At 68.3% G+C, this 56,342-nt stretch carries 54 protein-coding genes and 1 pseudogene (2 of these 55 running past the window's edge); 38 read left to right on the top strand and 17 right to left on the bottom strand.

Annotated features, from left to right (window positions below; translation table 11 throughout):
* The 12 genes and pseudogenes from ACQW02_RS17650 to ACQW02_RS17595 all read left to right on the top strand — a co-directional run.
* A protein-coding gene (locus ACQW02_RS17650) for an NADH-quinone oxidoreductase subunit J (protein ID WP_431281219.1) crosses the window boundary here: on the top strand, window positions 1-438 show its 3' portion. It extends 249 nt beyond the left edge of the window; only the last 438 of its 687 coding nucleotides appear in the window; its start codon lies off the left edge, out of view; it ends in the stop codon at window positions 436-438.
* Entirely contained in the window at window positions 438-749 is a 312-nt protein-coding gene (nuoK, locus tag ACQW02_RS17645) for an NADH-quinone oxidoreductase subunit NuoK (protein WP_431281218.1), read from the top strand. Before ACQW02_RS17650 ends, nuoK begins: the two co-directional genes overlap by 1 nt.
* Window positions 750-752: 3 nt before the next feature.
* Window positions 753-2,669 (top strand): NADH-quinone oxidoreductase subunit L, encoded by a 1,917-nt coding sequence (gene nuoL, locus ACQW02_RS17640; protein ID WP_431281217.1) that lies wholly within the window; start codon window positions 753-755, stop codon window positions 2,667-2,669.
* Window positions 2,666-4,177, top strand: coding sequence for an NADH-quinone oxidoreductase subunit M (locus ACQW02_RS17635; RefSeq protein ID WP_431281216.1), 1,512 nt, complete (start codon window positions 2,666-2,668; stop codon window positions 4,175-4,177). Before nuoL ends, ACQW02_RS17635 begins: the two co-directional genes overlap by 4 nt.
* A 5-nt stretch (window positions 4,178-4,182) precedes the next feature.
* The gene (gene nuoN / locus ACQW02_RS17630) at window positions 4,183-5,601 is read left to right on the top strand and encodes an NADH-quinone oxidoreductase subunit NuoN (protein ID WP_431281215.1); all 1,419 of its coding nucleotides are present in this window, start codon (window positions 4,183-4,185) and stop codon (window positions 5,599-5,601) included.
* Window positions 5,598-6,314 (top strand): biotin--[acetyl-CoA-carboxylase] ligase, encoded by a 717-nt coding sequence (locus ACQW02_RS17625; RefSeq protein ID WP_431281214.1) that lies wholly within the window; start codon window positions 5,598-5,600, stop codon window positions 6,312-6,314. The genes nuoN and ACQW02_RS17625 overlap by 4 nt, the downstream gene beginning before the upstream one ends.
* A gap of 9 nt (window positions 6,315-6,323) precedes the next feature.
* A pseudogene (locus ACQW02_RS17620) lies at window positions 6,324-7,094 on the top strand (type III pantothenate kinase); the annotation flags it as partial.
* A gap of 104 nt (window positions 7,095-7,198) precedes the next feature.
* Window positions 7,199-8,845, top strand: a complete 1,647-nt coding sequence (locus ACQW02_RS17615; protein ID WP_431281213.1) for a ribonuclease J — start codon at window positions 7,199-7,201, stop codon at window positions 8,843-8,845.
* 10 nt (window positions 8,846-8,855) lie between these two features.
* Window positions 8,856-9,119, top strand: a complete 264-nt coding sequence (locus tag ACQW02_RS17610) for a DUF1467 family protein (RefSeq protein ID WP_431281212.1) — start codon at window positions 8,856-8,858, stop codon at window positions 9,117-9,119.
* Between the two features lie 452 nt (window positions 9,120-9,571).
* Window positions 9,572-10,876, top strand: coding sequence for a proline--tRNA ligase (proS, locus tag ACQW02_RS17605; protein ID WP_431281211.1), 1,305 nt, complete (start codon window positions 9,572-9,574; stop codon window positions 10,874-10,876).
* Window positions 10,876-12,132: a lipoprotein-releasing ABC transporter permease subunit gene (locus ACQW02_RS17600; protein ID WP_431281210.1), complete on the top strand. Its 1,257-nt coding sequence runs from the start codon at window positions 10,876-10,878 to the stop codon at window positions 12,130-12,132. The genes proS and ACQW02_RS17600 overlap by 1 nt, the downstream gene beginning before the upstream one ends.
* Window positions 12,125-12,805, top strand: a complete 681-nt coding sequence (locus ACQW02_RS17595; protein WP_431281209.1) for an ABC transporter ATP-binding protein — start codon at window positions 12,125-12,127, stop codon at window positions 12,803-12,805. Before ACQW02_RS17600 ends, ACQW02_RS17595 begins: the two co-directional genes overlap by 8 nt.
* Window position 12,806: 1 nt before the next feature.
* Here the strand turns inward: ACQW02_RS17595 and ACQW02_RS17590 are convergent, their stop codons facing one another.
* The gene (locus ACQW02_RS17590; RefSeq protein WP_431281208.1) at window positions 12,807-13,295 is read right to left on the bottom strand and encodes a nucleoside deaminase; all 489 of its coding nucleotides are present in this window, start codon (window positions 13,293-13,295) and stop codon (window positions 12,807-12,809) included.
* Between ACQW02_RS17590 and dnaE the strand changes: the two genes are divergently transcribed.
* The 16 genes from dnaE to gloA all read left to right on the top strand — a co-directional run bounded on the left by dnaE (window position 13,294) and on the right by gloA (window position 30,916).
* Window positions 13,294-16,734, top strand: a complete 3,441-nt coding sequence (dnaE, locus tag ACQW02_RS17585) for a DNA polymerase III subunit alpha (RefSeq protein WP_431281207.1) — start codon at window positions 13,294-13,296, stop codon at window positions 16,732-16,734. The two genes, ACQW02_RS17590 and dnaE, sit on opposite strands and share 2 nt — an antisense overlap.
* A gap of 194 nt (window positions 16,735-16,928) precedes the next feature.
* Window positions 16,929-17,747 carry a 30S ribosomal protein S2 gene (rpsB, locus tag ACQW02_RS17580; protein WP_431281206.1) on the top strand — a complete coding sequence of 273 codons (819 nt, stop codon included), beginning with the start codon at window positions 16,929-16,931 and terminating at the stop codon, window positions 17,745-17,747.
* 64 nt (window positions 17,748-17,811) lie between these two features.
* Window positions 17,812-18,729 carry a translation elongation factor Ts gene (gene tsf, locus ACQW02_RS17575; protein ID WP_431281205.1) on the top strand — a complete coding sequence of 306 codons (918 nt, stop codon included), beginning with the start codon at window positions 17,812-17,814 and terminating at the stop codon, window positions 18,727-18,729.
* A gap of 68 nt (window positions 18,730-18,797) precedes the next feature.
* Window positions 18,798-19,517: a UMP kinase gene (gene pyrH / locus ACQW02_RS17570; protein WP_431281204.1), complete on the top strand. Its 720-nt coding sequence runs from the start codon at window positions 18,798-18,800 to the stop codon at window positions 19,515-19,517.
* A 30-nt stretch (window positions 19,518-19,547) separates the two neighbouring features.
* Complete coding sequence (gene frr, locus ACQW02_RS17565; protein ID WP_431281203.1) at window positions 19,548-20,120, top strand: ribosome recycling factor; 573 nt, start codon at window positions 19,548-19,550, stop codon at window positions 20,118-20,120.
* 107 nt (window positions 20,121-20,227) lie between these two features.
* Window positions 20,228-20,902 (top strand): polyprenyl diphosphate synthase, encoded by a 675-nt coding sequence (gene uppS / locus ACQW02_RS17560; protein WP_431285922.1) that lies wholly within the window; start codon window positions 20,228-20,230, stop codon window positions 20,900-20,902.
* 4 nt (window positions 20,903-20,906) lie between these two features.
* Complete coding sequence (locus ACQW02_RS17555; RefSeq protein ID WP_431281202.1) at window positions 20,907-21,752, top strand: phosphatidate cytidylyltransferase; 846 nt, start codon at window positions 20,907-20,909, stop codon at window positions 21,750-21,752.
* On the top strand, window positions 21,730-22,917 hold the full coding sequence (gene dxr, locus ACQW02_RS17550) for a 1-deoxy-D-xylulose-5-phosphate reductoisomerase (RefSeq protein WP_431281201.1): 1,188 nt from the start codon (window positions 21,730-21,732) through the stop codon (window positions 22,915-22,917). Before ACQW02_RS17555 ends, dxr begins: the two co-directional genes overlap by 23 nt.
* A gap of 30 nt (window positions 22,918-22,947) precedes the next feature.
* Window positions 22,948-24,054 (top strand): RIP metalloprotease RseP, encoded by a 1,107-nt coding sequence (rseP, locus tag ACQW02_RS17545; protein WP_431281200.1) that lies wholly within the window; start codon window positions 22,948-22,950, stop codon window positions 24,052-24,054.
* A gap of 110 nt (window positions 24,055-24,164) precedes the next feature.
* Window positions 24,165-26,480, top strand: a complete 2,316-nt coding sequence (bamA, locus tag ACQW02_RS17540; protein ID WP_431281199.1) for an outer membrane protein assembly factor BamA — start codon at window positions 24,165-24,167, stop codon at window positions 26,478-26,480.
* 26 nt (window positions 26,481-26,506) lie between these two features.
* Entirely contained in the window at window positions 26,507-27,298 is a 792-nt protein-coding gene (locus ACQW02_RS17535; protein ID WP_431281198.1) for an OmpH family outer membrane protein, read from the top strand.
* A gap of 3 nt (window positions 27,299-27,301) precedes the next feature.
* Complete coding sequence (lpxD, locus tag ACQW02_RS17530) at window positions 27,302-28,336, top strand: UDP-3-O-(3-hydroxymyristoyl)glucosamine N-acyltransferase (RefSeq protein WP_431281197.1); 1,035 nt, start codon at window positions 27,302-27,304, stop codon at window positions 28,334-28,336.
* A gap of 3 nt (window positions 28,337-28,339) precedes the next feature.
* Window positions 28,340-28,822: a 3-hydroxyacyl-ACP dehydratase FabZ gene (gene fabZ / locus ACQW02_RS17525; RefSeq protein ID WP_431281196.1), complete on the top strand. Its 483-nt coding sequence runs from the start codon at window positions 28,340-28,342 to the stop codon at window positions 28,820-28,822.
* A 2-nt stretch (window positions 28,823-28,824) separates the two neighbouring features.
* Window positions 28,825-29,679, top strand: a complete 855-nt coding sequence (lpxA, locus tag ACQW02_RS17520; RefSeq protein ID WP_431281195.1) for an acyl-ACP--UDP-N-acetylglucosamine O-acyltransferase — start codon at window positions 28,825-28,827, stop codon at window positions 29,677-29,679.
* Window positions 29,679-30,527: an LpxI family protein gene (locus tag ACQW02_RS17515; protein WP_431281194.1), complete on the top strand. Its 849-nt coding sequence runs from the start codon at window positions 29,679-29,681 to the stop codon at window positions 30,525-30,527. The genes lpxA and ACQW02_RS17515 overlap by 1 nt, the downstream gene beginning before the upstream one ends.
* Entirely contained in the window at window positions 30,527-30,916 is a 390-nt protein-coding gene (gene gloA, locus ACQW02_RS17510) for a lactoylglutathione lyase (RefSeq protein ID WP_431281193.1), read from the top strand. The genes ACQW02_RS17515 and gloA overlap by 1 nt, the downstream gene beginning before the upstream one ends.
* Here gloA and ACQW02_RS17505 read toward each other — a convergent pair.
* Window positions 30,900-31,625: a hypothetical protein gene (locus ACQW02_RS17505; protein ID WP_431281192.1), complete on the bottom strand. Its 726-nt coding sequence runs from the start codon at window positions 31,623-31,625 to the stop codon at window positions 30,900-30,902. The genes gloA and ACQW02_RS17505 overlap by 17 nt on opposite strands.
* Before the next feature lie 69 nt (window positions 31,626-31,694).
* Window positions 31,695-32,669 carry a methylenetetrahydrofolate reductase [NAD(P)H] gene (metF, locus tag ACQW02_RS17500; RefSeq protein ID WP_431281191.1) on the bottom strand — a complete coding sequence of 325 codons (975 nt, stop codon included), beginning with the start codon at window positions 32,667-32,669 and terminating at the stop codon, window positions 31,695-31,697.
* Between the two features lie 164 nt (window positions 32,670-32,833).
* Between metF and ACQW02_RS17495 the strand changes: the two genes are divergently transcribed.
* Complete coding sequence (locus ACQW02_RS17495; RefSeq protein WP_431281190.1) at window positions 32,834-33,655, top strand: MlaA family lipoprotein; 822 nt, start codon at window positions 32,834-32,836, stop codon at window positions 33,653-33,655.
* 14 nt (window positions 33,656-33,669) lie between these two features.
* Window positions 33,670-34,308 carry an MlaC/ttg2D family ABC transporter substrate-binding protein gene (locus ACQW02_RS17490; RefSeq protein ID WP_431281189.1) on the top strand — a complete coding sequence of 213 codons (639 nt, stop codon included), beginning with the start codon at window positions 33,670-33,672 and terminating at the stop codon, window positions 34,306-34,308.
* Window positions 34,309-34,418: 110 nt separating this feature from the next.
* Here the strand turns inward: ACQW02_RS17490 and ACQW02_RS17485 are convergent, their stop codons facing one another.
* The 5 genes from ACQW02_RS17485 to ACQW02_RS17465 form a co-directional block, all read right to left on the bottom strand.
* Entirely contained in the window at window positions 34,419-35,612 is a 1,194-nt protein-coding gene (locus tag ACQW02_RS17485; protein WP_431281188.1) for an MFS transporter, read from the bottom strand.
* Window positions 35,613-35,702: 90 nt separating this feature from the next.
* A complete protein-coding gene (locus ACQW02_RS17480; RefSeq protein WP_431281187.1) occupies window positions 35,703-36,584 on the bottom strand; it encodes an ABC transporter permease in 882 nt (293 codons plus the stop codon).
* Window positions 36,574-37,407, bottom strand: coding sequence for an ABC transporter ATP-binding protein (locus ACQW02_RS17475; RefSeq protein ID WP_431281186.1), 834 nt, complete (start codon window positions 37,405-37,407; stop codon window positions 36,574-36,576). Before ACQW02_RS17475 ends, ACQW02_RS17480 begins: the two co-directional genes overlap by 11 nt.
* Before the next feature lie 177 nt (window positions 37,408-37,584).
* Window positions 37,585-38,775: an MFS transporter gene (locus ACQW02_RS17470; protein ID WP_431281185.1), complete on the bottom strand. Its 1,191-nt coding sequence runs from the start codon at window positions 38,773-38,775 to the stop codon at window positions 37,585-37,587.
* Between the two features lie 179 nt (window positions 38,776-38,954).
* A complete protein-coding gene (locus tag ACQW02_RS17465) occupies window positions 38,955-39,590 on the bottom strand; it encodes a TetR/AcrR family transcriptional regulator (protein WP_431281184.1) in 636 nt (211 codons plus the stop codon).
* 182 nt (window positions 39,591-39,772) lie between these two features.
* Here ACQW02_RS17465 and ACQW02_RS17460 point away from each other — a divergent pair, with 182 nt between their 5' ends.
* A complete protein-coding gene (locus tag ACQW02_RS17460; RefSeq protein WP_431281183.1) occupies window positions 39,773-40,186 on the top strand; it encodes a rhodanese-like domain-containing protein in 414 nt (137 codons plus the stop codon).
* A 3-nt stretch (window positions 40,187-40,189) separates the two neighbouring features.
* Here ACQW02_RS17460 and ACQW02_RS17455 read toward each other — a convergent pair whose 3' ends face one another.
* From ACQW02_RS17455 to ACQW02_RS17440, 4 genes are read right to left on the bottom strand one after another with little or no spacing between them, the layout of a single operon-like run.
* Window positions 40,190-41,398, bottom strand: coding sequence for a sensor histidine kinase (locus ACQW02_RS17455; protein WP_431281182.1), 1,209 nt, complete (start codon window positions 41,396-41,398; stop codon window positions 40,190-40,192).
* 46 nt (window positions 41,399-41,444) lie between these two features.
* A complete protein-coding gene (locus ACQW02_RS17450) occupies window positions 41,445-42,125 on the bottom strand; it encodes an amino acid ABC transporter permease (RefSeq protein WP_431281181.1) in 681 nt (226 codons plus the stop codon).
* Entirely contained in the window at window positions 42,122-42,808 is a 687-nt protein-coding gene (locus ACQW02_RS17445) for an amino acid ABC transporter permease (protein ID WP_431281180.1), read from the bottom strand. Before ACQW02_RS17445 ends, ACQW02_RS17450 begins: the two co-directional genes overlap by 4 nt.
* 4 nt (window positions 42,809-42,812) lie before the next feature.
* Window positions 42,813-43,667, bottom strand: a complete 855-nt coding sequence (locus tag ACQW02_RS17440; protein ID WP_431281179.1) for a transporter substrate-binding domain-containing protein — start codon at window positions 43,665-43,667, stop codon at window positions 42,813-42,815.
* A gap of 219 nt (window positions 43,668-43,886) precedes the next feature.
* Here ACQW02_RS17440 and ACQW02_RS17435 point away from each other — a divergent pair, with 219 nt between their 5' ends.
* The gene (locus ACQW02_RS17435; RefSeq protein WP_431281178.1) at window positions 43,887-45,053 is read left to right on the top strand and encodes a multidrug effflux MFS transporter; all 1,167 of its coding nucleotides are present in this window, start codon (window positions 43,887-43,889) and stop codon (window positions 45,051-45,053) included.
* Window positions 45,054-45,057: 4 nt separating this feature from the next.
* On the opposite strand, the gene ispG is transcribed toward ACQW02_RS17435, so the two are convergent.
* The 4 genes from ispG to ACQW02_RS17415 all read right to left on the bottom strand — a co-directional run bounded on the left by ispG (window position 45,058) and on the right by ACQW02_RS17415 (window position 49,704).
* Window positions 45,058-46,182: a flavodoxin-dependent (E)-4-hydroxy-3-methylbut-2-enyl-diphosphate synthase gene (gene ispG / locus ACQW02_RS17430; protein ID WP_431281177.1), complete on the bottom strand. Its 1,125-nt coding sequence runs from the start codon at window positions 46,180-46,182 to the stop codon at window positions 45,058-45,060.
* Window positions 46,183-46,285: 103 nt separating this feature from the next.
* Complete coding sequence (locus tag ACQW02_RS17425) at window positions 46,286-47,332, bottom strand: helix-turn-helix domain-containing protein (protein ID WP_431281176.1); 1,047 nt, start codon at window positions 47,330-47,332, stop codon at window positions 46,286-46,288.
* 63 nt (window positions 47,333-47,395) lie between these two features.
* Window positions 47,396-48,460, bottom strand: a complete 1,065-nt coding sequence (locus ACQW02_RS17420; RefSeq protein WP_431281175.1) for an NAD(P)H-dependent flavin oxidoreductase — start codon at window positions 48,458-48,460, stop codon at window positions 47,396-47,398.
* A complete protein-coding gene (locus ACQW02_RS17415) occupies window positions 48,460-49,704 on the bottom strand; it encodes an aspartate kinase (protein WP_431281174.1) in 1,245 nt (414 codons plus the stop codon). Before ACQW02_RS17415 ends, ACQW02_RS17420 begins: the two co-directional genes overlap by 1 nt.
* Window positions 49,705-49,811: 107 nt before the next feature.
* On the opposite strand from ACQW02_RS17415, the gene ubiG reads away from it, so the two are divergent.
* From ubiG to ACQW02_RS17390, 5 genes are all read left to right on the top strand, one after another.
* Entirely contained in the window at window positions 49,812-50,528 is a 717-nt protein-coding gene (gene ubiG / locus ACQW02_RS17410; protein WP_431281173.1) for a bifunctional 2-polyprenyl-6-hydroxyphenol methylase/3-demethylubiquinol 3-O-methyltransferase UbiG, read from the top strand.
* A 42-nt stretch (window positions 50,529-50,570) separates the two neighbouring features.
* Window positions 50,571-51,809, top strand: a complete 1,239-nt coding sequence (hisS, locus tag ACQW02_RS17405) for a histidine--tRNA ligase (protein ID WP_431281172.1) — start codon at window positions 50,571-50,573, stop codon at window positions 51,807-51,809.
* Window positions 51,806-52,861 carry a peptide chain release factor 1 gene (gene prfA / locus ACQW02_RS17400; RefSeq protein ID WP_431281171.1) on the top strand — a complete coding sequence of 352 codons (1,056 nt, stop codon included), beginning with the start codon at window positions 51,806-51,808 and terminating at the stop codon, window positions 52,859-52,861. Before hisS ends, prfA begins: the two co-directional genes overlap by 4 nt.
* Window positions 52,858-53,718: a peptide chain release factor N(5)-glutamine methyltransferase gene (prmC, locus tag ACQW02_RS17395; RefSeq protein ID WP_431281170.1), complete on the top strand. Its 861-nt coding sequence runs from the start codon at window positions 52,858-52,860 to the stop codon at window positions 53,716-53,718. The genes prfA and prmC overlap by 4 nt, the downstream gene beginning before the upstream one ends.
* A 264-nt stretch (window positions 53,719-53,982) precedes the next feature.
* Window positions 53,983-54,534, top strand: coding sequence for a DUF4167 domain-containing protein (locus tag ACQW02_RS17390; RefSeq protein ID WP_431281169.1), 552 nt, complete (start codon window positions 53,983-53,985; stop codon window positions 54,532-54,534).
* A gap of 11 nt (window positions 54,535-54,545) precedes the next feature.
* Here ACQW02_RS17390 and ACQW02_RS17385 read toward each other — a convergent pair whose 3' ends face one another.
* Window positions 54,546-55,301, bottom strand: coding sequence for an MOSC domain-containing protein (locus ACQW02_RS17385; RefSeq protein ID WP_431281168.1), 756 nt, complete (start codon window positions 55,299-55,301; stop codon window positions 54,546-54,548).
* A 116-nt stretch (window positions 55,302-55,417) separates the two neighbouring features.
* Between ACQW02_RS17385 and clpB the strand changes: the two genes are divergently transcribed.
* On the top strand, window positions 55,418-56,342 hold the 5' end (the start) of the coding sequence (gene clpB, locus ACQW02_RS17380; RefSeq protein ID WP_431281167.1) for an ATP-dependent chaperone ClpB. Its footprint extends 1,676 nt past the window's final position; 925 of the gene's 2,601 nt are visible here — the first part of the coding sequence; its start codon is at window positions 55,418-55,420; its stop codon lies off the right edge, out of view.

Genomic DNA, 56,342 nt, shown 5'->3' with positions numbered 1-56,342 from the left:
CGCGAAGGCTTCCAGCGCTATGCCCCGGTCGGCGCCGCGGTTGGCGGCGTCCTGTTCCTGGAACTGGTGCTGGTCCTGGGTACCTGGACCTTCGCGGATGACGCCCAGGTCCTGCGCATCAATCCGACCACCCCGGGCGGCGGTAGCAATACCGAGGCAATCGGGCGCATCCTCTATACCGACTACGTCTACCTCTTTCAGGCTTGCGGCGCGGTGCTGCTGGTCGCGATGATCGGTGCGATCGTGCTGACCCTGCGCGCCCCGCAAGGCAGCAAGCGCCAGGATATCGCGACCCAGATCGCGCGTGATCCGAAGCTCGTTGAAACGCGCAGCGTGCCGCTGGGCGCCGGCTTGTCGGAGATCGGCATCCGCCGCCCGCTGCCACCGCCGGCCCCACCACCCAAGCAGGTCGAACACCACGACGCGGGGCACCACTGATGTTGACCATCGGTCTTGCGCACTACCTGACGGTGGGTGCGATCCTGTTCGTGCTGGGCGTCTTCGGCATCTTCCTGAACCGGAAGAACGTCATCGTCATCCTGATGTCGGTCGAACTGATCCTGCTGGCGGTGAACATCAACCTGGTGGGCTTTTCCTCGGCCCTGCAGGACCTGACCGGCCAGATCTTCGCCATGCTGATCCTGACGGTCGCGGCGGCGGAAGCCGCGATCGGGCTGGCCATTGTCGTCATCTACTACCGCAATCGCGGCAGCATCGAGGTCGATGACATCTCGACCCTGAAGGGCTAGGCCATGTTCGTCGGTGCCGTCTTCTTTCCGCTGCTGGGCGCGACCATCGCGGGCTTTCTTGGCCGCTGGATCGGCGATCGCGCGGCGCAATGGGCGACCGTGGTCTGCATGGTGCTGGCCGCCGTCTGTGGTGTCGCGGCCTTCCTGCAGGTCGCCTTCGGCGAGGCCGACCGGGTCATCGAGATCGCGGACTGGATCGATGTCGGCGGATTGAACGTCGTCTGGGCGCTGCGCTACGACACGTTGAGCGCTGTCATGGTCGGGATGGTCACCTTCATCTCGACGCTGATCCACCTCTACAGCGTCGGCTACATGGCGCATGACGACAGCAAGCCGCGGTTCTTCGCCTACCTGTCGTTCTTCACCTTCATGATGCTGATGCTGGTGACCGCCGATAACCTGCTGCAGCTATTCTTCGGCTGGGAGGGCGTCGGCGTCGCCTCCTACCTGCTGATCGGCTATTATTATGAGAAGGAAAGCGCCAACCGCGCGGCGATGAAGGCCTTCATCGTGAACCGCGTCGGCGACTTCTTCTTCATGCTCGGCCTGGCGCTGACCTTCTGGACGTTTGGCAGCATCGGCTTCGACGAGATTTTTGCCGGCGTGCCCTCCGCCGTCGACAAGACCATCGGCGGGATGCCGGTGCTTGAGGTCATCGGCGTCCTCCTGTTCCTCGGCGCCTGCGGCAAGTCGGCGCAGATGGGCCTGCACACCTGGTTGCCGGACGCGATGGAGGGCCCGACGCCGGTCTCGGCGCTGATCCATGCCGCTACCATGGTGACGGCGGGTGTGTTCCTGATGGCGCGGATGAGTCCGCTGCTGGAACTGGCCCCCACGGCACTGGCCATCGTGACCATCGTCGGCGCCAGCACGGCCTTCTTCGCCGCGACCATCGGCTGCGTGCAGAACGACATCAAGCGCATCATCGCGTATTCGACCTGCTCGCAGCTCGGCTACATGTTCTTCGCGGTCGGGGTGGGCGCCTACCAGGGCGCCATCTTCCACCTCTTCACCCACGCCTTCTTCAAAGCGCTGCTGTTCCTGTCCGCCGGGTCGGTGATCCACGCGATGAGCGACGAGCAGGACATCCGCAAGATGGGCGGCATCTGGAAGAAGATCCCGGTGACCTATGCGGTGATGTGGATCGGCAGCCTGGCCCTGGCCGGCGTGCCCTTCTTCGCCGGCTACTATTCCAAGGATTTCGTGCTGGAGGCCGCCTTCGCCGCCCATTCGGGCACCGGCATGTATGCCTTCGTGGCCGGCTGCGTCGCCGCCTTCCTGACCGCCTTCTATTCCTGGCGCCTGCTGATCCTGGTGTTCCACGGCGCGCCGCGGGCCGACCACCACACGATGGAGCATGTCCACGAAAGCCCCTGGGTGATGCTGGTGCCGCTGCTGGTCCTGGCGACCGGCGCCATCTTCGCCGGTGCGGTCTTCGCGCCGTACTTCATCGGCCATGGCTGGGAGGAATTCTGGCGCGAAAGCATCGCCAATGGTCCGAACAACCACATCATGCATGCGGTGCATGACGTGCCGGGCTGGGTGCCGATCCTGCCGACCATCCTCGGCCTGTCGGGCATCGGGCTGGCGGTCGTGATGTATGTCGCGGCGCCGGGGCTGCCCGCGCGGATGGCAGCGGCGATGCCGGGGCTGTACCGCTTCGTCCTGAACAAGTGGTACTTCGACGAACTCTACGACCGCATTTTCGTGCGCCCGCTGCGGCGTCTCGCGCAGCTGCTCTGGCGCACGGGCGACGCGAAAATCATCGACGGGATGCCGAATGGGGTCGCCTCGCTGGCGGTCGACGTCGCGCGCGGCACGGTGCGGATGCAGACCGGGCGGGTCGCCAACTACGCCTTCACGATGATCATCGGGCTTGTCTTCTTCATCTCTGTCTTCCTGATCGGGATCGTCCGATGAACGCCGCCGGCTTTCCGCTGCTGTCGCTGCTGACCTTCCTGCCGCTGGTCGGCTGCGCGGTCATCATGTCGGTCCGCGGCGATGAGGAAACTGTCGCCGCCAACGCGCGCTGGACCGCGCTGTGGACGACGCTGATCGTCTTCGCCCTGTCGCTGATCCTGTGGTTCCAGTTCGACAAGGCCAGTTCCGACTTCCAGTTCGTCGAACAACTCGCCTGGCTGCCTGAATTCGGCCTGTCCTACCACATGGGTGTGGACGGCATCTCGGTGCTCTTCGTGCTGCTGACGACGATGCTGATGCCGATCTGCATCATCGCCTCGTGGGACTCGATCCGGACCCGGGTGCGCGAATACATGGTCGCCTTCCTGGTCCTGCAGACCATGATGATCGGCACCTTCGCGGCGCTGGATTTCGTGTTGTTCTACGTCTTCTTCGAAGGCGTGCTGATCCCGATGTTCCTGATCGTGGGCATCTGGGGCCATGATCGCCGGGTTTATGCGGCGCTGAAGTTCTTCCTCTACACGCTGCTCGGCTCGGTGCTGATGCTGCTGGCGATCCTGGCGCTGTGGTACCAGGCCGGCACTACGGACATTCCGGCGCTCATGGAATTGCGCCTGACGCCGGCCATGCAGAGCTGGGTCTTCCTGGCCTTCCTCGCCTCCTTCGCGGTGAAGATGCCGATGTGGCCGGTGCACACCTGGTTGCCGGACGCCCACGTCGAGGCACCGACCGCCGGCTCCGTCATCCTGGCCGGCGTGCTGCTGAAGATGGGCGGATACGGCTTCCTGCGGTTCTCCCTGCCGCTGCTGCCCGACGCGGTCGAAATGTTCGCGCCGCTGATGTTCGCGCTGTCGGTGGTCGCCATCGTCTACACCTCGCTGGTGGCGCTGGCGCAGGAGAACATGAAGAAGCTGATCGCCTATTCCTCAGTGGCACATATGGGGATTGTGACGCTCGGCATCTTCACCATGAACCAGCAGGGCATTTCGGGCGCCATCTTCCAGATGCTGAGCCACGGCGTGGTCTCGGCCGCCCTCTTCCTTTGCGTCGGCGTGCTTTATGATCGGGTGCATTCGCTGGAGATCGCCCGCTACGGCGGGGTCGCCAAGATCATGCCGGGCTATGCGCTGGTCTTCATGCTGTTCACCATGGCCTCGGTCGCGCTGCCCGGCACGGCCGGCTTCCCCGGCGAATTGCTGGTCATCGTCGGCGCGTGGAAGGCCAATCCCTTCGTCGCCGTCGGTGCCGCCACGGGCATGATCCTGGGCGCCTGCTACATGCTCTACCTCTACCGTCGCGTGATCTTCAGTCGCATCGGGCGCGAGGACCTGCGCGCCCTGCTGGACCTGTCGCCCCGCGAATATGCGGTCTTCGTGCCGCTGGTCCTGCTGACCTTGTGGATGGGGGTCTATCCCTCCTCCTTCCTGTCCTTCTTCGAGGCCTCGGTGGCGGCCATGGTGGAGCGGCATGAAGCGGCCCTCATCCTGCCCCGCCTGGCGGGGATGTGAGCGCCATGAACTGGACCCTTCTTCTTCCGGAAATCGTGCTCGGCTGTGCCGGGCTGATCGCCATCGTGGGCGGCGTGATCCCCAAGCGCGACGCGACCTTTGGCGTCGCCATGGGCGTGCTGGGCGCGCTGCTGCTGGCGGCGGTGCTGACGCTCGGCCAGCCGGAAGGCACCGCCATGGGCGGGCAATACGTCGCCGATGCCTATACGCGCTTCGCCAAGATCCTCGTGTTGCTGGGTGCGGCCGCGGGCCTCGTGCTGTCGCTCGACTGGAATGAGAAGCAGGGCCTGTCCCGTTTCGAATTCCCGGTGCTGATCCTCTTCGCGACGCTGGGCATGATGATCCTGGTGTCGGCCAATGACCTGATGTCGCTGTATGTCGGGTTGGAGCTGATGTCGCTTTCGCTCTACGTCTGCGCCGCCTTCGACCGCGACAACGGCCGGTCGGCCGAGGCGGGGCTGAAGTATTTCGTGCTGGGCGCGCTGGCCTCGGGCCTGCTGCTTTATGGCGCGTCGCTGATCTACGGCTTCTCGGGCACGACGAATTTCGACCGGATCGCCGATGCGGTGGAAGGCTCCGCCCCCAATACCGGCGTGATCGTCGGCCTGGTCTTCGTAACCGCGGGCCTGGCCTTCAAGATCAGCTCCGTGCCGTTCCATATGTGGACGCCGGACGTGTATGAAGGCGCGCCGACCCCGGTCACCGGCTTCTTCGCCGCCGCCCCCAAGGTCGCCGCGTTGTTGCTGCTGGCGCGCCTGCTCCAAGGGCCCTTCGGCAGCATGGCCCCGGCCTGGCAGCAGGTGATCGTGCTGTGTTCGCTGGGCTCCATGCTCCTCGGCGCCTTCGCCGCGATCGGGCAGAGCAACATCAAGCGGCTGATGGCCTATTCCTCGATCGGCCATGTCGGCTACGCGTTGATGGGCTTGGCGGTCGGATCGGACGCCGGCATGCGTGGCCTGCTGCTCTACATCGCCATCTACATGTTCATGAACATTGGCGCTTTTGCCGTGCTGGTCGCGATGCGCCGCGACGGGCGCGCGGTCGAGGGTGTGGATGACCTGGCCGGGCTTGGCCGCACCGATCCGGCGATGGCCTTGGCCATGGCGATCTTCATGTTCTCGATGGCCGGCATCCCGCCCTTGGCGGGGTTCTTCGGCAAGCTCTACGTCTTCCTGGCCGCGGTGCAGGGCGGCTTCTGGGTGTTGGCGGTGGTTGGTGTCCTGGCTTCGGCCGTGTCGGCCTACTACTACCTGCGTATCGTGAAGGTCATGTATTTCGACGCGCCGGCGCCGGCGCTCGACCCCCGCCCGGCCGGGTTGTCGGTCGTGCTGGCGGGGACGGGGCTCTTCACGACCTTCTTCTTCCTGTTCCCGGCCCCGATCCTGGCCGCGGCCCAGGCGGCGGTCGCCGCTTTGATGGGATGACAGCCGTTCCAGACGGCTGGCGGCTGCAACACTTCGCCCATCTGCCGAGCACACAGGCCCTGGCCGTCACCCTGGCCGAGGCCGGCGAGCCCGAGGGCCTCGCCATCCTGGCCGACCGGCAGACGGCCGGGCAGGCGACGCAGGGCCGCGGTTGGGAGTCGCCCGCCGGCAATCTTGCCATATCCGTCCTGATGCGCCCGGCCGCGCCCGTCTCCGAGGCTGGGGAATGGGGCATCCTGGCAGCGGTCGCCCTGGCTTCCGCCGTCGCCGAGGTATCGACCATCCCCCCTCGGCTGAAATGGCCGAATGATTTGTTGCTGGGCGGCGCCAAGGCCGCGGGCATCCTGACGCAGGCCGCGGGCGATGGTGGGCGGCTGGCCTGGGTGATCATCGGCATCGGTGTGAACCTGCGCCACGCGCCTGGGGTCGATGGCCGCGTGACCGCCTGCCTTGGCGATGACGCGCCGACGCCGGAGGCTTTCGCGGCCGTGCTGCTCCGCAGCCTGGATCGCTGGCGCCAGGTCCGTCTACTGGAGGGCTTCGCCCCCGTCCGCGCCGCCTGGCTAGAACACGGCCCCGCCCTTGGCACCCCCCTGTCGCTCTCCCGCCCCAGCATAGCCGGACGGTTTGAGGGTCTGGCCGAGGATGGTGCCCTCTTGCTTGGAACCGGCGGGCGGGTGCATGCCGTCCGGACTGGCGAAATCGAAGGCTGAGGCCCCACCATGCTGCTCGCAGTCGATGCCGGGAACACCAATGTCGTCTTCGCCGTCCATGACGGCCATGAATGGCGCGGCCGCTGGCGGGTCGCGACACGCGACGACCGCACCTCCGATGAATACGCCGTCTGGTTGATGGCGCTGCTGACCCATGTCGGGCTGCGTCCGATGGACATCACCCGCTGTGTGATCGGCACGGTGGTGCCGGCGGCGCTGTACAACCTGCGCCGCCTTTGCCGTGATTGGTTCGATACCGAACCACTGGTCGCCCGCGCGGCGCTGGATTGGGGTTTCGACATCCGGGTGGACAGCCCGGCCGAGGTCGGTGCCGACCGCCTGCTCAACGTGCTGGCCGTGCACCACCACTACAAAGGCCCCGCGGTGGTGATCGATTTCGGCACCGCGACAACCTTCGACGTGGTGGGCCACGACGGCGCCTATCTGGGCGGGGTGATCGCCCCGGGCATCAACCTGTCGATCGAGGCGCTGCATCGCGCCGCGGCCCGGCTGCCGCGCATCGGCATTGGCCGTCCGCAGTCGGTGATCGGCCGTGCCACCGTGCCGGCCATGCAATCCGGCATCTATTGGGGCTATGTGGGGCTGATCGAAGGGATCGTGTCCCGTATCCGCGCGGAATACGGCCGCCCCCTGAAGGTCGTTGCGACCGGCGGCCTCGCGTCACTGTTTGCCGAAGGGACGCTTGTCATAGAGACGACGGACCCCGACATAACGCTGGAAGGGTTGCGGCTGCTCGCCCTGCGCAACGCCGGCCCTATTGGACAATCCGCGCGCATGCGCGACCCGCTCCGCCGTGAGCTTAACACCGACGATCCGCAGACCCTGGATCAAACGCCTTCAGACATGGATAGAACAGAACAAGAATGAACGTGACCACCGGAGATCTCGCCTTCATCCCGCTTGGCGGGACGGGGGAGATCGGCATGAATCTCAACGTCTACCGCTGCGACGGGCAGCTCCTCGCAATCGATTGCGGCATTGGCTTCGGCGGTGCCGATACCCCCGAAGCCGAGGTGATGGTCCCCGACCCCGCCTGGTTGGCCGAACGGCGCAACCAGTTGGTCGGGCTTGTCATCACCCATGCGCATGAGGACCACCTGGGCGCGGTTGCGGCGCTCTGGCCAATGCTGCGTTGTCCGATCTACGCCGGCCCCTTCGCCGCCGCCGTCCTGCGTCGCAAGCTGGGCGAGGCCGGGCTGATGCGCGAGGTGAAGCTGGAGACGGTTCCCCTCGGCGGCTCGCTGCAACTCGGCCCCTTCGGCCTCACGTTTCTGCGCGTGACCCATTCGGTGCCGGAGGCGCAGGCGCTCGCCATCCGCACCCGCCACGGGCTGATCGTGCATACCGGCGACTGGAAGCTGGACCCTGAGCCTCTGCTCGGCCTGCCCACGGACGAGGCCGCCTTCAAGGCGCTCGGCGACGAGGGCGTGCTGGCCATGGTCTGCGACAGCACCAATGCCATGGTCGAAGGCCATTCCGGCAGCGAAGCCGAAGTGCGCCGCAACATGGCCGTGCTGTTGAAGGGCATGAAGGGCCGCGTGGCCGTGACCTGCTTTTCAACCAATGTCGCACGGCTGGAATCCATCGCGCTCGCCGCACGGGCGAATGGGCGGCGTGTCGCGCTGTTCGGCCGCTCGCTACGCAATGCCGAGGCTGCCGCGCGCGAATGCGGTTACCTGACCAGCCTGCCGCCCTTCGTGTCAGAGGATGAGGCGGGCGACCTGCCGGACGACCAGTTGCTGATCATGGCGACCGGCAGCCAGGGCGAACCCCGTTCGGCCCTGTCCAAGATCGCCGCCGACACCCACCCGAACATCGCGCTGGGGGAAGGGGACACGGTCATCTTCTCCTCCCGCATGATTCCGGGCAACGAACGCGCGATCATCAAGGTGCAGGACGAACTGACCCGCGCCGGCTGCGTGGTGATGACGGCCGATGACCACATGGTCCATGTCTCGGGCCACCCCGCGCGGGATGAGTTGAAGAAGCTCTACGCCTTGGTCCGCCCGAAATACTCGGTGCCGACGCATGGCGAATGGCGCCACCTGACCGAACACGCGAACCTGGCCGAATCGCTCGGCGCGCAGCCGATCCTGGTGGAGGATGGCGACGTCCTGCGCCTTGGGCCCGGCGTGCCGGATATCGTGGGGGAGGTTCCCTTCGGCCGACTGGTCGTCGATGGCGAACGCCTGCTGCCGCTCGACGGTGGCGTCCTGGCCGCGCGGAAGAAGATGCTGTTCAACGGCGTCGTCATCGCCTCCCTGGCCGTGGACCAGGCCGGGCGCGTGCTCGGCACCCCGCGGATCAGTGCGCCTGGCTTGTTTGAGGAACAGGACCCGGCCTCCGGCCAGATCGCGAGCGAATTGGCCCGCGGCGTCGGCGACCTGTCCAACCCGACCAAGCGCGAGGACTCAAGCCTGCGCGAAGCCGCCCGCAACCTGGTCCGCAAGTCGGTCGGCCGGCGTTTGAAGAAGCGCCCGTCGGTCGAGGTCCACCTGATCCGCGTCTGAGGCAGCGATCATGACCATGCTCACCGCTGTCGTGGTGTATTTCCTGATCTGGTGGACGGTGCTCTTCGCCGTCCTCCCGGTCGGGGTGCGTCCCGACAGCGGGGGGCAGGAAACCACGGGTAATTGGCGCGGGGCGCCATTGGCGGCGCGGATTGGGGCCAAGATGTTGGCGACCACGCTCATTGCGGGCGTGATCTTCGCTGGCGTCTGGTGGCTGATCCAAAGCGAGTATCTGTCGTTCCGGTCGGGCTGGCTGGCGATGCCGGTGCGCTGACCGGGCGCGATGCATAAAAAAGGGGCGACAGAGGGGGTCTATCCCATCCGTCGCCCATCTTTAGCGCAAATTGCGATTATCACCGCTAATTTGCTGCGCTCGACCCCGCGTTTCGCGTTGTTGTATCGGCGCTGGTCCGTCAGTCTGTTTTTCAGAGAGAGGGCTGGTCCTCTCTCTGCCGTGTGACTGGCGTTTCCTCCCTAAACTCGGGCCGCACCCTTATGGGTTGCGGCCCGTTTTTTTATTAGCCGTCTGGCAGGCCGCCGCCAAGCGATTTCTGCCGTGTTAAGGCGTGTAAACCGCAGAAAAATTATCTTGTGATGCCGTCTGGCGTATTTTTCTTGCTGCATCGCAGCGCGAAACGAAGGCTGTAAGGCATTTGCAGGGCCTTGGTTTTGCGGCGCGACAAAACCGCCTAGGGTGCGCCGCCGCCCGATCAGGAGCCTCGCGTTTTGCGCCTTTCCCGTGCCTTCCTGCCCACCCTGAAAGAAACCCCGGCCGAGGCGCAGATCGTCTCCCACCGCCTGATGCTCCGCGCGGGACTCGTGCGGCAGACCAGCGCGGGCATCTACGCTTGGCTCCCGGCGGGCCTGCGGGTGCTGAACAAGGTCGCCGACATCGTGCGGGAGGAGCAGGACCGGGCCGGTGCCCAGGAAATCCTGATGCCGACCATCCAATCGGCCGACCTGTGGCGCGAAAGCGGGCGCTACGACGACTACGGCAAGGAAATGCTGCGCATCAAGGACCGCGCGGAGCGGGACATGCTGTTCGGGCCGACCAACGAGGAAATGGTCACCGACCTCTTCAAGGGCTACGCCCGGTCCTACCGCGACCTGCCGCGCAACCTCTATCACATCCAATGGAAGTTCCGGGACGAGGTGCGCCCCCGCTTCGGCGTGATGCGCGGCCGCGAATTCCTGATGAAGGATGCCTATTCCTTCGACCTGACGCAGGAGGCGGCACAGCACTCCTACCGCCAGATGTTCGTCGCCTACCTGCGGACCTTTGCCCGCATGGGGCTGAAGGCGATCCCGATGCAGGCCGATACCGGCCCGATCGGCGGCAACCTGTCGCATGAATTCATCATCCTGGCCGAAACCGGCGAGTCGCAGGTCTATCTGCACCGCGACCTGCTGGCCTTCGATGCACTGGCCGCCACGCCGGACTATGATGGCGACCTGAAGCCGCTGATGGATTTCTGGACCAGCCGCTACGCCGCGACCGACGAAAAGCACGACGAAGCCGCCTGGAACGCCGTCCCGGCCGGGGACCAGGTCTCCGCCCGCGGCATCGAGGTCGGCCATATCTTCTATTTCGGCACCAAGTATTCCAAGGCGATGGGCCTGTCGGTCGCGGGGCCGGACGGCGCCCAGGTGATCCCCGAAATGGGCTCCTACGGCATCGGCGTCTCGCGCCTGGTGGGCGCGCTGATCGAGGCGAACCACGACGACGCCGGGATCAAATGGCCGGATGCCGTGGCCCCTTGGCCGGCGGTGGTGATCAACCTCAAGCAAGGCGATGCCGCCTGCGATGCGCTGTGCGAGCGGATGTACGTCGCGATCCCGGACGCCATCTACGATGACCGCAGCGAGCGGGCAGGGGCGAAGTTCGCCGACGCCGATTTGCTCGGCCATCCCTGGCAGGTCGTGGTCGGTCCGCGCGGCGCCGCGGCCGGCCGCGTGGAGTTGAAGCGGCGCGCGACCGGGGAAAAGCAGGAACTCAGCCCCGAGGACGCGCTGGCAAAAATCCTCGGCTGATGTTCGGGCCCTTCGAACGCGCGATCGCCTTTCGCTACCTGCGCGCCCGCAAGGGTGAGCGGTTCGTCTCGGTCATCGCCATCTTCTCGCTGGTCGGCATCGCGTTGGGTGTCGCCACGCTGATCATCGTGATGAGCGTGATGAACGGCTTCCGCGCCGAATTGTTGGGGCGGATCCTGGGGCTGAACGGGCATCTGGGCGTCTATGCCCAGGCCGGATCCTCGCTGACGGATTTCGACCCGGTCGTGGCGCGGCTGCGCATGCTTCCTGGCGTGGTTTCGGCGACGCCGATCGTGGAGGGCCAGGTGCTCTTCACGTCGGAATACGGCGGGGCCGCCGGCGGCATCGCCCGTGGCATCCGTCCAGAAGATCTTCGTGCCAAGGCTGTCATCGCCGACAACATCCGCATCGGATCGCTGGCGCAGTTTGAGGGCGACGACGTCATCGTCATCGGCACCAGGCTTGCTCAACGGCTGCGCCTGACGGTGGGCGACCGCATTTCGCTGGTCAGCCCGCAGGGGCGCACCACCGTGATCGGCACGGTGCCGCGGGTTCGCGCCTATCGCATCGTCGGGTTGTTCGAAGCGGGGATGGCCGAATACGACGGCGGCTATGTCTTCCTGCCGCTCGCCGCGGCGCAGATCTTCTTCCAGACGCCGAACGCGGTCACCCAGGTTGAGGTCTTCGTCACCGACCCATCCCGCGTCCGCGCCGTCACTCGCGAAATCCTGCGCGCCTTCGCCGATGGGCCAGCCATTCGTGTGCTGGACTGGCAGGATGCCAACAGCGCCTTCTTCAACGCGGTGCAGGTGGAACGCAACGTGATGTTCCTGATCCTGACGCTCATCATCATCGTGGCGGCGTTCAACATCGTCTCCTCGCTGATCATGCTGGTGAAGGACAAGGGGCGCGACATCGCCATCCTGCGCACCGTCGGCGCGACGCAGGGCGCGATCCTGCGGATCTTTTTGCTCTGCGGCGCCTCGGTCGGCGTGCTCGGCACCGCGACCGGCGCCCTCATCGGCCTGGTCTTCTGCCGCTACATCGAGGACATCCGGCAGTTCCTGCAGTCCCTCTCGGGCACGGAATTGTTCAGCGCGGAGATCTACTTCCTCACGCGCCTGCCCGCCGTGGTGGACCCCAACGAGGTGACGCAGGTCATCCTGATGGGGCTCGGCCTGTCGCTGCTCGCAACCGTCTATCCCTCCTGGCGCGCGGCGCGCACCGACCCCGTGGTGGCCCTGCGCAATGAGTGAGCCTGTGCTGCGGCTTGCCGCCGTCGAACGCCGTTTCAAGACCGAGGCCGGCGTGCTGGAGGTCTTGCAAGGCGCCGACCTGTCGATTGTGGCCGGCGAAATCGTGGCTCTGGTCGCGCCCTCGGGCACTGGCAAATCCACCTTGTTGCACCTGGCCGGGCTGTTGGAACGCCCCGATGGCGGAGAGGTTTTTGTGCAGGGCCGGGCCGCCGGCACCCTTGATGATGGCGGTCGCACGGCGATCCGGCGGTCGACGATCGGCTTCGTCTATCAGGCGCATCACCTGCTGCCGGAATTCACCGCGCTGGAGAACATCGCCCTGCCGCAAATGGCGGCGGGCGTGGCGCGCAAGGATGCCGACGCGCGCGGCCATGAATTGCTGGGGGCCTTCGGTCTCGATGGCCGTGCAGGTCATCGGCCCGGGAAACTATCTGGCGGCGAGCAGCAACGCGTCGCGATCGCCCGCGCCCTCGCCAACCGTCCGACCTTGCTCCTCGCCGATGAACCGACGGGCAATCTGGATGTCGCGACATCCGACCGCGTGTTCGATGAATTGCTGGGGCTCGTGCGGCAACATGGGCTGGCGGCACTGATCGCGACCCACAATCCCGGCCTGGCGGCGCGGATGGATCGCACCGTGACCTTGCGCAACGGGCACGTCGTTCCGGTCTGACCTACCAGGCGCCGTGGTGCGGGGCCGCAGCCTCATCCTCCAGCATCGGGCCAACCACGGCGATGGCGCGCTGGCCCGCGGCAAAAACGGTCCGGCAGGGCAGGTCCATCGTCAGGTTGTCAGGGTGCGGGCCGATCATCGTCTTCATCCGGTGTTCCGACAGGCCAAAGACCACCCGCCCGATCCCGGCCCAATAGATCGCCCCCGCGCACATCGCGCAGGGTTCGGCGCTGGAATACAGCGTCGCACCCGCCCGGGTTTCGGCCGGCAGTTCGATGCAGGCGCGGGTCGCGACCAGGCGTTCCGCATGGGCGGTGCCGTCGCCGGCGGGCAGAAAGCCGTTCAGCGCCTCGATCAGCACGCGGCCTTCTGCATCGGCCAGCAGGGCGCCAAACGGGTGCTGCCCAGCCGCATGGCTTTCCACCGATAGCGCGATGGCGCGGCGCAGCAGGGTCTTGTCATGCGGCTGGGCGTGATAGTCTTGGTCCATGACCGCTGCCTCCTTCGTCCATCTGCATACCCATTCCGCCTACTCGTTGTCGGAGGGCGCGATCAAGGCCGACAAGCTGCCGACGCTGGCCCGCGCGGATGGCCAGCCGGCGGTGGCGCTGACCGATTCGGGCAATCTGTTCGGGGCGTTGGAGTTCGCCCAATACGCGGTGGGCAAGGGCGTGCAGCCGATCATGGGCTGCCAGTTGTGGCTGGCGCGCCCGCCGGCGGACCAGCGGCCGGGCCTGCCGGTGCCGCCCGATCCACTCATCCTGCTGGCCGCCGATTCGACCGGATTTTCCAACCTGCAGCGGCTGTCCTCGCTTGGGTACATGGGCGGCGATCCCTCCGGCAAACCGGCCTTGGGCCTGCGTGAGATCTGTGACAATGCCGCCGGGCTCTGGGTGTTGACGGCTGGCAGCACGGGTCCCCTGGGGCGCCTGCTCGCCGAAGGGCGGCGGGACGCGGCCGAAGGCATGCTGGGTAGCCTGGCGGAGGCCTTTGCCGGGCGTTGCGCCGTCGAATTGCATCGCCACGGGACAGCCCTGGATGCGGCGGTCGAACCGGGCCTGCTGGCCCTGGCCGATGCCCGCGGCCTGCCAATCGTTGCCGCCAATGACGTGCAATTCGCGACCGCCGACATGCACCCCGCCCATGACGCGCTGCTCTGCATCGCCGAAGGCACCACCATCGGCGCCCGCGACCGCCGCCGCGTGTCGCCCGAGGCCTGGTTCAAGCCGGCCGCCATGATGCGCGCCGCCTTCCACGACCTCGCCGAAGCCTGCGACAACACCTTGGCCATCGCACGTTCCTGCGCCGTCATGGCCGAATCGAAAAAGCCCGAACTGCCGCTCTGCCCAAAAGTCCGGCCCGGCATGTCGGAAAGCGAAACCATCGCCGAAATGGCGCGCCAGGGTCTGGACCTGCGGCTGCGCGATACCGATGCGCCCACCCGCGCTCGCTACCACGAACGCCTGACCTACGAACTCGGCGTGATCGAGCGGATGGGCTTCTCCGGCTACTTCCTCATCGTCGCCGACTTCATCCAATGGGCGAAGCAGCAGGGGATCCCGGTGGGACCTGGGCGTGGGTCGGGTGCCGGCTCCGTCGCCGCCTGGGCGCTGACCATCACCGACCTCGACCCGCTGCGCTGGGGCCTGTTGTTCGAACGCTTCCTGAACCCCGATCGCGTGTCGATGCCCGACTTCGACATCGATTTTTGTCAGGACCGGCGGGACGAGGTGATCCAATATGTCCGCCGGGAATATGGCGAGGACCGGGTCGCCCAGATCATCACCTTCGGCCGCTTGCAGGCCCGCGCCGCGGTCAAGGACGTCGGCCGCGTCATGGGCATGGGCTACGGCCAGACCGAACGCATCGCGACCCTGATCCCCAACAACCCGGCCAAGCCCGTGACCCTGGCCCAGGCGATCGAGGGCGAACCACGCCTGCGCGAGATGCAGGCGACCGACGAGGGCGTGAACAGCCTGCTGTCCACCGCGCTGAACCTGGAGGGGCTGTACCGCAACGCCTCGACCCACGCCGCCGGCATCGTGATCGGCCGTGGCCCGCTGATCGACATCGTGCCGCTGTTCCGCGACCCGAAGTCCGACATGCTGGTCACGCAATACTCGATGAAATACGTCGAGCAGGCGTCGCTCGTAAAATTCGATTTTTTGGGGCTGAAGACGCTCACCGTCCTGCAACGCTGCCTGGAGATCCTGGCGGAGCAGGGGGTGGTGATCGACCTGGCCACGCTGCCGGAAACGGACGAAAAAACCTGGGCCATGCTGTGCCGGGGCGATGCCGCCGGGGTGTTCCAGTTCGAAAGCCAGGGCATGCGCGACGTGTTGCGCGCGATGAAGCCTGACAGGTTCGAGGACCTGATCGCCGCCGTCTCGCTCTACCGACCGGGTCCGATGGCCAATATCCCGGCCTATTGCGCCCGCAAGCATGGCGAAGCCTGGGACGCGCCGCATCCGAAGATGAAGGAGGCGGTCGAGGAGACCTACGGCATCCTGGTCTACCAGGAACAGGTCATGCGCATTGCGCAGGAACTGGCCGGCTACAGTCTGGGCGGCGCCGACCTGTTGCGGCGCGCGATGGGCAAGAAGAACGCCAAGGAGATGGCGGACCAGCGCGCCATTTTCAGCAAGGGCGCGGTCGAACGGGGCATTCCCGCCGACAAGGCGACCGAAATCTTCGACCTGATGGAAAAATTCGCGGAATACGGCTTCAACAAGTCGCACGCCGCCGCCTACGCGTTGATTTCCTGGCAGACCGCCTGGCTGAAGGCCAATCATACCGTGGCCTTCCTCGCGGCCTCGATGACGCTGGACCTCGGCAATACCGACAAGCTGGCGGTGCATATGCAGGAGGCGTCGCGCCTCGGCATCAAGGTCCTGTCGCCCGATGTGAACCGCTCCGGCGCGGCCTTCCGGGTCGAGGACCACAACGGCACCCAGGCCATCCGTTTTGCCCTGGCGGCGGTGAAACGGGTCGGCGAACAGGCGATGCGCGACATGGTGGCGGCCCGGGATGCGGCCGGGCCTTTCGCGTCGCTCGCCGACTTCGCGGAGCGGGTAGACCCGAAGCTGCTCAACAAGCTGCAACTGGAAAACCTGGCCCGCGCCGGCGCCTTCGACAGCCTGGAACCCAATCGCGCCCGCCTGGTCACCGGCGCCGAGACGGTGCTGCGCCGCGCCCAGGCGACGGCGGAGGAACGGGTTTCCAGCCAGATCGGCCTGTTCGGCGGCGGCGGCACGCCCGATCCCCTGCGCCTGCCGGACATGCCTGATTGGCCGGAACTCGAACGGCTGACCCAGGAAGCCGAGGCCATCGGCTTCCACCTCTCGGCCCATCCCCTCGATGCCTACCAGGGCGCCCTGAAGCGGCTGGGCGTCGTCGGATCGGCCCATCTGGCCGATCGCGCCCGCGCCGGCGTCACCCGCATGAAGGTCGCGGGCACCGTGGTGAACGTGAAGGAACGCAACACCAAGACCGGCAGCCGCATGGCCTGGGTCCGGCTGTCGGATGGCGCCGGCGGTTTCGAGGTGACGTTGTTCTCCGAAACCCTGTCCCGCTGCCGCGAACTGCTGACCGAAGGCACCGCCATCATGGTCACGGCCGATGCCAAGATGGAGGGCGAGACCCTGCGCCTGACCGCCTCCGAGGTCGAAGGCCTGGAACGCGCCGCCGCCGGGGTGGGGCAGGAGATGCGGATCGTGCTGGAACGCGCCGATGCCATGCCCATCATCCGGGACCTGCTGGCGCGGGAGGGGAGGGGCAAAGGCCGGGTGATCCTGCTGCCGCGCCTGGACGGCCCGCCCGAGGCCCGGCTTGAGGTCGAAGTCGCCCTGCCGGGGCTGTTCAACACCGGCCCCCGCCTGGCCCAGGCCATCAAGATGCTGCCCGGGGTCGGTGCCGTCCGCGTCGCCTGAGGGGCCTTCGTAAGACTTGTCGAAACGGCGGGGTTCGGCCATAACCCGCCGCGCCGGCCAGGGGGGAACCCCGGGGCGGCAAATCCGCACGCGGCACACCCTTCCCCGACACCGGGCAGGGTCCGGTCCCGGCACTTGCCGGGCTTCGTGCCGCGGAGGCTCAACCGGACTCCAGATGAAGGAAGACATGACCCATGGCTATGCCTGACGTTTCCCTGCGCGGCCTGCTCGAAGCTGGCGTGCACTTCGGCCACCACACGCGCCGTTGGAACCCGAAGATGGCGCCGTTCATCTTCGGCATCCGCAACCAGGTCCACATCCTGGACCTGCAGCAGACCGTGCCCCTGATGGACCGCGCCCTGCGCGCCGTGCGCGACGTGGTCGGCGCCGGTGGCCGCGTGCTCTTCGTCGGCACGAAGAAGGCCGCGGCCGAATACGTGGCCGAAAGCGCGACGCGCTGCGGCCAGTATTACGTGAACCACCGTTGGCTCGGCGGCATGCTGACCAACTGGAAGACCATCACGGGCAGCATCAAGCGCCTGAAGCAGATGGACGAGCAGCTTGGCGGCAATACCCAGGGCCTGACCAAGAAAGAGGTCCTGATGCTGACCCGCGACCGGGAGAAGCTGGACCGCGCGCTCGGTGGCATCCGCGAAATGGGCGGCCTGCCCGACATCATCTTCGTGATCGACACGGTCAAGGAGAAGCTGGCGATCGAGGAAGCCAACAAGCTCGGCATTCCCGTCATCGCCGTGCTGGACAGCAACGCCGATCCCAGCGGCATCGCCTTCCCGATCCCGGGCAATGATGACGCGATCCGCGCCATCACGCTCTATTGCGACGCCATCGCCGGCGCCGTGCTGGAAGGCATCAGCGCCAACCTGCAGGCCAGCGGCCTGGACATCGGCGCTGCCGAGGACCTGGCCCCGGAAGTGATGCCGGAGGTCGCGATCGACGAGGCCGGGCACATGCTGCCGGAAGCCCAGCTCGAAGCCCCCGCCGAAGGCGCCTGATCCTTTCGCCGGCGCGCGACCCCGCGCGCCGGCCCATTCCTGTTTACCCACGGGAGAGTTTCCGATGGCCGAAATCACCGCCGCCCTGGTGCGTGACCTGCGCGAACGTACCGGCGCGGGCATGATGGATTGCAAGAAGGCCCTGGTCGAAAACAACGGCGACATGGAAGCCGCGATCGACTGGCTGCGTAAGAAGGGCCTGTCCCAGGCCGCCAAGAAGGCTGGCCGTGCCGCGACCGAAGGTCTGGTGGGCGTCGCCTCCGGCCCGAAGGTCGCCGGCATGGTCGAAGTCAACGCCGAAACCGATTTCGTCGGCCGCAGCGAACCCTTCCAGACCTTCGTCGCCGAAGTCGCCGGGCTGACTCTGTCGGTCGGCGACGACCTGGAGAAGCTGAAGGCCGCGCAGTATCCGGGCACGCGCCACAGCGTCGCCGAGGAACTGACCCGCCTGATCGCCACGATCGGCGAGAACATGACGATCCGCCGCGCCAAGGTGCTGCGCGTGCCGTCGGGCACCGTCGCGACCTATATGCACAATGCGGTGAAGCCGGGCCTGGGCAAGATCGGCGTGCTGATCGCGCTCGAAGCCCCCTCCGAGTCGGAGGCCTTTGAACTGCTGGGCCGCCAGATCGGCATGCATGTCGCCGCGACCAAGCCGGAATCGCTGAACGTCGATGGCGTCGACCCCTCCGCGCTGGAGCGCGAGAAGGCGGTGCTGACCGAACAGGCCAGCGGTTCGGGCAAGCCGGAAGCGATCATCGCCAAGATGGTCGAAGGCCGCATCCGCAAGTTCTACGAGGAAGTGGTGCTGCTGGAGCAGGTCTGGGTGCATGACGGCGAAAGCCGCGTGAAGGCCGTGGTGGAAAAGGCCGGCGCCAAGCTGACCGGTTTCGCCCGCTTCCACCTGGGTGAAGGCGTGGAAAAGGCACCGGTCGCCGATTTCGCGGCCGAGGTCGCGGCCGCGGGCGGCGTCACCGGTTGAATACGGCCGGGGGCGGACTTGCCGCCCCCGCCAACCACTCCCTAAACTGCCCATCCGAAGGAGTCGCCATGACCGAGCCGCGATACAAGCGCGTGCTTCTCAAGGTCTCGGGCGAAGCCCTTTTGGGCGACCGGGATTACGGGCTTGATACCCGCGTCGTGAAAGCGATCGCCGCGGATGTGCGTGGCGTCCGGGATCTGGGCGTCGACGTCTGCCTGGTCATCGGTGGCGGCAACATCTTCCGTGGTGTGTCCGGCGCCTCGGCCGGCATGGACCGCGCCCAGGCCGATGGCATGGGCATGCTGGCGACCGTGATGAACGCCCTGGCCATGCAGAACGCGCTGGAGGCCGTCGGCGTGCAGACGCGGGTGCAATCGGCGATTTCCATGGCCTCGCTCTGCGAACCCTTCATCCGTCGCCGCGCCGTGCGGCACATGGAAAAGGGCCGCGTCGTGATCTTCGCCGCCGGCACTGGCAACCCTTTCTTCACGACCGACACCGCCGCCGCCCTGCGCGCGGCGGAAATGGGCTGCGACGCGTTGCTGAAGGGCACGCAGGTCGATGGCATCTATTCGGCCGATCCGCGCAAGAACCCGCGCGCCGTGCGATACGAGACCCTGACCTACCACGACATCCTGGCCCAGGATCTGACGGTGATGGACGCCGCCGCGATCAGCCTGGCGCGGGAAAACCACTTGCCCATCATCGTCTTCAACATCCACGAACCCGGCGCCTTCACCGCGGTCATCAAGGGCGAAGGCAAGTTCACCACCGTCGTCGATCCCTAAGACTTCGTTTTTCGTGCTGGGAGCACCGCCATGCCCATCGACCTCGCTTCGCTGAAACAGGACCTGACGCGCCGCATGGATGGCGCGATGGAGACCCTGAAGAAGGAGTTCCAGGGCCTGCGCACCGGCCGCCCGAGCCCGGCGCTGCTGGAACCGGTCCGGGTCGACGCCTATGGCAACAACACCGCGCTGAACCAGGTCGCCAGCGTTTCGGTCGCGGGACCGGGGCTGCTGTCCGTGCAGGTCTGGGACAAGTCGCTGGTCAAGTCGGTGGAGGCCGCGATCCGCGAAGCCAACCTCGGCTTCAATCCGCAGACCGAGGGCCAGGTGATCCGCGTGCCCTTGCCGCCGCTGACGCAGGAACGCCGTAACGACCTGGTGAAGGCTGCTGGGAAATACGCCGAGGCGACCAAGATCTCGATCCGTGGCGTTCGCCGCGACGGCATGGAGCAGATCAAATCGGCCGAGAAAGACAAGAAGGCGCCAATCGGGCAGGATGAGGCGAAGGACTGGACCGACCAGGTCCAGAAGCTGACCGACCAGTACATCAAGTCGATCGACACGGTGCTGGCGGAGAAGGAGAAGGACATCAAGACTGTCTGATGCCTGGATCCCTGCCCAACACGTCGATTGCCGCCCCGAGGATCGCTGAGCCCGGCCAAGTCCTGGCCACGCCCAGCGCGCGCGTGCCGACGCATGTCGGCATCATCATGGACGGCAACCGGCGCTGGGCGGAAGCGCGGGGCCTGCCCAAGGTCATGGGCCACAAGGCCGGCGCCGATGCGGCCCGCCGCACGATCCAGGCCGCCGCCGAAGCCGGCATTTCCTGGCTGACCCTGTTCGCCTTCTCCTCCGAAAACTGGAACCGGCCGGAGGATGAGATCAGCGACCTGACCGGGTTGCTTGGCCTGTATCTGCGGCATGAGGTCGGCCAGTTGGTGCGCAACGGCATCCGCCTGCGGGTGATCGGCGATCGCCACCGCTTCGGCACCGACATCGCCGAAGCCGCGGCCTCGGCCGAGGCCCGCACCGCCGGCGGCACCCGGCTGAACTTGAATGTCGCGCTTTCCTACGGCGCAAGGTCGGAAATCGCGGCCGCGGCCCGCGCCATCGCCGAAGGCGTGGCGGCCGGCCGCATCAAACCCGCCGAGGTGACCGAGGACCTGCTGTCCCAGCACCTGTCCACCGCGGGGATGCCCGACCCCGACCTGGTGATCCGGACCTCCGGCGAGCAGCGGCTGTCGAATTTCCTGCTGTGGCAGGCGGCCTATGCCGAATTCGCCTTCCCCGACGTGTTGTGGCCGGATTTCGGTCCCGACCATCTGCGCGCGGCCTTGGCCGATTTCGCCCGGCGCGAACGGCGTTTCGGCCTCCGGGCAGGCTGACCGCGTGTCGGCTGTCGCCACGGGCAAGGATTGGCGCGACCTGCGCAAGCGGATTCTGTCCGCCGCCGTGCTGTTGCCGGCCGCGATCGCCTGTATCTGGCTGGGGGCCGAACCCTGGACCGCGCTGATGGCGCTCTGCGTGTCGGTGCTGGCCTGGGAATGGGTGCATCTGTGCGGGTTGCGGACGCGGGTGCTGCCCGGGGCGGCGCTGCCGGCCGTGGTGCTGCTGGCCGGCGCGCTGTCGGTGGTGGGTGAGGCACGGGCGGCGCTGATCGTCCTTGGCCTTGGCACCGTGGCCACCTGGGCGATCGCCGGGCGGCTGCGCGGGGCCGAAGCGCCCGAAAAGCCGCCGGGGTGGCTGGCGGCGGGCGTCCTCTACATCGGCCTGGCGGGGCTGGCCCTGATCGAGCTGCGTCACGACAACGACGCCGGCCTGGCCAATGTGCTGTTCCTGTTCGCCGTCGTCTGGGCCAGCGACAGCGGGGCCTATATCGCCGGGCGGCTGATTGGCGGACCGAAGCTGGCGCCCGCGATCTCACCCGGCAAGACCTGGGCGGGGTCGGTCGGCGGGTTGGTCGCGTCCATGCTGGCCGGGCTGGCCGTGGCCGCGGCGATGGCGCCCGGGCCGATCGGGCGGGTGATCGCCGTCGCCGCCATCCTGGGGGTCGCGACCCAGGCGGGCGACCTGCTGGAAAGCGCGATCAAGCGGCATTTCCATGTGAAGGACACCTCCAGCCTCATTCCCGGCCATGGTGGCTTGCTCGACCGCCTGGACGGGGTCTTGGCCGCGGCCCCCGTGGCGGCGCTGCTGGCACTATGGGTGGGCTATGGGGTGCCGCTTTGGAAATGATGGGTCGGTGAGCAAGCGCATCACCATCCTGGGCGCGACCGGTTCGGTCGGGCGCAGCACCGTGGCCTTGATCGATGCGGCGCCGGCCGGGGCCTTTGTCGTGGTGGCCTTGACCGCGAACCGCGATGTGGCGGCGCTGGCCGCCCTGGCGCTGCGGCTACGGCCCGAATTGACCGTGGTGGCCGAGGCAGAATCCGGCCCCGCGCTGCGCGATGCCCTGGCCGGCAGCGGCTTGCGCCACGGTGCCGGCGCCGAGGCGTTGCACGAGGCGGCCTCGCTTGCCGCCGACTGGACCATGGCCGCCATCGTCGGCGCCGCCGGCTTGCGGCCGACCCTCGCGGCCCTGGCGCAGGGGCGGATCGTCGCGCTGGCCAACAAGGAGGCGCTGGTTTGCGCCGGCGATGTGATGCTGGCGGCCGCCGCGGCCTCTGGCGCCACGCTGTTGCCGGTTGATTCCGAACACAATGCGATCTTCCAGGCGCTGCAGGGCCATGGGCTCGACTCGGTCGAAAAGATCGTGCTGACGGCATCGGGCGGGCCGTGCCGCCTGATGGATGACGCGGCCCTGGCGGCGGTGACCCCGGCGCAGGCGGTGAATCACCCGGTCTGGTCCATGGGCGCCAAGATCAGCGTCGATTCGGCGACCATGATGAACAAGGGGCTGGAGGTGATCGAGGCCGCCCGCCTGTTCGGCCTCCCGCTCCACCGGATCGAGGTGCTGGTGCATCCGCAATCGGCGGTGCACGGGCTGGTGCAGTTCACTGACGGGTCGATGCTGGCGCAACTCGGGTCGCCCGACATGCGCACCCCGATCGCCCATTGCCTGGCCTGGCCGCGGCGCATGGTGGCCGATGTGCCGCGGCTGGACCTGGCGGCGCTGGCGCGGCTGGACTTCTTCGCCCCCGATACAAAACGTTTTCCGGCCCTGCGCCTGGCCCGCGAGGCCTTGAGCGCGGGGGGCGGCGCCCCCACCATTCTGAATGCGGCCAATGAGGTCGCGGTGGATGCCTTTCTGGGCGGCCGGCTGTCGTTCCTCGGGATCGCCGATCTGGTGGCGCGGGTGCTGGATCGCCTGGGCGCGCCGCCGGTGGCCGACCTGGATGAGGTCTTTGCGCTGGATGCCGTGGCGCGGCGCCAGGCCGACGGGGTCCTGGCCGCAGCCTGAACCGCGTTACTTTTATCTGGAGTTTCCCACTTGGATTTCCTGCCTGAACCGTTCCGCACCGTGGTCGCCTTCCTGGTGGTGCTGGGCGTGCTCGTCTTCATCCATGAGCTTGGCCATTACCTGGCCGCGCGGTGGCGGGGCGTGCATGTGGAACGCTTCTCGATCGGCTTCGGGCGCGCGATCGCGACATGGCAGGACAGCCGGGGCACCGAATGGCGCCTGGCCTGGCTGCCGCTGGGCGGCTACGTGAAATTGCACGGCCAGGAACGGCCGGAAGATGTCTCGGACGAGGTGCGCGCCACCTGGCGCGGCGGCGAGACCTTCCACGAAAAGCCCGTGCTGGACCGCGCCATCGTGGTCGCGGCCGGCCCCATCGCCAATTTCGTGCTGGCGGCGGTGTTGTTCGCGGGGCTCTTCGCCACCGTCGGCCAGCCGGTCCCCACGACCTTGGTCGCCAGCGTGGCCGAAGGCTCGCCCGCGGCCCGCGCGGGGCTGCTGGCGGGCGATCGCATCGTGTCGCTGGACGGCCAGGCCGTCGCGCGGTTCGAACAGGTGCAGGCCCATGTCCAGCCCCGCGCCGGCGTACCGATCGACGTGGGCGTCGTGCGCGCCAACGGCCAGGAAGACACGCTGCGCGCCACGCCCGAGGCACGGCCGGGGTCGTCCGATGGGCGCCTGGGCATCAGCGGTGGCGTGCCGGCGTTCGAGCGGATGAACCCCGTGACGGCCCTTTGGGCCGGTGTCGCGCATACCGGCGATGTCTCGGTGCAGACGTTGCAAGGCCTGTGGCAGATGGTCTCGGGTCAGCGCGGGACGGAGGAACTGGGCGGCCCGCTGAAGATCGCGCAGCTGTCAGGCCAGGTCGCGACGATGGGCATCGCCAGCCTGGTCACCTTCATGGCGGTCCTGTCGGTCAACCTGGCGCTGATCAACCTGTTTCCGATTCCCGTGCTGGATGGCGGGCACCTGGTTTTCTATGCTGCCGAGGCGATCCGCGGGAAACCGCTGCCACAGCAGGCCGTGGAGTATGGCTTCCGCGCCGGCTTCGCCCTTTTGATTGCCCTGTTCGTCTTCGCGACGTGGAATGACCTGGCCAGCTTTGGCGTATTTCGCTGGGCGGCGGCGCTGTTCGGGTGATGCCCGGGGGCGGTTCGCGCGCCAGGGTTGGCGCTGCGGGCCGCGCCGGGGTAGTGTGGTCCGCCCGCAACGTCCCGGCCCGTCGGCCAGGACCCCGCCAGGAACTTACCTTGACCCTCAGCCGCGCCCTGCTGTTCGCAGCGTCCTGCCTTGTGACACTCACCCTGGCGGTTCCTGGTATGGCGCAGCAGCGGCGCGCCGCGCCGGTGTCGATCCCATCGGGCGGCGTGACCTCCATCGATGTGCAGGGCAACCAGCGCATCGAGGCGGACACCATCCGGTCCTACATGCTGCTGCAACCCGGCGACCCGATGGACCCGGACCGGCTGGACCGCAGCCTGCGCACCTTGTTCGCGACGGGCCTGTTCCGCGACGTGACGATCACGCCCCAGGGCGGTGTCATCGTCGTGCGCGTGGTGGAAAATCCGATCGTCAATCGCGTGGCCTTCGAAGGCAACCGCAAGCTCAGCGACGACGTGCTGCGCCCCGAGGTGCAGACCCGTCCGCGCGCCGTGTTCACGCCGCAGGCGGCGCAGGGCGACGCGACGCGCCTGCTGGAACTCTACGCCCGGCGTGGTCGCTACAATGCCCGCGTGACGCCCAAGGTCATCGAACTCGAACAGAATCGCGTCGATGTCGTCTATGAAATCTTCGAGGGCGACACGACCCTCGTGTCCCGCATCGCTTTCGTCGGCAACAACAACTACTCCGACAGCCGCCTGAAAGAAGTCGTCGCGACGCGTGAGGCGGCCTGGTACCGCTTCCTTTCCAGCTCCGACACCTTTGAGCCGGAGCGGCTGAACTTCGACCGTGAACTGCTGCGCCGCTATTACCTGCGGCAAGGCTATGCCGATGTGAACATCGTCAGCAGCACCGCCGAACTGGCGCCGGACCGCAGCGGTTTCTTCGTCACCTACACGATCGACGAAGGCCCCCGCTATCGTGTGACCCGCAGCGAGACCAGCGGCACCATCCGCGACCTCGACATCGCGGCACTGGCGTCGGAGCTGAAGCTGTCCGCCGGCGACTGGTACGACGGCGACGCTGTGGAGCGCAGCGTCACCGCGGTGGCCGACCGGGCGAACCGGATCGGATTCCCCTTCGTCGAGGTCAATCCGCGCATCACCCGCAACCGTGAAGCCGCGACGATCGAGATCATCTTCGAGGTGACCGAGGGGCCGCGCACCTTCATCGAGCGCATCGATATCGTCGGCAACACGCGGACCCAGGATCGCGTCATCCGGCGCGAATTCCGTGTCGCGGAAGGCGATGCGCTGAACGCGGCGCAGGTGCGGCGGTCGCGCCAGCGTATCCAGGACCTGGGCTATTTCTCCCGGGTGGATGTGAATCCCAGCCCCGGCAGCGCGCCGGACCGCGCTATACTGAACACCCGCGTCGCCGAACGCGCGACCGGCGAAATCACGCTGGGCGGCGGGTATTCGACCGATGCGGGCTTCCTGCTCGACTTTGGTATCCGCGAACGCAACCTGCTCGGGCGCGGGTTGGACGCGCGCTTCAACGCGGCCCTGGCGCAGCAGCGCAGCCAGGTGGACATCTCGATCACCGATCCGTCCTTCCAGGATCGCAACCTCGCGGTCGGCGCGGACCTGTTCTACATCCAGCGCGACCTGCAGTCGTATTCGGGCTATGACGAGCGGCGCGCTGGTTTCGTGCTGCGCTCCGGCTTCGAATACAATGAATACATGCGCCAGTCGGTGTCCTACAGCCTGGTGCAGCGCGAGATCTACAACATCGTCGCCGGTTCGAGCCCCTATATCTTCGAGCAGCAGGGCACGTCGCTGGTGTCGCAGGTCAGCCAGACGCTGGCCTATGACCGGCGCGACAGCCGGCTGGAACCGCGCCAGGGCTACATCGTGCGCTTGGCGACCGACCTCGCGGGCCTGGGCGGCGATGTCGCCTTCATCCGCGCCCGCACCGACGGCGCCTATTACGTGCCGTTCGAGCGGTTGCTGGGCGATCCGAACTACGTCCTCGCGGTGCTCGGTTCGATCGGCTACATCGAAAACCTCGGGTCCGACCAGGAACGCATCATCGACCGCTACTTCCTCGGCGGCGAGAATCTGCGTGGTTTCCGCATCGCGGGTGTCGGCCCGCGCGACCTGGCCACGGGCGACAGCCTGGGTGGGCGCTTCATCTGGACGCAGAGCACCGAATTCCGCTTCCCGCTGCCGATCCCCGATGAAATCGGGATCACCGGCCGGGCTTTCGTCGACGTCGGCTCGCTGTCGCAATCGGTCACCGGTCCGACCGTCGTCGACGATCCGTCGCCGCGTGTCGGCACGGGGGTCGGCATCTCCTGGCGCAGCCCCTTCGGGTTGATCAACCTGGACGTGGCGCAGGCTGTGGTGAAGCAGTCCTACGACCAGACCCAAATTTTCCGCTTCGGCTTCGGCACGCGGTTCTAATTCGTTCATCGACGGGAATGTTGTTCATGGCGCTTCGCGCATCCGCCGCCCTCGCGGCGGCCCTGATTATCTCCACGCCTTTGCTGCCTGGCATCGCCCTGGCCCAGCAGGGGGGGCAGGAATGGTTCGTCCCGGGTGGCGGGCAGCGCCCGCCGCAAGGCCAGCAGCAGCGTCCGCCGCAGGGCCAGCAGCAGCAGCGCCCGCCCCAGGGGCAACAGGCGCGCCCGGCCCCCAATCCGGCACCGCTGGCCCCAGGACAGCCGCCGCCGGCCGCGGTGATCGGTATCGTCGATGTGCCGGAAGTGCAGCGGGTGTCCGCCGCCTTCAACACGGTGCGCGAGGAAATCGAGCGCCGTCGCCAGCGCCTGAACGACGACCTGCAGCGCGAACAGGGCCGCTGGCGGGAGGAGCAGCAGGCGCTCGCCAACCAGCGCGCCAGCCTGACGGCCGACCAACTGCGCGAACGTGAACGCCTGTTGCAGGACCGCATCACCGACAGCCAGCGCATCTTCCGCGACCGCAACCGCGGTATCGAGCAGATGGCCCAGGCCGCGCTGATGGAAATCGAGCAGGCGCTGGCCGTGGTGATCCGCCAGGTCGCGGCCAGCCGCAACGTGAACATCGTGCTGCCGCGCCCGCTGGTGATCTTCAACGACCCCCCGTTCGACCTGACGAACGAGGTGTCGCAGCAGCTCAACCGCGTCCTGCGCAACGTCACCCTGCCGCCCGAGGGCGCCGCGCCCGCCGCGGCCCCGACGGCCGCAGCACCCGCGGCCCCCGCCGCGCCCGCGCCCGCCGCACCGGCACGTCGGAACTGAAGCGTGGCGGCCGATCCGCGCTTTTTCGGGCCAGGCCGCCCGCAGACCCTGTCGGCACTCGCCGCCGCGGCCGGCGCGACCCTGCCTGAGGGCGTCGACGGCACGCGCCTGTTCACGGGCACGGCGGCCTTACAATCGGCCGGGCCGGACGACGTGTCCTTCCTGGAGAACCGGCGCTACCTGCCGGCCCTGCGCGAAACCCGCGCCGGGGCGGTGATCTGCACCGCCGACGTGCTGGCCGCCGCGCCCGAAGGCTGCGTCGTGCTGGCATCGACCGCCCCCTATCTGGCCTTTGCCCGCGCGGCGGGGCTGTTCTATCCGGCCCCCCAGCCGGTGGCCGGCGTGCACCCGACCGCGGTCGTCGCGGCCAGCGCCGAGATCGGCCCCGGCTGCCAGATCGGCCCCTATGCGGTGGTGGGGGAGGGTGCGCGGATCGGCGCCGGCAGCATCCTCGGCCCGCATGCGGTCGTTGGCGACGGCTGCGTCTTCGGCGCCGGTTGCCGGCTGCATGCCCATAGTTCCGCCAGCCACACCCTCGCTGGCGATGGTGTGGTGCTGCATCCGGGCGCCCGCGTCGGGCAGGAGGGGTTCGGCTTCGCGCCGACGCCCGATGGCGCCTTCCTGACCATGCCGCAACTCGGCAGGGTCTGCCTGGGCGACCGGGTCGAGGTCGGCGCCAATGCCTGCATCGATCGCGGCAGCCAGCAGGACACGGTCATCGGCGCCGGCACGCGAATCGATAATCTGGCGCAGGTCGCGCACAACGTCGCGGTCGGCCGTGGCTGCGTGATCGTGGCCCAGGTCGGCATCGCCGGCTCCGCCCGCCTTGGCGACTACGTGACCCTGGCCGGCCAGGTCGGCGTCGCGGGGCACCTGTCGATCGGCAGCAAGGCCCGCGTCGGCGCACAGGCCGGCGTGATGAATGACATTCCCGACGGGCAGGACTGGGTCGGAAGCCCGGCCTGGCCCGCGCGCGAGACGCTGCGCGCCGTCGCCGCCCTGCGCAAACTCGGCCAACCCCCCACGAAGAAGATCTGAGGCATGGACGCGACGCCTGATACCGCCCCGACCGAAACCGGCGTGGCCGGCACCTACGACATCCTGCGCATCATGGCAGCGATCCCGCATCGCTACCCGATGCTGATGGTGGACCGCATGGTTGAGATGGTGCCGGGTGAATCCGCGGTCGGCATCAAGAACGTCACGATCAACGAGCAGATCTTTGCCGGCCACTTCCCGTCCCAGCCCGTGCTGCCCGGCGTGCTGATCGTCGAGAGCATGGCCCAGACCGCGGCGGTCCTGGTGGTCGCGACGCTCGGCCCCTCGGCCGAGGGCAAGCTGGTCTATTTCATGTCGATCGACGGCGCGAAGTTCCGCCGCCCGGTGGTGCCGGGCGACCAGATGCGGATCCATGTGAAAAAGGAGCGCAGCCGCGCCAACGTCTGGAAGTTCGAGGGCGTGGCCCGCGTCGACGGCCAGATCGTGGCCGAGGCGACCTTCACCGCCATGATCCGGGATCGCTGAGCATGCCGTCTGTCGCCGCCGCCACGGCCTCCCCCCCGGTGATCCACCCGACGGCGATGGTCGCCGCGGGGGCGCGCATCGCCGATGGCTGCCACATCGGCCCCTTCTGCATGGTCGGCCCGGATGCGGTGCTTGAGGCGGGGGTGGACCTCGTCTCCCATGTCATCATCGAGGGCCATAGCCATCTGGCCGCCGGGGTGAAGGTCATGCCCTTCGCGACCATCGGCCTCGTCCCGCAGGACCTGAAGTACAAGGGTGAGCCGACCCGCGTGACCATCGGCGCGCGCACCGTGATCCGCGAACACGCGACGGTGCATCGCGGTTCGGTCAGCGGCGCGGGCGTCACGGTCGTCGGCGCCGATTGCATGCTGATGGTCGGCGCGCATATCGCGCATGACTGCGTGCTGGGTGATCGCGTCCTGCTGGCCAACAACGTGCTGCTCGCCGGTCATGTGGAGATCGGCGACATGGTCTTCGTCGGCGGCGGGGCCGCGGTGCACCAGTTCGTCCGCATCGGCCAGCAATCGGTGATCGGCGGGCTTTCGGGTGTCGAGGCGGATGTGATCCCCTATGGTGCGGTCATGGGCAATCGCGCGCGCATGATCGGGCTGAACCAGATCGGGCTGAAGCGGCGCGGCATGACCCATGCCCAGCGGCATGCCTTGCGCAGCGCCTTTCGCATGATGTTCCTGGGCAATGGCAGCGTCGAGGAACGCCGCGCGGCGGCCGAGGCGCAATACCCCGACAATCCCGCCGTCGCCGAAATCCTGGCCTTCATCCGCGCGCCCTCCAAGCGCGGGATCGTCAAGGTCGGCCGCCAGGTGTCGTTCGAAGACGACGACGCGCCGGACGCTTGATGTCCGCCGCACTGGGACCGGTCGGCTTCATCCTGGGGGGCGGGTTGCTGGCCCGCCGTACGGTGGAGGCGGCGGTGGACGCGGGCCGGGCCGTGCGCGTCGTGGTGCTCGAAGGTTTCGCCGATCCCGCCGACTACGCGCCTTTCCCCCATATCGTGTGCCGTCTGGGTGCCGCCGGCCGCATGCTGGCCTGGTTGCGGGCGGAAGGTGCGCGGCAACTGGTCCTGGTGGGCCGAGTCACCCGCCCATCGCTGTTATCGCTGCGCCCGGATGCCGGGGCGGCGAAATTGCTGCCGCGTATCGGCATGAAGGCGTTTGGCGGCGACGACAGCCTGCTGACCGCCATGCTGCGCGTGCTGCGCGAAGAGGGGTTTGAGCCCTTGGGCTGCGAACAATTCCTGACGACCCTGCAGGTGCCGACGGGCCAACTCGCCGGCCCACCGCCGGATGAGGCCGCCCGGCGCGACATCCGTCGTGGCGTGCGCGTGCTGGACGTGATGGGTCCGGCCGACGTCGGCCAGGGCTGCGTCGTGCAGGAAGGCGTGGTGCTGGCGGTCGAGGCCGTCGAAGGCACCGATGCCATGATCGCCCGCGCGGGAACCCTGCAACGCGAAGCCCCCGGCGGCGTGCTGGTGAAGCTGCTCAAGCCCGGGCAGGATCGGCGCACCGACCTGCCGGTGATCGGCCCCTCGACGATCCGGGGCGCTATCGCCGCCGGCCTGCGCGGGGTGGCGATCGAGGCCGATGGCTGCATCGTGGTCGAATCGGAAGAAACCAGGCGCCTGGCGGACGAGGCAGGGCTGTTCCTGATCGCGATCCGCCCCGCCGAATGGATGGGAGACGTCTGATGCCAAGCTTTCTGCACACGATGATCCGGGTCGGCGACCTGGATCGCAGCGTCGATTTCTACACTCGCCTGCTGGGCATGAAGGAATTGCGCCGGCGCGACGTTCCCGACGGCAAATACACGCTGGTCTTCGTCGGCTACGACGAGGAAGCGACCGGGGCCGGGGTGATCGAACTCACCTACAACTACGGGGTCACGCAGTATGAGCAGGGAACCGCGTTCGGCCACCTCGCCATCGGCATCCCCGATGTCTACGCGACCTGTGAAACACTGCGCTCGGCCGGTGCGAAGATCACCCGCGAACCGGGGCCGGTAAAATTCGGCACCACGATCATCGCCTTCGTCGAGGATCCCGACGGCTACAAGATCGAACTTATCCAACGGGCCTGAGATCGGCCCAGACCGGCAGGCCGAGCCGCGAAGGCTCGGTCGCCAACGGCAGTCCGGTCAGCCCCGCGGGCGGCGGCCCCAGCCACCAGACCAGCGACGGGTTGATCGCCAGCACATCCCCGGCCCGCAGGTGCAGCCGCAGCGCTGCCCCGGGCTGGGCCAGCGCCGCGTCCAGCGCCGCACTCAAGACCCGGCGCCCGGCAAAACTGCCCCCCTGCGCCGAAAAGGCCGGGGGCTCGCCCGTGAACAGCGTCACCAGTGCCGCACGATCCGCCGCCATCACCGCATTATGCGCGGCGGCGGCCGAGGCGAGCATGATCTCCTCCGCACCACTGGCCAGCAGCAGCCAGGCATCGGCCGCACCCGGGGCTTCGGTCAGGGAGCCGGCTTCGGCGATTGGCCGCCCGATGGGGGCGCCGAGCAGCGCCAGGAGTGCTGACGCCGTGGCCGCATCGGGCGCCAGCTTTTCGGCCGGCAGTCCGCGCAGCACCGCCAGGCCCCGGCCATGATCCAGCCGCAGCGCCAGGTCGCCCAATAGCGGGGTCAGGCCGGGCAGCCCCGCGGCACCGGCCAGGCCGGCGCCGATCTCCGCCGCGGCCTCGGCGCCAAGCGCCAGCATCCAGGCATCGGGAGAGAGGGCCTCGCCGTGCCAGACATGGTCGCCGGCCTGCGGGGCGGGGCGGAAGGATGGGCGGCTGGGGTCGTTCATGCCGCCCAATCTACAGGCTTTGCCAGCCGGGCGATATTCGGGGCCTGTGCCGACCCCGGCTGGACGACATCAGCCCGCCTTGGGCCGCGCCCCCAACAGGTGGCTGATGGCGTAGGTCAGGTCGGGCCGGTTCAGCGTGTAGAAGTGGATTTCATCCACGCCATTGGCCTGCAACAGCCGCGCCTGTTCGGCCGCGACCACGGCGGCGATCATGCCGCGAGTCGCGGGATCATCCTCCAGCCCCTCGAACAGCCGCCCCATCCAGCCCGGCACCGATGCGCCGCACATGGCGGAAAACTTTGCCACCTGTGTGAAATTCGACACAGGCAGGATCCCCGGCACGATCGGGACGGTGATCCCCGCGGCGGCGGCGCGGTCGAGGAAGCGCAGGAACACCTCCGTATCGAAGAAGTATTGCGTGATCGCGCGGCTGGCCCCCGCGTCGATCTTGCGCTTGAGGTTGTCGAGGTCGGCCTCGGGCGACACGGCGGTCGGATGGGTTTCCGGATAGGCGCCGACGCTGATGTCGAAGGGGGCGATTCGCAGCAGCCCCGCGACCAGGTCCTCCGCCTGGGCGTAACCGCCCGGATGCGGGGTATAGCCATCGGCGCCGGCCGGCGGATCGCCGCGCAGGGCCACGATATGGCGCACGCCGGCGGCCCAGTATTGCCGCGCGACCTCGTCCACCTCCTCACGCGTCGCACCGACGCAGGTCAGGTGGGCGGCCGGGGTCAGGCTGGTCTCGGTGACGATCCGCGCGACCGTCGCATGGGTGCGCGCCTGGGTGGTGCCGCCAGCGCCGTAGGTGACGGAGACGAAGCGGGGCCCCAGCGGTTCCAGCCGGCGGATGCAGGTCCAGAGTTGTTCTTCCAGCTTGTCATTCTTGGGCGGAAAGAACTCGAAGGACAGCGCGGGGGGCGGCAGGTCGGTCGGTGCCGGCAGGGCGCCGATGCGGGGCACGGTCAGCCAGCGTGCCAATGTATTCGGCGCCTCCGCCGAGATATGGTTGGCGATCGGGGCGGTACGGAGGGGGGGCGTGTCCATGACGCTCCAAATACGCTGTTCTTGCCGAGGCTTGAAGGCCCACACGGGGTGACGCGCTGCCGCCTGTTGCGTTATGACACGTGTCAGCGGCATCGCCTGTGCCATGATGCTTCCGCAGTGCAGCAATCGGCTGCCGCGCCACGACCAGGATGACCCGGCCACCGATGCGACCGACCCGTTTGAAGCCTCTGCTGCGCCCGCTTTTGCTGCCGCTTTTTCTGGCTGGGCTGATCGCCCTGGCGGGCTGCGCGACGCGTCCGCCGGCCAGCGATCCTGAAGCCCTGGCGGAATTCCGCGAAACCAACGATCCGATGGAGCCGTTGAACCGCGCAATGTACCAGGTGAACGAGGCGCTGGACGTCCTGGCGATCCGCCCGGCGGCCGAAGCCTACCGCATCTTCCTGCCGCCCGAGGCCCGGACCGGCATCCGCAACGTGATTTCCAACCTGCGCAGCCCGATCATCGCCCTGAACGACGCCCTCCAGGGGGAGGGCCAGCGCTTCGGCACGACCATCGGCCGCTTCCTGCTGAATTCGACCCTGGGTGTCGGCGGCATCTTCGAGGTCGCGACCAGCTTCGGCCTGCCGCCCCATTCGGAGGATTTCGGCCAGACCCTGGCGGTCCGCGGGGCCGTCGAGGGACCCTACATGTTCCTGCCGGTGCTCGGCCCGTCCAACCCGCGCGACCTGTTCGGCGCTGGTATCGATCTCGCGCTGAACCCGCTGACCTGGCTGACGGGCAACGAGGTGGTCAATGCCGCCCTTTATGCCCGCACGGGTCTTGGTATCCTGGACACGCGTGAATCGCTCCTCGAACCGCTGGACGCGCTGAAGCAGGGTTCGCTCGACCCATATGCCAGCCTTCGGGCGGCCTATCGTCAGCGCCGCGCGGCCGAGATCGCCAATGAGGGCGGTGCGACCCAGCGCGACGTGGGCACGGGCTTCGGCGTAGGGCCGGGGCCTCTGCTCGAAAACAGCCCGGATTGAGTAGGAGGCCCGAGATGACACACCCGATCTTCGGCCGCAGGCTTGCCCTGACGTTGCCATGGGCCGCCGCGGCGGTCGTTGCCGCGCGCCCGGCCTTGGCACAGATGGACCCTGGCCGCGCGGCCGAATTCATCCGGCTGACCGGCGTGGACCTGGTCGCCGCCATCAATGCGCAGGGCCCCGTTGCCCAGCGCCGCGACCAGGTGGCGACCATCCTGCGCCGTTCGGTCGATCTGGAAGGCGTCGGCCGCTTCATCCTGGGCCGCTGGTGGCGCGTCGCAACGCCGGAAGAGCAGCAGCAGTACAACCGGCTGTTCGAGGAAACCCTGATCCGCAACCTCTCCGCCCGGTTCGGCGAATACCAGGGCGTGCGCTTCACCCTGGGCCGCACCCAGGCGCGGGCCGAGGATGACGTGCTGGTCGGCACCGTGATCGAACGCCCCGGCAGCGCGGCCTTCGGCCTGGACTGGCGGATCGGCGATGTCGGCGGCCAGCCCAAGATCGTGGATGTGATCGCCGAGGGCACGTCGCTGCGCCTGACCCAGCGCAGCGAGTATTCGTCGGTGATCACCCGCAATGGCGGCAAGGTCGCCAGCCTGCTGGACGCGATGCGCGGCCAGATCCAGGCCCTGGCGGCCCGCGAAGCCGGCTAGAGCGTGATGGCCGTAGGCGCGAATGCGCCGCAGGGCTGAATCACGCGACAAAACAACAAGCTAGACCGCGATGCGTGAGCGAATGCGAACGCATCGCGGTCTAAGGCCCGTCAGGCGATGACGACGCGCGGCGGCCTGGCCATCCAGTTCACTGTCGTCGCGATCAGCCCGACCACGACCATGACCGGCCAGAACGACGCATAGGACCCGGTCACGTCGACCACGATCGACGCGGCACCGGCCCCCAGAAATCCGCCGATCTGGTGCGACAGGAAGCACAGCCCATAGAGCGCGCCGAGGTCCGCCACGCCAAACCGGCGGGCGATGGCCGCCGAGGTCAATGGCACGGTGCCGAGCCATACGAAGCCCATCACGGCGGCGAAGACCAGCGTGCCCCATTCCGTGGGTACGGAAGACGCGAAGATCGCGATGGCGACCGTGCGCAGCAGATAGATCCCGCCCAAGGCCAGTTCCGGCCGGACCGAATTCCCCAGCCGGCCGCAGAGCCAGGATCCGGGGATGTTGAACAACCCCACAAGCATCAGGGACGTCGCCCCCAACCCCGCCGGGAGCCCGCAGAGCGCCAGATGCGCCGGCAAATGCGTGACCAGGAAGGCCAACTGAAAGCCGCAGGCGAAAAACCCGGTGGTGAGCAGGGCAAAATCCCGGTCGCCCAGCGATCGCCGCGCCAGCGCCGGCAAGGCCGCCAGCCCCGCATTGGCGCGCGCCGGCGGTGCCTTCCATTCCAGGATGCGGGACACGGGGATCAACAGCAGGAAGGCCAGCGCCAGCCCGCCCAGGGCGCCGAGCGGTCCCACGCCGGCGATCGCGGTCATCGCGATCGGCACCATCAACGCCTGGCCGAAGGACCCGCCCGCCGAGGCGAGGCCCATCGCATTGCCGCGACTTGCCGAAGGCACTGCCCGTCCGACCGCTGCCATCGCCGTCCCCGACCCGGCGCCGCTGACGCCGATTCCGGTCAGCACACCAATGCCGAGCAGGAAGGTCACCGGATGCGGCGCCAGCGCCGGCAACAGCAGGCCGGCAGCATAGAAACACCCGCCGGCCAGGGCGACCTTGCCAGTTCCATAGCGATCCGCGAACGCGCCGCAGAAGGGCTGGGTCAACCCCCATGTCAGGTTGTGCAGTGCGACGGACAGGCCAAGCACCATCGGCGCGATGCCTGCGTCGGTCGCCAGCGGCAGCAGGAACAGCCCGAATGTCTGGCGCACCCCCAGGGCGAGGGAGACGGAACAGGCCGCCGCGAAGACGACCAGTGACCAAGGCGGGAGGCGGGAGAACATCACCCACCCTGGAACGCGAAACGCGCCGGGCCAACCGGCCCGGCGCGCATATCAAACCATCAAGCTATGCGTCAGCCGCCGCCCGGGGCGTCAGCCGCCAATCGACGTCGCGACGACCTGGCCTTCCTGCCCACGCATCGCCCAGCCGGTCATCCGCTTCTCGATGCTGACCGAGGCCGCATACATCAGCACCCCCATGATCCCCGTCACGATCAGCCCGGCAAACACCAGCGGCACGTCGAAGCGGGAGGAGGCGAGGATCATCAGATGGCCGATGCCTTTGTTGGCGGCGACCGTCTCGGCGATGATGCTGCCGACGAAGGCGACGGTGATCGCGATCTTCAGGCTGGCGAAGAAATACGGCATCGCCCGCGGCAGCCCGACCTTGCGGATGATATCCGATGGCCGGGCACCCAGGGCGCGCAGTACGTCGCGCAATTCCGGCTCCACCGTGGCGATCCCGGTGGCCACGTTCACCACGATCGGGAAGAAGGAGATCAGGAAGGCCGTGATCACCGCCGGCACCGTGCCGATGCCGAACCAGATCACCAGGATCGGCACGACGGCGACCTTGGGCACCGAGTTGAAGGCGATCAGCAACGGATAAAGGCCGGCATACAACAGGCTGGACGAACCGATCGCGACACCCAGGGCCAATCCGAAGACGATGGCGAAGGCGAAGCCGATCAAGGTCGTCATCAAGGTCTGCCAGGAATTGTCCAGCAGCGGCTTCCACCACTTGATCATGCTGGCGGCGATGTCGGTCGGCGCGGGCAGGATGAACTGCGGCACGGCAAAGGCCTTCACCCCGGCTTCCCAGATCAGGAAGGTGCCGACGATGATGATCCAGGGCAGCCAGGTCTGCAGCGTGCGACGGCGGCGGGCGGACAGGGCCATCGCCTCGGCGCGGGACGGGCCGCGGTTGGTCGCGATCTTCACGGGCACCTGGTCGGGGGCGGTATCACGCGGCATCGACGGTCTCCGGCGCGGGCATGCCCTCGCGGCGGGCATCGGCGATATGTTCGCGCAGATCATGCACGAGGGTCTGGAAGGCCGGCTTGTAGATGTCCTCCATCGTGCGCGGGCGCGGGAAGGGGACAATGCGCTCGGCGATGATGCGGCCCGGGCGGGCCGACATGACCAGCACGCGATCGGCCAGGAACACGGCTTCACGCAGGTCATGCGTGACCAGGATGACCGTTGGCTTCAGCGTCTGGCAGACGGTCTGCAATTCCAGCCAAAGGTCTTCGCGCGTAAAAATGTCGAGCGCGCCGAAGGGTTCGTCCAGCATCAGCAACGGCGGATCGTGGATCAGCGCGCGGCACAGGCTGGCGCGCTGCTGCATGCCGCCGGAGAGCTGATAGGGGAACTTGTCCTCGAACCCCTTCAACCCGACCATGGCGAGCAGGCGCTTGGCCTTGGCCGTGTACATGCTGCGTTCGGAACGCAGGCGGCGGCGGTGCGGTTCCACCACCTCCAGGGGCAGCATCACGTTGTCGATGATGTTGCGCCAGGGCAGCAGGGTCGGCGCCTGGAAGGCCATGCCGGCCGAGGACAGCGGGCGGTCCACTTCCTGGCCATCGACGATCACGACGCCCTGGGTCATCGGCCAAAGGCCCGTGACCAGGCGCATCAGCGTGGATTTGCCGCAGCCCGACGGGCCGACGACGGCGACGAATTCGCCCTTCGCGACCGACATCGAGCATTCCTTCAACGCCAAGGTCCCCTCGATCCCGCCGTAGCGCATGGCCACGTCGGAAATCTCGACAAAGGGGTGGTCCATCGTGGCGGTCATCGGGGTGTCCCCTGCATCCGGATATCCTCAAGCCCCTTTGCCGGGGCGTTACGCGTCCACCTTCGGTAGCATGAAGGGACGGCATGACGATCCAGCAATTTATGGGCCGGGAACAGGGGGCTTGGGGTCGCGCGACGGTGGGGGCGGGTCTCTGCCCAAGGCTTGGGCAAACGGTGCTTATGCGGCGGCCCGCACGGCAGGCGTCACGCGCCGCAGATGCCAGGCCACCGCCGTCGCCGCGACCGACAAGGTCGCGCCCATGACCCCGATCCCGGGCAGCCCAAGAATCGCGATACCGATGCCGCCGACTCCGGCACCGGCCGCCTGGCCGAGGAACAAGGCCGAGGCATTGCCCGCCAGCACGACCGTCCGCGCCGTCGGCACAAGCCCGACCAGGCGCGACTGCAGGATCGGCGCCAGGGCAAAGAGCGCGAAGGACGTGCCGAGGATGAAGAACCCCTGCAGGTAGGGCGCCCAGGCGCTGCCATCCGCCGCCCCCGCCAGCAGCGCGGTCTGGCCCAGTTGCATCGCAAACATCCCCATCGGCAGGAAGACCGCGGCGCGGATGCCATGCCGGTCGGCCAGCCAGCCGCCGACCGGCACCCCGGCGAGCGAGGCGACCCCCACGAGCATCTGCATGATCGCAACCCCCGACCCGGTCAGCCCGGAGACACGGTTCACCGCCGGGCCGATATAGGCGGCGAAGCAGAACACGGCGGCGAAGCCCAGGAAGGTCAGCGCCAGGGTTGGTGCCACGCCGGGGTTGCGCAATGCCTCCATGCCGATACGGCCCGCCCCGGCTTCGACCGCCACATCCGGCAACACCAGCCGGATCAGCAGCGCGGCCCCCAGGGCCAGCGCGCCTGCCAGCGCGAAGGCGCCGTGCCAGCCAAAGAACTCGCCGACCACCGACCCCATCGGGATGCCGAACAGGAAGGCGGCGGTGGTGCCGGCGATGACCATGGCCAGCGCCCGGCCGCGGTGTTCGGGCGGTGCCAGCATGGCGGCAGTGGCGCTGGCGGCCGGCACCACCACGGCGGCGGCGATGCCGCAGAGCACGCGCAGCCCCAGCAGAACAGGAAAAGACTGCACCATGACGATCAGGAGATTCAGCAAGGCCAGCACGACCAGCGCCCCAACGATCAACGCCCGGCGGGGCACCCGGGCGAAAAGCGATGCGACCAGCGGCGCGGACAGGCCGAAGGCCAAGGCAAAGACGGTGCCCAATTGCCCGGCCTGGGCAACGGGCACGGACAGGTCATGCGCCATTTCCCCCAGCATGCCGGCGAAGACGAAGGATTGCGTGGCGGTCGCGAAACTCGCGGCGGCCAGCACGGGGATGCGCGCCGCGGCGCCGGGGAGTGTCATGGTGGTTCCGAACGGTGAGTGACCGGGCTGGGAGTCACGCGGCCGGCAGCAGCGCGCCTGACGCCGCAGGCACTGCGACCAAGTCGGGACGCATGGCGGCGGCCTCGTGGCGATCCGCCAGATAAACATCGCGGACTGACGAACGTCAAGAATCGTCAGTTGACATGCCTGACCCGCGTTCAGGCCCTGAGCGCGCGGAGCAGGAAATCCACCATGACGTCGAGCTGACCCTTCAATTCGGCTTCCGACCGCCCCTGCCGCAGGCAGTCCGACAGCATGCGTGGATGCGTCCATACCATGGTCGCGGTCTTCACCATCTCCGCCCCGTTCGTCGTGTCGATCGGGGCGAAGGCGCCATCGGCGATGCCATCGGCCAGGATGCGGGCGATGGTCGCCTTGATCCCGATGACGAAGCGTTCGACCACCGCCCAGTGTTCGGTCATCGCGGCCTCCACCATGTCGTGCATGCGGCGTTCCTGGATGAACAGCCGCAGGTCGCTTTCAAACAAATGGTGCAGCAGGGCACGCAGGCGGGCCGCCGCCGGGCCCGGGCCGGATGCGATCGCCTCGGCCCCCGCCATGACGCCGTCCAGCATATGGGCGGCGATGGCCTCGTTGATCGCGCTTTTCGACGGGAAGAAGCGATAGACATTGGCCGGCGACATCGACAATTCGCGCGCGATATCGGCCACCGTGGTCTTCTGGTAGCCGATGCGGCGGAACAGCGCCTCGGCCACCGCCTCGATCCGGGCGCGGGTCGTGGCGGCGCGCTGGTCGGCCGAAGGGCGGGGGTCCTGCAGGCGTGACGCGGACATGTGGCACCGTGACGAATGACGTGAGGCGTCAGAATATCAGAGGCATTTGCATCACGCGAGTATCCCTGGATCGTGAACTCCGTCATGTCCTGGCGTATGGTTGTGACGCATTGCAACCGCCCCATCCAACGCCCCATGTTGGGTTCAGACGCTGTTAGGATTTTCGCCATGGCCGGTGCCCGATGACCGTTCCCGATGTCTCCCCCGCCGCGGCCTGGGCGGCGCTGAAATCCGACCCCGATGCGGTGCTGGTCGATGTCCGGACCGATGCGGAATGGACCTTCGTCGGTGTGCCGGACCTGTCGGAGGCCGGCAAGCAACCAGTGCTGATTCCCTGGCAGGTCTATCCGTCGATGCAGGTCAACGGCGCCTTCGCCGAACATCTGCGGCGGTCGGGCGTGACCCCGCTGTCCAAGGTCTTCTACCTCTGCCGGTCGGGTGCGCGGTCGCTGGCCGCAGCCCAGGCGGCGCAGGCGGCGGGATTCCCCAATGCTGCCAATGTCGCCGATGGGTTCGAGGGGCCGCCGGATGCCCAAGGGCATCGCGGCGCGACGGCCGGCTGGAAGGCCGGCGGCCTGCCCTGGCGGCAGCGGTAGGCGTCAGCCCCCGCCGCCGAAACCCGTCCGCACCACGACGCGTCCGAAGGCCACCGACGTATCCACCGTGATGGCATCGCCGTCCTCGGCCTTGGCCAGGGCGGCGACAATCTGCATGCCCAATCCCGCCGAGGATGTCGGGTCGAAATCGGGCGGAAAACCGCCCCCGTCATCCGAGACGGCGATCTCCAGGCCGCTGGCAAGCCGGTGGACCGCCACCCGCACGGAGCCGGCACCGTGCTTCAGCGCGTTGGTGACCAGTTCAACCGTGATGAGCCCGAGAGGGGCTATGTCGTCGGCGTCGAGGATGAAGGGGGTCACGTTCAGTTCAAGGCTGCGGCCCTCGACGATATTCGGCAGCAGCCCCTCCATGTCATCCAACAGCCCGCGCAGATAGGTGGCGATGTCGGTGCCTGTGATGGAACCGCCATCGTAAAGGCGGTGGTGAATGGCCGCGATCGCCATGACCCGCGCGGCGGCTTCCTCGATCAGGTGCTTCGATTCCGGGTTGGTCATGCGGTACGCCTGCATCGTCAGCATGCTCCGCACCAATTGCAGTGAGTTTTTAACGCGGTGATGAACCTCCTTCATCAACAGGTCCTTCTCCTGCAGCAGGGTCTGGTTCTGCTGCAAAAGCGCCTCCTTCTCGCCGAGCAGGGCTTCCAGGGCGTCCTGTCGCTTCTGGGCCTGGACCGCGACGGCCAGGGTATTGGCCAAGGTCTGCAGGAAGGTCACGTCATGGGCGTTGAAATCGTGCCGATCGGTGCTGTCGCCCTCCAGCACGCCAAAGCGCTCTCCATTGCCCGCCTGGATCAGGACGTTGATGGCGCTGCGGATATCGTGCTCCACCAACAGGGCGGGCGTGCGGAAGCGTTCCTCGCGATCCAGGTGGTTGGAAATCACCGGCAGGCCGGTGCGAAAGGCGTATCCGGCCGGGCTCGCCAGGTCCCCGCCAAATCGCGCATGGCCCACGACGCCATCCTTCCAGCCGACGCCCGCGCGGACCAGAAAAGTCGATTCCCCCGGTTCGTACTCAAGCACTTTGCCAAAACGGGCATCCAGGCCCTCGGCCGCCACCTTGCTGGCCTCGTCCAGGATGGCTTGCAGGCTGTCTGCCTGCATGGCGAAACGACCGAAGGCTGCGACCCGTTCCTGCTGCTGCAGCCGCATGGCAAGTTCCGGTGCGGTCAGACTGGGGGCGGTCTCGGGCATTCCCTCTTCCTTGGTCGTGTCCATGCGTTCTTACAGGAAACGGGTCTCAGCGCCTCCCCGCGATACGCTGGTTTTCCAGCCGCGACAGCAGCCGTACAACGGGCCAGAGCAGGATGAAATACGCGACGGCCGCCGCCACGATCGGCGTTGCGTTGTAGGTGACGCTCTGCGCCTGGCGCGCCTGGAACAGCAGCTCCGGCAGCGCCACGACCGAGGCGATGGAGGTGAGCTTCACCACCTCCAGCGTATTGGACACGAGGTCGGGCAGGACGTTTCGCACCGCCTGCGGCAAGACCACCAGGAAGAAGATGGGCAGCGGGCGCATCCCGAGCGCACGCGCTGCCTCGGCCTGGCCGCGCGGCACGCTTTCAAGGCCGGCCCGCAGGATCTCCGCATAATAGGCGCCGGTGTTGAGGAAGAAGCCGAGCGCCACGGCCCCCCAAGGCCCCAGGTCCAGCCCGGCGAAAGGCAGCCCGGCATACAAGAAGATCAGCAGCACCAGCGGCGGCAGCGCCCGGAACACATCCACCCAGGCCCCGGCCGGCAGGCGGATCCACGGGTTTTGCGAACGCGACAGCACCGCGAAGATCATGCCCCCCAGGATGCCGAGCGGCACCGTCATCGCCGACAGCAGCAGCGTCTGGATCAGGCCCGACTGCAGGATCGGCCAGGCCTGGACCACGATGGACCAGTCCAGGAAGGCCAGCCGGAAATCATCCCAGGTCATCGTGCGAAGGGCTTCGCATAGTGCCGTTCCACCCATCGGCCAAAGGCGACGACAGGCAGGAACAGCAGCAGATAGGCGATCGCGCCCAGGGTCAGCGGCGACGGGTTGGAGGAAAACGACACGGCCGATTGCGCCGCGCCCAGGATTTCGCTGACGGCGACGACGCTGCCGAGTGCCGTGCCCTTGGTGATCGCGATGGTGCGGTTGGTCAGCGGCGGGATCACCATGCGCAAGGCCTGCGGCAGCACCACCAGGAACAGCACCGGCAGGAAGCGCAGACCGAGCGCGCGCGCGGCCTCGGTCTGGCCAGGCGGCACGGCGGTGATGCCAGCCCAGAAGATTTCCTCGGAAAACGCCGCCAGGACCAGGGTCAGCGCCAGCCAGGTCGCGGCGAACCCGCTGAACGACAGCCCCGCCGCCGGCAGCCCGAAATACAGCAGCACGATGATCACCAGCGACGGCAGCGCGCGGAACAGATCGACGAAAAAGATGATCAGCCAGTTCAGCGGCCGCAACCCGAAGGCGCGGATGATGGCCAGGGTCAGCCCCAGGGCCAGCCCCGCCAGCACGATCAGCACCGCCAGTTCAATCGTGACCAGCAGCCCTTCCAGGATCTTCGGCCAGTATTGCGCAAGGACGCGCGCGTTGAAGAACGAGAAGACAAACGCGTCCCAGGCATTCATGTGCTTACGAGCAGCGCGGTTCGCGCGGCGTCGCGTCATAGCCGGCCAGCCCCGGGACGCCGGTGCCCGGGAAGACGGTGTTCTCCGCGTCATCCGCCGCCGGCGTGGTGCCGAACCATTGCTGCGACAGGCGCGCGATGGTGCCGTCCTTCTTCATGCATTCCAGCGCGTTTTCCAACGCCACCTGCATCGCGACATTGTCCCGGCGCAGCGGTGCCGACCAATGCGCTCGCGTATCGGTGATCACGAAGTCCGCGACGAATTGCGGCGTACGGGTCGCGGCGTAACGGACCACCGTGTTGCCGCCGAGGTTGGCATAGGCACGGCCCGACACCACGGCCTGGACCGCATCGGTCTGGGTGTCATAGGCCTGCACGGTGAAGCCGTAGCGTTCGGCATTGGCGGCGGCCCAGGCGTCATAGGCGCTGCCCTTGTTCACGCTGATCACCTTGCCGCGCAGGTCCGCCAGGCTCGTGATCGGCGCCGATCCGCGGCGAATGCCGAACTGGAAGGCGGTGAACAGGTAGCCCTCGGTGAACAGCATGTTTTCCGCGCGTTCGGCGGTCGCCGTCACGGGCGCGCACAGGAAGTCGTACCGCCCCGCGTTCATCGCCGGGACCAAGCCGGAGAAGGAGGCGCTGTCGATCACGATGTCACGCCCCATGCGGCGCGCGGCTTCGCGGAACAGGTCGATGTTGAAGCCCTGAACGCCGCCTTCCAGCCGCGGGAAAGCGTGGGGGGCGAAGGTGCCATCCACCGCGCAGCGCAGCGGCGGTTGGGCGGCGGGGGCCGGTGCTTGGGCCAGGGCAGGACCGGCCGCGAGGGCCAGCAGGGCTGCAAGGCGGGGCAGGGTGAGCATGGCTGGCATACCTTTCTGAATTTGATCGCACCCTGCCCGACCCCGCTCCTCGCAGGAAGGGGGCGGCGGGAGCAGCCTGCCTGCCCCGCGGCCTGGGGGCGCCGCTGGCTTGGGCAGGCGGGCATGCTGTGCCGCACAAAACATCATCCGTCCCGCCTTGCCTGGCCGGGGCGGTCTGCGATGTTCCGCCGCATGCCCCTCGATTCACGTGCGCCCCTGATGACCGTCCTGCTTGGCGGTCTTGCCGCCTTGCCCCCGCTGGCCATCGACATGGGGCTGCCGGCGCATGGGACCATCGCGCTGGCCCTTGGGGTGCCGGCGGCGCGGATGGGGCTGGTGCTGTCGCTGTTCATGCTGGGGTTTGCCTTGGCGCAGATCGTCGCGGGGCCGGTCAGCGACCGGTTCGGGCGGCGCCCGGTGCTGCTGGCCGGGACCGCGGTCTTTGGCCTGGCCGGGCTCGGCTGCGCGCTGTCGGGCGGGTTGGAGGCACTACTGGCCTGGCGCGCCATCCAGGGCGCCGGGGCCGGGGCGGCCGTGGTCATGGTCTTCGCCACCGTGCGCGACCTGTTCGAGGGGGCCGAGGCGCGGATGCGCCTGTCCGGCATCTCCATGGTGCTGTCCATCGCGCCGGTCGTGGCCCCCGCGATCGGGGCGCAGGTGCTGGCGGGCTTTGGCTGGCGTGCGGTGTTCGGCGTCCTGGCGACGGCCGGGGCGGGGCTGTGCGTCGCTGTCGCCTTCGCCTTCCGGGAAAGCAACGGGCGGCGCGACCCGACGGCGCTGGACGCCGCGCGACTGTTGTCGAACCACCTGCGCTGGCTGCGGCACCGCACCAGCCCGCTCTATGCGCTGATCAACGCCTTCTGCTTCGGCGCGGTCTTCGCCTGGGTGGCGGCGTCGCCGCTGGTGCTGATGGTCGGCTTCGGGGTGTCGGGCAGCGTCTATGGCGCGCTCTTTGCCATGACGGCGCTTGGCGTGATGGGCGGGGCCGCGGCGAACCGGCGCCTGGCCAGCCGGGGCGTGCCGGGGGGTGTCGCGCTGCGGTTCGGGCTGATGATGTCGGTGGTCGCATCCAGCGGCGTGCTGCTGTTGTCGGCCTGGGACTCGCCGTCGCTATGGGCGCTGATGCCGCTGCTGCTTGCCAATACCTTCACGATCGGCCTGGTGTCGCCGAATGCGACGGCGGCGGCCTTGCAGCCCTTCGGCACCATGGCCGGGGTTGCGGCGGCGCTTGGCGGGGCGACGCAATTCCTGGGCGGCGCGCTGTGGGGCGCGGTTGCCACCGCGCTGGTCGGCGTCTGGGGGCTGCCGGCGCTGGGGGCGGTGATGGCCGGATGCGCCCTGACGGCGCTGGGCATTCTGCAGGTGGTCGTGCGGCGGGGCGGCTGAGCCGTTACTCCGCGGCCAATGCTTCCGCCGCCTTGGCCGCCTCGATACGGGCGACCCGGGCTTCGACCAGCGACACGATGTGGTCCACCATCTCCTCGGTGCGGATCGTGTGGCTGGTCTTGCCCATGCCGTAGATCATGTGCGTCCCGGCACCGCCGCCGGTCAGCCCGATGTCGGTCATCAGCGCCTCACCAGGCCCGTTCACCACGCAGCCGATGATCGACAGCGTGACCGGCGTCTCGATATGCGACAGCCGGTCCTCCAGGGTCGCGACCGTGCGGATCACGTCGAAACCCTGCCGCGCGCAGGATGGGCAGGAGATGATCTTCACGCCCCGGTGCCGAATCCCAAGGGATTTCAGCATCTCCCAGCCGACATGGACCTCTTCCTCGGGCTCCGCCGACAGGGACACCCGCAAGGTGTCGCCGATCCCGGCCCAGAGCAGCGAGCCCAGCCCGATCGCGCTTTTCACCGTGCCGGCGCGTTTGCCGCCAGCCTCGGTGATGCCGATGTGCAGCGGGTGGTCGCAGACCTCCGCAAGCTGCTGATAAGCCGCGACGGCCAGGAACACGTCAGAGGCCTTCACGCTGATCTTGAACTCGTGGAAATCCAGGTCCTGCAGATGGGCGGCGTGCCACAGGGCGGATTCGACCAGCGCCTCGGGGTTGGGTTCGCCGTATTTCTCCAGCAGGTGCTTTTCCAGCGACCCGGCGTTCACCCCGATACGGATCGAACAGCCATGGTCGCGGGCGGCCTGCACGACCTCCTTCACGCGGTCCTTGCTGCCGATATTGCCCGGGTTGATCCGCAGGCAGGCGGCCCCGGCCCGGGCGGCCTCGATCGCGCGGCGGTAGTGGAAATGGATATCGGCGACGATCGGGACGTTCACCTCGCGCACGATCTCGGCTAGCGCGGCGGTGGACTCCTCAGTGGGGCAGGAGACGCGGACGATATCCACGCCGGCCAGTTCCGACAGGCGGATCTGCGCGATGGTCGCCGCCGCATCCTCGGTCGGCGTGTTGGTCATGGTCTGGACGGTGATCGGCGCATCGCCGCCCACCGGGACACGGCCGACCATGATCTGGCGCGACTTGCGGCGGAGGATCTGCTGGTACGGACGGTAGGACATGACGTCACGGCTCCGGTCTTGGGCCCCGGTCCTGGGCCGAGTATCAGCCGAATATGCCACCGGACCGGTGTTGGAAGAAGGGCAGGGGGAACGCCCCCAAACCTCAGCGTGCCGGCGGGCGTGCGGCGCGCAGCGTGTCCGGCGTCAGTGCCACGTCGCGCACCACGCCGACGCGCCCGGCCAGGACCTGCGACGGCTGGCCGTCCACCACGACTTCGAGCGATTGGGCACGCCCGGTCGTCAGCAACAGGCCCTCGCCGGGCGGCACCTGGAAGGTCTCGCCGGCGCGCAGGACACGGTTCATCAGGACTTGGCCACTGCGAGGGTCACGGATCTGGACCCAGGCTTCTTCCTGCGCCCGCAGGTTGATGCGGGCCGCTGCGGTCGCGGCGGGGGCGGGTGGTGTCGCCGTCGCGGCTGGCGCGGGCACGGCGGCCGGACCGCTCGGCACCAGCGTGCCGGCCGGCAGCGGGGCGGCGACGGGCGGCGGCGTGGCGGCGGTGGGGGCTGGCTGGCCTGGCCGGCCGGCAGCCGGCACGGGCGGTTGCCCCGCCGCGGGGCGCGCCCCGGCCGTTGCCGAGGTGGCGGCGCCGGGTGCTTGCGCGCCTGCGGCCGGTGCGGGAATGCCACCGGGGCCGGCCGGCGGCAGGGCGGGCAATTGCGCACCTTGGCGGGCGGTTTCCTCCAGGCGCGCGGGCAGTGGCGGCACGGCATCGACCGTGCGGTTGCCGGACCCGCTCCATTGATACCAGCCGACATAGGCGCCGATCACCAGCACCGCGCCGACCAGGATCACCGCACCCGCCGGCACGCCACGTTCAGGCACCGGTTCGGGGAAGACCAGGTCATTACCGCTGCGCGCCGCCGAACCGGCGCCATCGCGGAAGCGACGCACCAGCTCATCGGCATCGAGCCCCATCGCGGTCGCATAGGTGCGCACGAAGCCGGTCGCGTAGGCGGCGCCAGGCAGGTCGCGCACGCGGCCTTCTTCAAGCGCGGTCAGGTAGCGCTTGTTGATGCGCAGTTGTTCCGCGGTCTCCTCCAGGGAGACACCGAGGGAAACTCGGGCATCGCGCAACTCCTCGCCGACGCGGGCAGCCTCGCCGGCATGAGGATCGGGTCGCGAAGAGCGCTTCAGGTCGATTGCCACGGACGCTTCCCTAGCCTGCCCGGCGACGGGCGGCAAACGCTGCGTGCTGCGCTGCGACAAAGGTCACGCGGCGGTCGCCATGCGGGCGGCCAGCGCCGCCGCGGCCTGGCCGATCAACTCGGCCACGATCTCGGCGGCGGGGGCTTCGCGGGTCACCATGCCGACACTCTGCCCGGCCATGACGCTGCCGCTTTCCACATCGCCGTCGATCACGGCGCGGCGCAGCGCGCCGGCCCAAAAATGTTCGATCTCCAACTGGGCGGCTTCCTTGGTCAGTTCGCCCGACTGGAACTTGGCCAGCATGGCGGCCTGATGCGCCATGAAGCGCTTGGTGCCCTCGTTCACCAGGGCGCGCACGGGGATGACGGGGAAACGCTCGTCGATCTGCAGGGTCGGCACCGCATCGCGTGCGTTGCCGCGAATGAAGGCCTGCTTGAAGCGGGGATGGGCGATGCTTTCCGTCGCGGTGACGAAGCGGGTGCCAAGCTGCGCGCCGGCTGCCCCCATCTCCAGATAGGAGAGGATCGCCTCGCCCCGCCCGATGCCGCCCGCGACGAAGACCGGCACGTCGCGCAGATGCGGCAGGATTTCCTGCGCCAGCACGTTGAGCGACACCGGGCCGATGTGGCCGCCAGCCTCGCTGCCCTCGATCACCAGCGCATCGGCGCCGGACCGCACCAGCTTCTTGCCCAGGGCCAGGGCAGGGGTGAAGCAGACCACCTTGGCCCCGCCATCCTTGGCCGCGCGCAAGGCCGGGCCGGGGGGGATGCCGCCGGCAAAGACGATGTGGGTGACATTCGCCGCCAGGCAGACCTGCACCAGGTCCAGCAACTGCGGATGCATGGTGATCAGGTTCACGCCAAACGGCTTTTGCGTCAGCGCCTTGGTGCCGGCGATCTCCGCCTCAAGCCGCGCCGGGTCCATCGCCCCGCAGGCGATGACGCCAAAGGCGCCGGCGTTGGACAGCGCCGCGACCAGGTTGCGTTCGCTGACCCAGGACATCGCCCCGCCCATCAGCGCATAGCGGCAGCCGAAGAAGGCACTGCCGCGCGCCATCAGCCGGTCCAGCGCCGCATAGGCAGGTGCAGGCACGTCGGTCGGCAGCAGGGCCTCGGCGCCTTCGGCCATCACTTGCCTTCCGCGGCGGCCGGGGGTTCCGGGCCATCCAGCCCATAGGCCGTGTGCAGCGCCCGCACCGCGAGTTCGGTGTAATCCGCGCCCACCAGCACCGAGGTCTTGATCTCACTGGTCGAGATGACCTGGATGTTGATGCCCTTGGCGGCCAAGGTGCTGAACATCGTGGCGGCAACGCCCGCATGGCTGCGCATGCCGATGCCGACGATGCTGATCTTGGCGACCGCGGGGTCGGCCAGCAGCGCCTCGTAGCCGATGGAGGCGCGATGGTCCTCCAGCACCTGCCGCGCGCGCGGCAAATCGGCGCGGCCGACCGTGAAGGTCATGTCGGTGGTGCTATCGGCACCGACGTTCTGCACGATCATGTCCACGTTCACATTGGCTTCGGCCAGGGGGCCGAACACACCCGCGGCGATGCCGGGGCGGTCGGGGACGCGACGCAGGGTCACCTTCGCTTCATCCCGCGAATAGGCCACGCCGGTCACCAGGGGCTGTTCCACGATCTCATCCTCATCGACAACGAGCGAACCGGGCAGGTCCGCGAAACTGCTCAACACCTGCACGCGGACGCGGGCCTTCATGGCCAGTTCGACGCTGCGTGTCTGCAATACCTTGGCGCCCACCGACGCCAATTCCAGCATCTCCTCATAGGCGATGCGTTCCAGCTTTTTCGCGCGCGGCACCATGCGCGGGTCGGTGGTGTAGATGCCATCGACATCCGTGTAGATGTCGCAACGGTCGGCCTTGACCGCCGCCGCCAGCGCCACCGCCGACAGATCCGACCCGCCGCGGCCGAGGGTCGTGACCCGCCCGTCCGGTCCGACGCCCTGGAACCCCGCCACGACCGGCACCTGGCCGGCGTGCATGGCGGCGATCAGGCGATCGCCCTCGATGGACTCAACCCGCGCCTTGCCATGGGCGGCATCGGTCAGGATCGGCACCTGCCAGCCCTGCCAGGACCGGGCGTGCACGCCCACGGTCTGCAAGGCGATGGCGGTCAGCCCGATGGTCACCTGTTCGCCCGTCGCGACCACGTTATCGTATTCGGCCTGGTCGTGCAGCGGCGACAGCTCGCTGCACCATTTGACCAATTGGTTGGTGACGCCGGACATGGCCGAGACCACGACGGCGACCTCATGCCCGGCTTTCACCTCGCGCGCGACACGCGCTGCGACGTTGCGGATACGGTCCAGGTCGGCGACGGAGGTGCCGCCGAACTTCATCACGATACGGGCCATCGGGGGGTTGGGGTCTTCTTCCGGCAGGTTGCGCCAGCCTGTTGCACGCGGCGCGGGGGCGGGACATCTACCGAGCGCGGTGCCGCACCGCAACCGGAGCCCGCCCCATGTCCGTACCAAACGCCCCAAATACCGCCGAACCGGGGGAGATTCGCCGCTTCGACGCGTTGGCCGACCGCTGGTGGGACCCGAAGGGACCCATGGCGCCGCTGCACCGGATGAACCCGGCCCGGATCGGCTGGATCGAGGCCCGGCTGGGGTCGCTGACAGGACTCCATATCCTGGACGTGGGCTGCGGCGCCGGCCTGGCCGCCGAGGCACTGGCCAAGAAGGGCGCCATGGTGACCGGCATCGACGCCGCCGGCGCTGCCCTGGCGGCGGCCCGGGACCACGCGGCAGGGGCGGGGCTGGAAGTGGACTATCGCGAAACCACCCCCGAAACCCTGGCCGAAACCGGCGCCCGCTTCGACGCGGTGCTGGCGCTGGAGGTGATCGAGCATGTGCCCATCGACCAGCGCCCGGCCTTTTGCGCGGCCCTTGCGGCCCTGGTGAAGCCGGGGGGGACGGTGGTGCTCTCCACCTTGAACCGGACGCGGCGGTCTTGGCTGTTTGCCATCGCCGGGGCGGAATACGTGCTGCGCCTGCTGCCGCGGGGCACGCATGACTGGAAGCTGTTCGTAACCCCGGCCGAATTGGGCACCCTGCTGCGCGGGGCGGGCCTGCGGCCGGCCGAGGTGGCGGGGCTGTTGCCCGACCCGCGGACCGGCGGCTTCCGGACCGGGACGGATGTCGCGGTGAACTACATGATGGCCGCGCGGGCTTGATGCCCATTGCCCATAGGTCCCGGCGGCGCTAACGCCCGCGCCATGGAAAAGCTGCAACCCGTCCGAGGCACCCGCGACCTGATTGGCGAGGATTTTTCCCGCTACCAGACGGTGATCGATACCGCCCGCCGAATCGCGGCCCTCTATGGGTTCGAGGAATGGGTGACCCCGATTTTTGAGGACACACGGGTGTTTTCCCGTGGCCTCGGCGATACTTCGGATGTGGTGTCGAAGGAGATGTATTCCTTCACCGACCGTGGCGGCGACAGCGTGACCCTGCGGCCCGAGAACACCGCGGGTGTCTGCCGGGCGCTGGTGTCGAACGGCTTGGCCCAGGCGAACCTGCCCCGGAAGGTGTTCTACGCAGGCCCGATGTTCCGCTACGAGCGCCCGCAAAAGGGCCGCTACCGCCAGTTCCACCAGATCGGCTGCGAAATCCTGGGCGCGGCCGAACCGCTGGCGGATGCCGAGGCCATCGCTGCCGGCTGGAACATCCAGCAGGAGCTCGGGATGACCGAGGGCGTGATGCTGGAACTCAATACCCTGGGCGATGCGGATAGCCGCGACGCCTATCGCGCCGCCCTGGTCGCGTATTTCTCGGCGCATGAGGCCGATCTTTCGCCCGACAGCCGCACGCGGCTGGAGAAGAACCCGCTGCGCATCCTGGACAGCAAGGACGAGGGCGACCGCAGACTGGTCGCCGGCGCGCCGCTCATCCAGGACCACCTGACCATGGCGGCACGCGACTTCTACAACGGCGTGAAGCGCGGCCTGGATGATTTCGGCGTGCCGTTCCGGGAAAACCCGCGGATTGTCCGTGGCCTCGACTACTACAGCCACACCGCCTTTGAATTCGTCACCGACCGCCTTGGCGCGCAGGGCACGGTCATGGCCGGCGGCCGCTACGAGGGTCTGGTCGAGGAAATGGGCGGGCCGCCGACACCCTCCGTCGGCTGGGCGGCCGGCGTGGAGCGGCTGGGCATGTTGCTGGATGCCTGGGCGAAGCCCGCGGCGCCTGTCGCTGTGATCCCGGTCGGCGATGCGGTGCAAGGGACGGCGCTGCGGGTCCTGTCGGATCTGCGGCGGGCCGGGATCGCCGCCGAGATCGCCTACAAGGGCAATGTGAAGCGCCGGATGGAACGCGCGAACAAGATCGGCGCCCGGGCCGCGGTGATCATCGGCGAGGAAGAAGCCGCCGCCGGCACCGCGCAGGTGAAGGACCTGGGCACGGGCGAACAGGCGCTGGTGCCGCTCGCGGACCTGGCCGCGCGGCTGGGATGAGCCTCGCCGAGAAACTCGACCGGCTGGTCTCGCGGTCGCAGGAGATCGCGGCCACACTGGAAACCGCCGATGGCGCCCGGGTGGGGGTGCTGTCGAAGGAACTCGCCGACCTCGAACCCATCGTCGCCCGCATCGAGGCCCTGCGCGCCGCCGAACGCGCGCGGGACGAGGCGACGGCGATGCTGACCGACCCTGAGATGCGCGAACTGGCCGAGGCCGATCTGGCCGAGATTTCGCAGACCCTGCCGGCGCTTGAGCGCGAGGTGCGGCTTCTGCTGCTGCCCAAGGATGCGGCCGACGAACGCAGCGCCATCCTGGAAATCCGTCCCGCCGCTGGTGGCGACGAAGCCGGGCTTTTCGCCGCCGAACTCTTTGGGGCCTACCGACGCTACGCCGAAGCGCGTGGCTGGCGGTTCGAGGTGCTGGAATTCGACGAAAGCGATCTTGGCGGGCTGAAGGGCGCGACCGCCGAAGTCGCCGGCCGCGGCGTTTTTGCGAGGCTGAAATACGAAAGCGGCGTGCATCGCGTGCAGCGGGTGCCCTCCACGGAAACGCAGGGCCGCATTCATACCTCGACCGTGACGGTGGCCGTGCTGCCGGAGGCTGAGGAGGTGGATGTGCAGGTCAATGACAGCGACCTGCGGATCGACACCTACCGCGCCTCGGGCGCCGGCGGGCAGCATGTGAACAAGACGGATAGCGCCGTCCGCATCACCCATCTGCCGACCGGCATCGTGGTGGCGATGCAGGAGGAGCGGAGCCAGCACAAGAACCGCGCCAAGGCGATGAAGATCCTGCGGGCGCGGATGTATGAGGCGCAGCGCAACACGCTGGATTCGGCCCGCGCCGCCGACCGCAAGGGCCAGATCGGCACCGGTGACCGCAGCGAACGCATCCGCACCTACAATTTTCCGCAGGGACGGGTCACCGACCACCGCATCGGCTTCACCCTGCACAAGATCGAACGGGTGATGCTGGGCGAGTTGGACGAGATCATCGATGCGCTGACCGCAGAGGACCAGGCATCGCGCCTGGCGGCCGAGGGGCTGTGACCGCCTGCGCCGATCCGGGTGGGTCGGTCGGGGCCTTTCTGTGCCAGGCGGGGCAGGTGCTGCGCGGCGCCGGGGCGGATAATCCCAGGGGGGAAGCAAGGGCGCTGCTGGCCCATGCCATGGGCTGCGCGCCCGACGCGCTGTTGCGCGATCCCCGTGCGCCGGTCCCGGCCGAAGCGGCAGCAGCGTTCGGTGACTTGCTGCGGCGGCGCCTGGCCGCCGAGCCGATGGCGCACCTGCTGGGGCGGCAGGGGTTCTGGACCTTGGACCTCGGCGTTTCACCCGCGACCCTGATCCCGCGTCCGGACAGCGAATCGCTGGTCGAAATGGCGCTGGCCGAGGCGCCGGACCCCGCCAGGGTGCTGGACCTGGGCACCGGCACCGGGGCCTTGCTGCTGGCGGTCCTGGCGGAATGCCCGGCCGCCTGGGGTGTCGGGACCGATCGCGTGGCCGCGGCAGTGGCGCTGGCGGCGGCGAATGCGGCGGCGAATGGGCTGGCGGGACGGGCGGCTTTCGTCTGCGCCGACTGGGCGGCCCCGCTGGCGGGACGTTTCGACCTGATCTTGTGCAATCCACCTTATATAGAGAGCGCAGACCTGCCCGGGCTGATGCCGGAGGTCGCGCGATTCGAGCCCGCTTCGGCCTTGGACGGCGGGGCAGATGGGCTGGACGCCTATCGGGCCGTCTGTGCCGCGCTGCCGGCGCTGCTGTCGCCGGGCGGAGTCGCGGTGCTCGAACTCGGCGCAGGGCAGCGCCAGGCGGTCGAAGCGATTGCCATCAAGGCCGGGTTGCGCCCGATCGGGGCGCGCCCGGACCTGGGCGGGCACGACCGGGCGCTGGGGCTTCGCCTGGCGTGACGGCCCCGGGGCCAAGAAACCGTTTGCTGACAGGGCGCTCTGCCGATAGATTGCAGGACGCGGCCGTAAGGCAGCCAAGCTGGCCAGATGCCCGGGCTGGTCGGAACCTTTGGGTTCCGCCAAAATCATCCCGTCCCTGGCCGTGCTGGTTCGGTTCAGTCCAGCGGGCCGCGAGACGACCACCCAATAAAGTCCCGATCACTGGCATGCGCGAAGCGTGCCGATGCTGACGGGCACGGAACGGCGAACAAGATAACGATGAACATGAAGCGCATGCGCGGCCGTGGCGGCAATCGCCATGGCGGGGGTGGTGGCAGCGGCGGTGGCGGCGGCGGCGGGGGCGGTGCCTATCGGCATGCGGGCCAGGGCGGTGGCGGGCAGCAACCCCTGAACCGGAACCATGTCTTCGACAGCAGCGGCCCCGATATGCGGATGCGCGGCACGGCGCAGCAGTTGTTCGAAAAATACCTCCAGGTCGGCCGCGACGCGACTGGCGCCGGTGACCGGGTCATGGCGGAATCCTACTTCCAGCACGCCGAACATTACTTCCGCATCCTGAACGCCATGGCGCAGGCCGCGGCGCCCCATGCCTCGGGCCAGCACCAGCAGGCAGCGCCGCAGCAGCAGGGCCGCTGGCGCAATGGGCCGGAACAGCCGGGCGACCAGACTTACCAGGACGACCAGAACCAGCCGTATCAGCCTGGCCCCGACCAGAACCCGGCGATCCAGAACCTGGGCGCGCCCGAGGTGATGGCCCAGGGGAACGGCCAGGCCCAGGACGGCGACGACCAGGCGGAAGCGCGCGGCCAGGGCTGACGCCCGGCCGCTTAAGGCAAGGGTTCGATCGCGTCGCCCAGCGCGATCCGCCCGCCTTCGACCACGACGGCATGCACGCCGAGGTCGGCGTGGCCAAAATGTTCGCGCAGCAGCTTGGGTACGTCGGCGTCGCGGATTCCGGTCTGCAGATCGACCTGCGTCGCCGGGCAGCGCACGGTGCGCTTGAACACTTCCAGGGTCGCGCCGCCGCATTGGATGCGCTTGCCGACCCAATCGAACTCGGCCCAGGCCGGCAGCCCTGAAAAATAGATGTTGGCGCGGAAGCGCAGCGGGTCGAGCGGCCGGCCGATGGCGGCCTCCAGCGCATGCAGGCTGGCCAGGTTGATCAGCGAGACGCCCTTGCGGCGCTGATCGGTGAAGGCATGGCCGGGGGCCTCGACGAAGCGGGGCGTGCCGCGGGCTTCCTCGCCCAGGAACGCCGCCAGCCATGCGCCCAGCGCGGCCCGGCCATCTGCCGTGTCCGTGGGGGCGATCAGCGGCGCGTGGCCGGGGGCCTGGAGCGTCAAGGTGCCCCGGCGCGGGTCGAAGGCCGAACGCACCAGCGCGACCCGCGCATTGGCCATCAGGCAAGCAAAATTCTGCTTGGGCAGGAAGGCCGGGGCCGCGGTGTCGAAGGGGGCGTCGCCCTGCGCCAGTGCGAAGCGGCGATCGTGGGGGAAGGTCTCGCCCGGGTCGACATGGACCTCCTCCAGCGCCTCGGCCGAAAGCCCCTTCACCGGGTAGCGATACACATGCTCGATCCGCACCCTTCGTCTCCCCTTGAAACCGACCTCGTTCCCTTACCAGATGAAATCCCGACAGCGCAGGGGCCTTCGCCTATTCAGGGGTGGTTCGTGCTGGTTGCCTCACAGAGGGACAGAACATGGACATTGAACAATTTACCGAACGGTCTCGCGGCTTCCTGCAGGCGGCGTCCACCATCGCCATCCGCGAATTCCACCAGCGGCTCCAGCCGGAGCACCTGCTGAAGGCGCTGCTTGACGACCCGGAGGGCGCTGCCTCCGGCCTGATCAAGGCGGCCGGGGGCGATCCCGCCCGTGCCAAGCAGGCGGTGGACGCCGAAATCGCAAAGATCCCCAAGGTCAGCGGCGGTGGCGCCAATGCCCAGCCGCAGATCACGCCCGACCTGGTGCGCGTGCTCGATGCCGCCCAGCAATCGGCCCAGAAGGCCGGTGACAGCTTTGTCGCCCAGGATCGCCTGCTGGTGGCGCTGGCCGCCGCCGACGGCCCGACCGGGCGCGCGTTGCGCGCCGCGGGCGCCGATCCGCAGCGGCTGGAGGCCGCGGTCGCCGACCTGCGCAAGGGTCGCAAAGTGGATAGCGCCGGGGCCGAAGCCAGTTTCGACGCGCTGAAGAAATACGCCCGCGACCTGACCGCCGCGGCGCGGGAGGGCAAGCTTGACCCCGTGATCGGGCGCGACGAGGAAATCCGCCGCGCGATCCAGGTCCTGGCCCGGCGCACCAAGAACAACCCGGTGCTGATTGGCGAACCCGGCGTCGGCAAGACCGCGATCGTCGAAGGCCTGGCCCTGCGCGTGGTGAACGGCGATGTGCCGGAGGCGCTGAAGGGCAAGCAGGTCCTGGCGCTGGATCTCGGCGCCCTGGTCGCCGGCGCAAAATTCCGCGGCGAGTTCGAGGAACGGCTGAAGGCCGTGCTGACCGAGATAGAGGGCGCCAAGGAAGGCGTGATCCTGTTCATCGACGAGATGCACACGCTGGTCGGCGCGGGCAAGGCGGATGGCGCGATGGATGCGTCCAACCTGCTGAAGCCCGCCCTGGCGCGCGGCG

It is taken from the genome of Humitalea sp. 24SJ18S-53 (assembly GCF_050632385.1).
Classification (GTDB): domain Bacteria; phylum Pseudomonadota; class Alphaproteobacteria; order Acetobacterales; family Acetobacteraceae; genus Humitalea.
This window is presented reverse-complemented; position numbering and strand designations above follow the sequence as displayed.

Bases quoted from the DNA above. Each gene is read 5' to 3' on its own strand.
- ACQW02_RS17475 (WP_431281186.1), bottom strand. From the start codon at position 37,407: ATGACCGCCACGATGGACCACCCCTTTGTCGAGATTTCCGACGTGGCC.
- pyrH (WP_431281204.1), top strand. From the start codon at position 18,798: ATGACCGAGCCGCGATACAAGCGCGTGCTTCTCAAGGTCTCGGGCGAA.
- prfA (WP_431281171.1), top strand. From the start codon at position 51,806: ATGAGCCTCGCCGAGAAACTCGACCGGCTGGTCTCGCGGTCGCAGGAG.
- ispG (WP_431281177.1), bottom strand. From the start codon at position 46,182: ATGTCCTACCGTCCGTACCAGCAGATCCTCCGCCGCAAGTCGCGCCAG.
- ACQW02_RS17635 (WP_431281216.1), top strand. From the start codon at position 2,666: ATGAACGCCGCCGGCTTTCCGCTGCTGTCGCTGCTGACCTTCCTGCCG.
- ACQW02_RS17445 (WP_431281180.1), bottom strand. From the start codon at position 42,808: ATGAATGCCTGGGACGCGTTTGTCTTCTCGTTCTTCAACGCGCGCGTC.
- ACQW02_RS17535 (WP_431281198.1), top strand. From the start codon at position 26,507: ATGGCGCTTCGCGCATCCGCCGCCCTCGCGGCGGCCCTGATTATCTCC.
- ACQW02_RS17600 (WP_431281210.1), top strand. From the start codon at position 10,876: ATGTTCGGGCCCTTCGAACGCGCGATCGCCTTTCGCTACCTGCGCGCC.
- ACQW02_RS17515 (WP_431281194.1), top strand. From the start codon at position 29,679: ATGTCCGCCGCACTGGGACCGGTCGGCTTCATCCTGGGGGGCGGGTTG.
- ACQW02_RS17450 (WP_431281181.1), bottom strand. From the start codon at position 42,125: ATGACCTGGGATGATTTCCGGCTGGCCTTCCTGGACTGGTCCATCGTG.
- ACQW02_RS17455 (WP_431281182.1), bottom strand. From the start codon at position 41,398: ATGCCCGAGACCGCCCCCAGTCTGACCGCACCGGAACTTGCCATGCGG.
- nuoK (WP_431281218.1), top strand. From the start codon at position 438: ATGTTGACCATCGGTCTTGCGCACTACCTGACGGTGGGTGCGATCCTG.
- ACQW02_RS17440 (WP_431281179.1), bottom strand. From the start codon at position 43,667: ATGCTCACCCTGCCCCGCCTTGCAGCCCTGCTGGCCCTCGCGGCCGGT.
- rpsB (WP_431281206.1), top strand. From the start codon at position 16,929: ATGGCTATGCCTGACGTTTCCCTGCGCGGCCTGCTCGAAGCTGGCGTG.
- ACQW02_RS17415 (WP_431281174.1), bottom strand. From the start codon at position 49,704: ATGGCCCGTATCGTGATGAAGTTCGGCGGCACCTCCGTCGCCGACCTG.
- ACQW02_RS17480 (WP_431281187.1), bottom strand. From the start codon at position 36,584: ATGCCGCGTGATACCGCCCCCGACCAGGTGCCCGTGAAGATCGCGACC.
- ACQW02_RS17460 (WP_431281183.1), top strand. From the start codon at position 39,773: ATGACCGTTCCCGATGTCTCCCCCGCCGCGGCCTGGGCGGCGCTGAAA.
- ACQW02_RS17435 (WP_431281178.1), top strand. From the start codon at position 43,887: ATGACCGTCCTGCTTGGCGGTCTTGCCGCCTTGCCCCCGCTGGCCATC.
- nuoL (WP_431281217.1), top strand. From the start codon at position 753: ATGTTCGTCGGTGCCGTCTTCTTTCCGCTGCTGGGCGCGACCATCGCG.
- ACQW02_RS17470 (WP_431281185.1), bottom strand. From the start codon at position 38,775: ATGACACTCCCCGGCGCCGCGGCGCGCATCCCCGTGCTGGCCGCCGCG.
- hisS (WP_431281172.1), top strand. From the start codon at position 50,571: ATGGAAAAGCTGCAACCCGTCCGAGGCACCCGCGACCTGATTGGCGAG.
- ACQW02_RS17495 (WP_431281190.1), top strand. From the start codon at position 32,834: ATGCGACCGACCCGTTTGAAGCCTCTGCTGCGCCCGCTTTTGCTGCCG.
- ACQW02_RS17465 (WP_431281184.1), bottom strand. From the start codon at position 39,590: ATGTCCGCGTCACGCCTGCAGGACCCCCGCCCTTCGGCCGACCAGCGC.
- metF (WP_431281191.1), bottom strand. From the start codon at position 32,669: ATGGACACGCCCCCCCTCCGTACCGCCCCGATCGCCAACCATATCTCG.
- tsf (WP_431281205.1), top strand. From the start codon at position 17,812: ATGGCCGAAATCACCGCCGCCCTGGTGCGTGACCTGCGCGAACGTACC.
- dxr (WP_431281201.1), top strand. From the start codon at position 21,730: ATGGGGTGCCGCTTTGGAAATGATGGGTCGGTGAGCAAGCGCATCACC.
- ACQW02_RS17615 (WP_431281213.1), top strand. From the start codon at position 7,199: ATGAACGTGACCACCGGAGATCTCGCCTTCATCCCGCTTGGCGGGACG.
- ACQW02_RS17505 (WP_431281192.1), bottom strand. From the start codon at position 31,625: ATGAACGACCCCAGCCGCCCATCCTTCCGCCCCGCCCCGCAGGCCGGC.
- ACQW02_RS17595 (WP_431281209.1), top strand. From the start codon at position 12,125: ATGAGTGAGCCTGTGCTGCGGCTTGCCGCCGTCGAACGCCGTTTCAAG.
- ACQW02_RS17610 (WP_431281212.1), top strand. From the start codon at position 8,856: ATGACCATGCTCACCGCTGTCGTGGTGTATTTCCTGATCTGGTGGACG.
- nuoN (WP_431281215.1), top strand. From the start codon at position 4,183: ATGAACTGGACCCTTCTTCTTCCGGAAATCGTGCTCGGCTGTGCCGGG.
- gloA (WP_431281193.1), top strand. From the start codon at position 30,527: ATGCCAAGCTTTCTGCACACGATGATCCGGGTCGGCGACCTGGATCGC.
- ACQW02_RS17420 (WP_431281175.1), bottom strand. From the start codon at position 48,460: ATGGCCGAAGGCGCCGAGGCCCTGCTGCCGACCGACGTGCCTGCACCT.
- uppS (WP_431285922.1), top strand. From the start codon at position 20,228: ATGGACGGCAACCGGCGCTGGGCGGAAGCGCGGGGCCTGCCCAAGGTC.
- ACQW02_RS17390 (WP_431281169.1), top strand. From the start codon at position 53,983: ATGAAGCGCATGCGCGGCCGTGGCGGCAATCGCCATGGCGGGGGTGGT.
- frr (WP_431281203.1), top strand. From the start codon at position 19,548: ATGCCCATCGACCTCGCTTCGCTGAAACAGGACCTGACGCGCCGCATG.
- ACQW02_RS17490 (WP_431281189.1), top strand. From the start codon at position 33,670: ATGACACACCCGATCTTCGGCCGCAGGCTTGCCCTGACGTTGCCATGG.
- ACQW02_RS17590 (WP_431281208.1), bottom strand. From the start codon at position 13,295: ATGGACCAAGACTATCACGCCCAGCCGCATGACAAGACCCTGCTGCGC.
- fabZ (WP_431281196.1), top strand. From the start codon at position 28,340: ATGGACGCGACGCCTGATACCGCCCCGACCGAAACCGGCGTGGCCGGC.
- ACQW02_RS17625 (WP_431281214.1), top strand. From the start codon at position 5,598: ATGACAGCCGTTCCAGACGGCTGGCGGCTGCAACACTTCGCCCATCTG.
- lpxA (WP_431281195.1), top strand. From the start codon at position 28,825: ATGCCGTCTGTCGCCGCCGCCACGGCCTCCCCCCCGGTGATCCACCCG.
- ubiG (WP_431281173.1), top strand. From the start codon at position 49,812: ATGTCCGTACCAAACGCCCCAAATACCGCCGAACCGGGGGAGATTCGC.
- dnaE (WP_431281207.1), top strand. From the start codon at position 13,294: ATGACCGCTGCCTCCTTCGTCCATCTGCATACCCATTCCGCCTACTCG.
- ACQW02_RS17485 (WP_431281188.1), bottom strand. From the start codon at position 35,612: ATGTTCTCCCGCCTCCCGCCTTGGTCACTGGTCGTCTTCGCGGCGGCC.